This window comes from uncultured Mesonia sp., assembly GCA_947499595.1.
GTDB lineage: Bacteria > Bacteroidota > Bacteroidia > Flavobacteriales > Flavobacteriaceae > Mesonia > Mesonia sediminis.
Window position 1 is genome coordinate 173,014 of record CANMOY010000005.1, and the last position, 57,671, is coordinate 230,684.

A 57,671-nucleotide genomic window follows, 5' to 3' on the forward strand; every position below is an offset into this window, starting at 1 on the left:
TTACAACCGAGCAACGCGAAAGGGCAAGCCTTATTTTTCAAAGTTTACAAGGAGTAAAGCAAAAGTTTGGCACAAAATCTGTTATAGAACTAAGTGCCGATATTGAAAAAAAGTTTAAGAACTCACCTATTTTGAAATTAGAGTATTTTATTATTGCAAATGCAGAAACACTCGAGCCTGCAAAAAAAATAGAAACCGGCACCAAATACCGAGCATTTATTGCCGCTTATGCTGGAGAGGTACGTTTAATCGATAATATGGCATTAAATTAAATCAACATAAAGATGCAAATTCACGTTGTAAAATCAAAAATTCACCGCGTAAAAGTTACGGGGGCCGATTTAAATTATATAGGTAGTATTACTATAGATGAAGACCTAATGGACGCTGCAAATATTGTAGAGGGTGAGAAGGTGCAAATAGTCAATAATAACAATGGCGAACGCCTTGAGACCTATGCAATTCCTGGACCAAGAAATTCTGGTGAAATATGCCTAAATGGCGCGGCCGCAAGAAAAGTAGCTAAAGGAGATGTACTTATCTTAATCACCTATGCCATAATGGATATCGAGGAAGCTAAAAACTTTAAACCCGCTATATTATTTCCTAATGAGGAAAATAATTTATTAGAATAAAGCAAATGCCTCGCAAGCAATCTATAAAATACCTTAAGACGATACTCCCATTATTTTTGGGAGTATTTTTTGTTTATTTGTCTTATTTACACTCCACCCCTCAAGAACGCCAAGCTTTGTATGAGAATATTCTTGAAGCGAAAATAGGGTATGTTTTATTATCGGTAAGTTTTGGTGTGCTTTCCCACGCTTCCCGTGCCTACCGTTGGAAATTTTTAATAGAACCTTTAGGCTACAAATTGCCTTTTAAACTTAGCTTCCCGGCTGTAATGAGTGGTTACTTGGCAAATCTTGGCGTTCCTCGTTCGGGAGAAGTACTACGGGCCGCTACCGTTGCCAGCTACAAAAAAATACCTTTTGAAACCAGTCTAGGTACCATTATTTCTGAGCGAGTAGCCGATTTAATTATGCTTTTTTTAGTGGTAAGTTTTACCTTCTTTTTGCAGAGCGAGCAACTTATATTCCTTTTTAACCGATTTGAAATTAACCCTTTTATAGGTTTATTGGCTCTAGGTATTTTAATAGGTGGAGGTATCTTGTTTTTACGGATTATTAAACGAACCAAAAACAAGTGGCTAAGTAAATTACGGGATTTCGGTCAGGGTATTTTGCTAGGAATGAAAAGCATCTTAAAAATGGAAAAACGATGGTGGTTTCTTTTTCATACTGTTTTTATATGGGCTATGTATATAAGCATGTTTTTTGTAATGAAATATGCCATTTATGGTGCCGAAGATATTCCTGCCAATGTAATTATGCTAGCCTTTGTAGTGGGCAGTTTTGCCATCACGCTCTCCAACGGCGGAATAGGCATATACCCCATTGCTATAGGCAGTGCGATGTTTTTATATGGCATACCTAGAGAAACTGGCGAAGCATTCGGTTGGGTATTATGGGGCTCTCAAACGCTAGTAAATATCATTTTAGGAAGCCTTTCTTTATTTTTATTACCTATATTTCAGAATAAGGATTAAATTTTTTATCTTCCAGCAGTTAATCAACTAGAAACCGCTCATATGAAAAGGATGCATTTTATCGTTATTTTATCAATCCTTATTTCTCCATTTTTTATATCAGCGCAAGTTACCTACAAGATTATAAAATCTGAAAAATTACAGGTAGAACGCGAACTCAAAATTCAACTCCCCCGAAATTATAAAAATAATACAGACAAAAAATACCCCCTTGTGGTGGTACTTGATGGCGACTATCTTTTTGAACCAGTTGCAGGCAACATAGATTATTACAGCTATTGGGAGGATATCCCTGAGGCGATAGTGGTGGGTGTAAATCAAATAGGCAGCAGAGAAAACGATACCAAGGTAGATTTTGAAACACTCTTACCAGCCGACGAGGGCGCTCTGTTTTTTGAATTTTTAGGAATGGAATTGCTTCCGTTACTCGAAAAAAATTATAGAATTGCTCCCTTTAAAATGATTATTGGGCAAAACAGAACCGCTAATTTCATGAATTATTATCTTTTTAAAGACAAATCGATATTTGATGCCTACATTAATTTAAGTCCAGACTACCTCAAACCTGTATATAGCAATCTTGCTACCCAACTAAAAGCTATTGACCAGAAAATATGGTATTACATTGCCACGGGTAGCAATGACATTCCTGCGCTTCACGAAACAATTCTAGCCACCGACAAGCGTTTACGAACACTAGAAAACCAAAAGTTGTTTTATTATTTTGACAACATCGAGAACGCTACACATTACACCCTAGTAGGAAAAGCTATCCCCAGTGCTTTAGAACAGATATTTTCGGTATTTAGAGCTTATTCTGCAAAAGATTATGAAATACTTCTTGAAACGAATGCACTGGTTGATCATCTAATAGAGAAATATAAAACCATAGGAAATCAATATGGTTTAGCTATAAAAATCCGCGTAAGCGATTTTGTAATGATTGCCAAAGCTATTGAAGTAAATGAAAAATATGATGAATATAAAGAATTAAGCAAGTTAGCTTCAAAAGCACACGAAAAAACCATGCTGGGTGATTATTTTGAGGCTCGCTATTATGAAACAAGTGGAAAGCCAAAAAAAGCCTTACGGAAATATCAAGTCGCTTTTGGGAAAGAAGAGGTCGCTTTCATTAATAAAGACCTAATTTTAGAAAAAATAAATACCTTGAAGAAAGATTTTGGGTTGTAAACGTTACCAAAAATAATGGCTAAAATAAAAACTACCTTTTACTGCCAGAACTGCGGCACACAGCATGCAAAATGGCAAGGGCAGTGCTCATCTTGCAAACAATGGAACACCCTAGTTGAAGAGGTCATTGAAAAAAATGAGACTAAAGATTGGAAAAGTAAAGATATAACCGCCTCTCATAAACGCCTATCAAAGCCCCATTTGATTGAAGAAATTGAATACGAAAAGCAAAAAAGATTCAAAACCAACAATACTGAACTAGATCGTGTGCTTGGTGGTGGCTTGGTACCCGGCTCTTTAACCTTATTGGGCGGCGAACCAGGTATAGGGAAAAGTACTTTGTTGTTACAAGTATCGCTTCAATTACCCTATAAAACCTTATATGTTTCTGGAGAAGAAAGCTTACAACAGATAAAAATGCGCGCCCAACGAATAGGCGGTGACACCCATAATTGTTACATTCTTACAGAAACCAAAACGCAACATATTTTTAGACAAATTGAGCAATTGAGTCCCGAGATTTTAATTATTGACTCTATTCAAACATTGCAAACTGATTATATTGACAGTTCTGCTGGGAGTATTTCTCAAATTAGAGAGTGTACTGCAGAGCTTATAAAATTTGCTAAAGAAACTCATACTCCAGTGCTATTAATTGGGCACATTAACAAAGAAGGAAGTATTGCTGGCCCCAAGGTATTGGAGCACATGGTAGATACTGTTTTGCAGTTTGAAGGGGACCGAAATCACCTCTATCGCATATTGAGAGCACATAAAAATAGATTTGGCTCTACCCACGAAATAGGCATTTATGAAATGCAAGGAGAAGGCTTAAGAGAAGTTAACAACCCTTCTGAAATTCTTATTTCAAAAAAACAAGAAGATTTAAGTGGCGCCGCTATAGCGGCTACCCTTGAAGGATTACGCCCGCTTATGATCGAAATACAAGCATTGGTAAGCACTGCTGTTTATGGCACTCCTCAACGTTCAACAACAGGATATAATGCCAAACGTCTAAACATGTTACTGGCAGTTCTAGAAAAACGTGCAGGATTTAAATTAGGGGCCAAAGATGTGTTTTTAAATATCACTGGTGGCATTAATGTTGATGACACTGCAATTGACCTAGCCGTGATCGCAGCCATTTTATCTTCTAGTGAAGATATAGCTATTGCTAAAGATATTTGTTTTGCCGCCGAGGTTGGTCTTGCAGGAGAAGTTAGACCAGTTCCTAAAATCGAACAACGTATTTTAGAGGCAGAAAAACTAGGCTTTGCTAGCATAATGCTATCTGGACAGAACAAAATAAGTAAAGGAAAATACGGTATTAAAATCTTATTTGTGAATAAAGTTGAGGAAGTAATAGAGCATCTTTTTGCTTAAAAAAAAAAATGATTTAGAATTGCTTTTAAAATCCTAAATCATTTTTATTCGTTACCCCTAGCTGATTATTAATTTATAGCTAGTTTAATTTTGAACACTCAAAAGAGAATTTAATTCATCCCAGTTAGGTGCTAGTATAACCTCAATTCTTCTATTTTTAGCGCGTCCTTCTGGGGAAGTATTGCTAGCTACAGGAGCAAACTCTCCTCTTCCCGCAGCTGTTAAACGATTGGGCTTAATCTTTTTGTTGCGCTGCAATAAATGCACAATGGCGGTAGCACGTTTGGTAGATAAATCCCAATTGTCTTTTAATACACCATTTCCAGAATAAGGAACGTTGTCTGTATGGCCTTCTATAAGAACATTGATGTCGTTATTTTTAGATAATACTTCGGCCAATTGATTAACGGCTTGAATCCCTTGCTGACCCACTGTCCAACTTCCCGAAGCAAATAGCAGCTTATTCTCCATAAGCACATACACCTTACCATTCTTTTGCTCTACACTTAAACCTTTACCTTCAAAATTGGTAAGTGCTTTTGACAAACTTGTCTTTAAGGCATTAAGTTTTGCATCTTTTGCGCCAATCAATTGCTCTAGTTCATCAATACGGCCAGAGCGCTCACTTAGTTTTTGTTCTAAATCGCTTAGTCTTTGCTGCTCGGCATTTAATCGTTTTCTTTTTTCTTCTAGTTCTTGAAGTAATTCTCTGTTCCTTTTTGAATTTGCTTCTAGATTGGCTGCGCTATTTGATTCTAAAGCATCATAAGAATCCTGCAGTTCACTTAAAGCCTTGGTTCTACCCTCCAACTCATCTTTCAAATGCATTTTTTCTTGTTTCAATGCTGTTAAAGCAGATTTTTCTCCTTCAAGTGTCTCTTCTAACTTATTCTGTGCTTTATCACAATCGGCTAGTTCTGCTTCTAGCTCTTGCGCATGTAATTTAAGCTCTTTGTGTTGCTCTTCTAAATCGGCTAACTTTTTAGCCGGAACACAACTCAATAAAGCTCCAACGGCAATGGAATATGCAAATAAAAATTTCTTCATAATTATTTATCTATTTCAACCAAAACTGGACAATGATCGCTGTGTTTGGCTTCTGGTAAAATAACGGCACGCTTAATATTTTGTTGCAGTGGCTCACTCACTAGATGATAATCTAAACGCCACCCCTTATTATTAGCTCTTGCATTGGCTCTATAACTCCACCAAGAATACTCCTCTCGTTCTGGATTCAAATACCTAAACGAGTCTATCATTCCGTTATTCAAAAACTTTGATAACCACTCCCTTTCTACAGGTAAAAATCCTGATACCTTTTTTAAACGTACCGGATCGTGAATATCAATAGGCTCGTGACAAATATTGTAATCTCCAGATATTATTAAATTAGGTATCTCCTGTTTTAATTGATCCACGTAAGTGTAAAAATCATCCATGTAGCCTAATTTATGCTCTAGTCGCGCTATATTGGTACCAGAGGGAAGGTAGAGACTCATAACAGAAAAATTTTCAAAATCTACGCGTAAGTTTCTTCCTTCGGCATCCATATAATCAATACCTGTACCGTAAGCTACGTTTAAGGGCTTCTTTTTACTAATGATTCCTACCCCACTATACCCCTTTTTTTGAGCCGGGTACCAATAACAATATTCATAACCCAATTCTTTAAAAACAGTATCATCAAATTGATCTGCCGTGGCTTTTATTTCTTGAAAACAAACCACATCTGCTTGTGTGTTGGCAAGCCAATCGGTTAAATTTTTACGCAAAGCGGCGCGTATACCATTTACATTGTAAGAAAGTAGTACCATTCCTATAGTTTTTACAAAAATAGAAATACCCGCCAGCTAATCAAATTTATTAGGTTCATCTTACTAATTTTGCCGTAGTATTTTTTTTATGGCTATTGTAATAATTGAATGCTAAACTGAGTTTTATATACAGATGAAATCACGGCTTACCTTTCTCTTTCTTTTTCTTTCTTTTTTGACTAGAGGTCAGGTTGAGAATGGTATACAGTTAAAAAAACTCAAATTACAAGATAGCATACAGATAGATAGCGTAAGTATAAACCCCTATAAGTTTCAAGTGCTAGATGAGCAACAGCAAGCTATTGACACTTCACTATACCGGGTTGACTTTCGCTTGGCGCGGATTTATTTCTCGCCTATTTACCAAAGAAACAATGACAGCATTTATATCAGTTATAAAAAATACCCCGATTTTTTAACGAGAAAGTACCAGCAATTTGATCCTGCCATTATTGTCAATTCAAATCCTAAAAATGCCGTACCCTATAGTTTAGAAAGTACGTCTGATCCTAAAAATTATAATCCTTTCGAAGGCTTATCGACCACTGGAAGTATTTCTCGAGGGATTACGGTAGGCACCAATCAAAGCGCGGTACTAAATTCTGAACTTGATTTACAAATAGTTGGAGAAATTGCTCCCGGAGTGAGTCTAAGGGCTTCACTACAAGATGCTAATATTCCGCTACAGCAGCAGGGTTATGCTCAAACCTTAGGTGAATTTGACCAAATTTTTATTGAGCTAGAAAGTAAAAATTGGAAGGTAAGGGCCGGTGATGTAGATTTGGTAGAAAGCCAGAGCTTTTTTGCCGCTTATCGAAAAAAGGTACAAGGCATAAACCTTCAAGCCAATTTGAGTTCGCGTGACGATTACCAAATTAGAACGCATGCTTCGGCTGCTCTTGTGCAAGGGGTATATACCCAAAATGAATTTATTGCTCAGGAAGGTAACCAAGGACCGTACAAATTAACTGGGCCCAATAACGAAGTATTTGTTTTAATCATATCGGGAAGCGAACGCGTATTTGTAAATGGCAATCTCCTTTCACGTGGAGAAAATGAAGATTATATTATTGATTATACCGCTGCAGAAATAATTTTTAATCCCACTTTCCCTATCACTTCAGAAATGAGAATTCGTGTGGAGTTTCAATATACCGAGCAAAATTACAGCCGTATTATAGCTACTGCTGGCGGTGATTTTCAAGATGAAAAATGGCAAATAAGCGGATTTGTGTACCACGAAACCGATTTAAAAAACCAGCCCCTTCAACAGAACCTTAATCAAGAGCAGGTAGATCAATTAGCGCAAGCAGGCGATAATCAAGAAAATATGTTTATCGCTAGTGCCCAAGAAAGTAACTTTTCTGAGAACAAAGTGCTTTACACCAAAACCCAAGTAAATGGTCAAGAAGTTTTTGTGTATTCTAATGATCCAGAAGAAGAATTATTTCAAGTTAAGTTCACATCTGTAGGTCCTAACCAAGGCGATTACATTCTCGCAAGTAATTCGGCTATAAGCAAAATTTACACGTATGTGGCTCCAGTAAATGGTATAAAACAAGGTAACTACGCACCCATAATACGCCTATACGCGCCCGAAAGGCTACAGTTAGCCATGACAAAAGCACAATACAGCGATAAAAAAACAGCCATGAATGTTGAAATTGCGGCCAGTAAGAAAGACTTAAATTTATTTTCTGCACAAGACGATCAAGATAACGCCGGTCTGGCTTTAAAAGCAGAAGGCAAGCAACTGCTTAAAACATTTGCAAATAAAGCGCAGTTTTTTATACAACAAGATCTTACTTATATTGAAAACAGCTTCTCTCCTATTGAGCGTATTTATGCCATTGAATTTGATAGAGATTGGAATTTAGAAAATCAAAAAGGAAACCAAATTTTTAATCGCAGCGGATTTAAGTACATTGACTCCACTTCTCACGAAACAGAATATTGGTTTGAACATCTTAATTACAAGAATAACTACTCGGGTAACCGCCATGTTTTTTCTACGCAAAATCGATTTAATCGCTTTAAAATAACAGGAAATGCTAGCTATTTAAACAGTCAATCTCAATATGAGAAAACCAAGTTTTTAAAAGCTTATTTAGATTTAAATTTACAAATTAACAAATGGTATACTGGTACTCGAATAGCCACAGAACACTTGAAAGAGCAAAATAAAATAAGTGATGAGTTAGCCTTAAACTCTCAGGCTTTTCGAAGCAGTACGGTTTATGTTGGAGTTGGAGACAGTACAGGTGTTTTTACTGAAATTGGTTTTAAACTACGAACTAATGACAGCATTAGAAATAACCGTTTAAGCCATGTAAATACCGCTTATAATTATTACTTAAAGGGTAATGTGTTAAAACAAGAAAACAGTCAACTAAGCTTTTTTGCCAATTACAGAAAATTAAAATATACCAATAGCATTCCGGCTGAAAATTCTTTGAATGCCCAAATAAGGTACAGACAAAATTTTGCTAACCGTTTTATACAAAGCAACACGCTTTACCAAACCAACAGCGGGACCTTAGCGCAGCAGGAATTTACTTATGTAGAAGTTAATCCGGGAGAAGGGCAATTTATTTGGATTGACTACAATCAAAATGGCACCCAAGAATTAGATGAGTTTGAAATAAGCCCTTTTCCTAACGAAGGGAAGTACGTCCGGGTTTTATTACCAAACCAAATCTTTATTAAAACCAATCAAAATAAAATTAGTCAAGTATTAACTCTGGATGGCTCCCGAATAAATCAGCAGGAAAAAGTAGCCTTTTGGCATCACTTTTATAATCAAACCAGTTATTTACTAGAGCGCAAAATTCGACGAGCGTCTGGCAAGTTTAACCTAAATCCGTTTCAACAAGATCATGAAGAATTAGGAGCCAATATCAACTTTAGAAACAGTCTTTTTTATAATCGGGGTAAGCAAAAGCACTCTACCACCTACACTTATTTAGACGCCAAAAACAAAAATTTCTTAATAACGGGAGTTCAAGAAAGCAAAATTAGAAGTCACCAAATAAATTATCTGCACCGAATTGCCTCGGTTTGGTTGTTGGGCTTTGAGCAGCAGCTTTCAAAAAATGAAAATAGCTATCAAAATTTCCCTTCACGTGATTTCAACATCAATAGCCTACGTATTTTCCCCAAAGTGACCTATCTTTTAGATCAAAATAAACGATTTGAACTGTTTTACGAGCTAGACAAACAAGAAAACGTCATTAATAATCTAGAAACACTACAAAAACAGCGATTAGGCTTATCTTTGCAATGGGCAAAAGGTCAGATCTATAGTTTTTCGACAGAATTCAATTATATCTATAATGCCTTTAAAGGCGATGCTTTTAGCCCCGTTGGGTATCAAATGTTATCTGGTTTACAACCTAAAACCAATTATACTTGGAAACTACTCGCGCAAAAAAAAATCACCAATTACCTTGATTTAAATTTAAACTATCAAGGAAGAAAGAGTCCTAACAATGCAGCCATTCATACAGGAAACGTACAGCTAAGGGCTTATTTTTAAATTAACTTTACGGATTCAATCTCGTTAAAATTTATCTTTTTAAAAGAGCAAAATAAGGAAAATTAAATCCGTAAAGCATAAGCATACAATAATCAATGGGTAAAAAAATTAGTTTAGAAAAACATATTGTTCCAGCTTTGACCAATTCGTATAGAATTCAAGAATACGCGGCAGAAGCATTTGAATATCTTTATAGCCGAAGTGCCGCGAAAAAAGCAATAAAGAAAGGCCTAATTCATATCAATGGTAAGGTAGCGAGCACCGCCGATTTTATCGAAGAGGGAATGATGTTAGAGCTATATAAAGAATTTGAAGAATCAAAAAAAATATTTAAGTTAGATTTTCAAGTACCTTTTGAAGATGATTACCTTGCCGTAATTCAAAAGCCTGCGGGTTATCCTACCAATGGCAATTATTTTAAAACCATTGAGAATGCTTTGCCTCATAACTTGGTTAAATCGCAGCAAAAAGATGCACTCCCTTGGCCGCAACCCGTTCATCGTCTAGACAACCCTACAAGCGGATTGCTACTAGTAGCAAAAACCAAAAAAGCACAACAGCTGCTTTCTGTAGCATTTGAACGAAAACAAATTTCAAAAACTTATCAAGCCATTGTTACTGGCCAATATTATAAGGGCCTTTGCTCCTTTGATGCAATAGAATCTAAATCGGCTCGAACAGAAATTTTAAGAAAACAAATACTCCAAAAAAATGAACAGATCTACAGTCTTTTACAATTAAACCCTATTACAGGTAGAACTCATCAATTAAGAATACATCTTTCTAGACAAAACTTCCCTATACTTGGCGATAAAACTTATGGATGTCAACAAGATAATCATAAAAACGGATTGATGTTATGTTCATTCGGATTAAGATTTACGCACCCTATTACAGATAATAAATTAAATATTGAAGGGGTTTTGCCTAAACGATTTCGCCAATTCATAAATAGATGTAACGTGCCAAATTAATCTCAAAAGCTAAGCTTAACATAATTTTAGCGCTAGATCTGTTAAATAATTCGTTATTTTTGTATTAACCTATATTAACTTTTCTCTATGCTAAAGCAGCAATTAAATTTAAAATTATCTCAAAAGCTATCTCCACAACAGATTCAGCTTATGAAATTGATTCAACTTCCTACTCAAGCTTTTGAGCAAAGGGTAAAACAGGAATTAGAAGACAATCCTGCTTTAGATAGTGGAAAAGAGGACCAGGATAGTTTTGATGATGAATTTAAAAATGAAGAAGTAGAAAGCGATTCAGAAATTATAGAAACAGAATCGGAAATTGATGTAGATGAATATTTGAGTGATGATGAAATTCCAGATTATCGTACTCAAGCCAACAACTATAGTAAGGATGATGATGAGAAAACCATCCCTTATGCCTCTGGGGTATCTTTTTCGCAGTATCTTAAAACTCAATTGCAAAGCTTTAGATTGAGTGAAGAAGAAAAGCAAATCGCAGAATTTTTGGTAGGCAGTGTAGATGAAAGCGGCTACATTAGACGGGAGACAATCGAGATTGTAGACGATTTAGCTTTTACTCAAAATATTTATACCGATGAACAAACAGTTGAAAAAATCTTTCAGATAGTACATAAACTAGATCCTGCTGGCGTAGGAGCACGTAGCTTACAAGAAAGTTTATTAATACAATTAAAAAGAAAAACCCCAACCCAAAGTACTGCTTTATCTATAGCAATAATTGAGGAGGCTTTTGAGCAATTTAGCAAAAGACATTACCAGAAACTTCTGTCTAAGTTTTCAATTAGTGAAGATGAGTTAAGGGATGTTATTGATGAAGTTTCTCATTTGAACCCTAAACCGGGCGGCTCCTATGCTGGGAATAATCGAATTGTAGAACACGTTGTACCCGATTTTACAATCAAAATCAAAGATGGTGAGTTACAACTTAGCTTAAACGGCAGGAACGCACCCACCATGCACGTGTCTAGAGAGTATAGTAATATGCTTAAGGGCTATAAGGAAACCGACAAAAAAACAAAAAAGCAGAAAGATGCGGTCATGTTTATTAAACAAAAATTAGATGCCGCAAAATGGTTTATTGAGGCTATTAGGCAACGTCAAGAAACGCTATTTGTAACGATGAATGCTATTATGCATCACCAGTACGAATATTTTATGACTGGAGACGAGAGAGACTTAAAACCAATGATTTTAAAAGACATTGCCGATAAGATTGGCATGGATGTTTCTACTGTTAGTCGGGTGGCAAATTCAAAATATGTTGACACGCCCTACGGCACAAAATTGATTAAAGAATTCTTTTCTGAATCTATGACAAATTCAGAAGGTGAAGAAGTTTCTACGCTAGAGATAAAAAAGATTCTACAAATTACCATTGAAAAAGAAGACAAGAAAAAGCCTTTAACCGATGAGAAATTAGCCAAAATATTAAAAGATAAAGGCTATCCTATTGCTAGAAGAACCGTAGCAAAATACAGAGAACAATTAGATATTCCTGTCGCACGATTACGCAAAGAAATTTAATCTTGAAGTTCTTTTTTAAATTTATAAGTGCTCTTTTTCATCCTTTATGGTTACCCTTTTTAGGTAGTGCAATTTATTTTTTGGTGACTCCCAGGTTTTTACCTGAAGCTATTATAAAGGCTAAACTGCTAGGTATTTCGGTATTGAGTATTTTTATTCCCATTTGTATTTTTTTTCTGCTCAAAAACCTTAAAATAATCAGTAGCGTTCACTTAAAAACCTACACAGAACGAAAAATACCTTTGATGCTATACATACTTATATTTATGAGCATCAAAAATTTTGTTTTAGGAGATATTTCCCAAACCGAATTATATTTTTACTTCTCAAATTGGATATACGCTGGTTTTATAGCTCTATGCCTATGCTATCTTAAAATAAAAGCGAGCTTACACTTAATGGCAAGTAGCTTGCTGGTAGGATTCATTATAAGCATTTCTTTTTTATACCAGACATCGTTTTACTGGCTTATCGGTATTTGTATTGCTCTAACAGGGTTAGTCGCTACAGCTAGGCTTTATCTAAAAGCGCACACCGTAAACGAATTACTTTGGGGCGTTTTAGCGGGTTTAGCTCCTTATTCACTTTTATTCGTTTATACATAATTAAAGAATATAAAAAGTAAGTCCCACTTTAATCGGATTCAATCCAACGGGAGCATTCGTGTCTTGCAAAGTACCATCAAACAGACTATTCAAACTATAATAAACCGTAAAATTAAAAGTATTATATCCAAATGTAAACGTTAGGCCATATCGTAATCGTTCGAGCTCATCTAGGTTATATTGTGCCAAACGAATGTCTTCATACTCACTCTTTATTTTAGAATAATGAATATAACCGACCCGTAAACCACCATATATTCTCCAAAATTTGTAGCTCGTAGGAGTCGAAGTGCGCCATCTGAATTCTAAGGGCATTTCTATAAGGTATAAACTAAGTCTATTGCTTTTATAACGCTCTAATTTGGTATAAACAGGATTGGGTTGGGTTTCATCAATCAACAAATTAAATCCGTAAGAATTCGCCGACCAGCCCAAGCCCACACCCAAAGCGATATTTCTTCGTTTATTGATAGGCATATCGCGAATAAACCCAAAGTTTAACCCGCCAGAGAAGCCAGACTGCCTAATCCCTTTAGGTCTGTTTAATAAAAGGTTAAAACCAAGACCCGCATAAAACTGATCTTCTCGGTAAAGACTATCTATGCTAGTAGTATCGATAACGGCCTCAACTTCCTGGCCCGTTGAAGATAAAATAGAACCAAGAAAAACTAACAATAAAACAAGGTATGTCTTCATAGACCCAATTTAATTAAAAAAGACCGCTTTTTAAAATAAAGCGGTCTTTTAAAATGATTAAAATAACAACAACAATTATTGCATGTTTTTTATAGCTTCACCATTCTTGGTGGTGTAATTTACGCGATAAGCCTCTGCTTTTCTCAACTCATACTTAATATCTGATACCAGCCCCATTCCTGTTTCTGCATCTATCTTTAGAGAGGTTGTTAATAAACCTTGTAGCTCTTCACGTTTAGACTCACGCTCCTCGATAATAAATTGCTGTATATCGTTTACATCAGCAAATTTATCATTCAATTGTATACGCGCTTCTTTACCAAATTGTTTCTGGTAACGCTCACTAGGTTTACCAGCATAAATATACATTACCAAATCTTTCTTTTCTAGTTTCTCAGTTTGGTCAGCAAACGGCAGTCTATTTTCTACCATAAGTGTATTTTGACGCATAACTGTTGCCACCATAAAGAAGAAAAGCAACATAAAAACAATATCAGGCAAAGATGCTGTAGATATCGCTGGTAAATCTCCGCTCTTTTTCTTTTTAAATTTAGACATAATTTAATTTTTAGGTCTTTTATTCTCTTTCTTTAGGCTCTGCTTCAGATAAGTTTAAAGGAAACATTTCACGTATTTGCTTAATCTGTTCTTCTAACTTTTCTTTATTTCCCCTATATTGAGAATCATTGAAATCTTTTTCCATCTGGATAAAAGACTTACCAAACAAACGATTGGCTTCTCGGTTTCTCAAATAGTTAAAAGCTGCAACGAGCTCATTTTGCACGGCGATATAAGCGCCATATTCAGTCTCTCTATCGTTCTGCAAAGAGATCACCGCTTTAAGCGGATTGTCTGATGATGCTGGGTCTTTTGCTCCTTGGCAATAATTACAATCGCCTCCACCATTATCTAAAAAGTCTATTGCCGCCTGTCTTAAATCTTTAAGTTCCATACGCTCATCTTCGACAAGCAATTCCTCATTTTGATTTATTAACACGATAAAGATGTTTTTCTCTTTACGAGGTGGCGGATCTTCAGGCTGTTCTTCTATAGGTGGCAATTTACTATTGATACCAGTATCTGTTTCGATGGTTGTAGTTACCAAGAAAAAGATAAGCAGCAAGAAGGCAATATCTGCCATTGATCCTGCATTCACTTCTGGTGCACTTCTTTTTGCCATAAGGTTTAGATTACTTGATTAATTTTTTGATTCCTGAATAGATCATTGCTCCAATAGCAATGGCTGCTAAAATGTAAAAGGTTCTCAATCCTGCACCAATCCATTGCGATTGGTTGGCTGATAACATTTCACCATTTTTCATTTGGGTAGCGGTTCCTTCAGATAAAAAGTAAGCAATAAGTACCACAACGGCAAATGAGCCAATAGCAATCAACGTACTTTTAACATTTCCAGTAAATAGGTCTTTTAAAACAAAGACCAGCACCAATAACAAAATGATACCAAAAACAGCATAGGCAATGGTCATCAATGGTTGCACAAGAGACTCATCTCCTGTTGAGAACAACCATATCCCCATTACTAATGCAATAGCACCTAGTATTAGTGATACAATTTTTAATATTTTATGTATAATCATTACAATTGATTTATAAGGTTATTACTTTCTTCTCTTGTAATCTACAAGGATATCGATTAATGTGATTGACGCATCTTCCATATCATTAACAATGCTATCAATTTTTGCGATAATGTAGTTATAAAAAATCTGAAGAATAATAGCCACAATAAGTCCAAATACAGTAGTCAATAAGGCCACTTTAATACCTCCTGCTACTAAAGACGGTTGCATATCTCCAGCTGCCTCAATTTTATCAAAAGCTTGAATCATACCAATTACAGTACCCATAAATCCTAACATCGGTGCCAATGCGATAAATAAAGAAACCCAAGATACGTTTTTCTCTAATTGTCCCATTTGTACTCCTCCATAAGCTACAACGGCTTTCTCTGCTGCATCTGTACTTTCATCTGCACGATCTAAACCTTGGTAATAGATAGAAGCTACAGGACCTTTTGTGTTTCTACAAACTTCTTTAGCTGCTTCGATACCTCCACTATTTAAAGCATCTTCAACATTTTGAGCTAATTTCTTTGAGTTTGTGGTTGAAAGATTTAAGTAAATAATTCTTTCAATAGCTATGGCTAAACCTAAAATCAAACATAATAGAACGATACCCATAAACCCGGCACCACCTTCTATAAATCGTTTCTTAAGCTCTTGATGAAAACCTAAAGACTCTTTTTCTTCGGTCGCACCAGCATTTGCGCCATCATCTTCTTGAACAATCGTTACATTTGCTGTAAAAGCATTTACATTGCTTGTCGCGTTTGCAGTTAAACCTCCAAATACCATAATGGCTGCGATGACAAGGATTGAGAATAATCTTTTCATTACTTGTTGTCTTAATTAATTATTATTAAAGTTTAAAGATATAAATTATTTTTTAAAAAAAAGCAGAGAGGAAGGGATTCGAACCCTCGATACGCTTTTGACGTATACACACTTTCCAGGCGTGCGCCTTCGACCACTCGGCCACCTCTCTTCACACTCTTCATTAAAGGTCAGCAAATAACAAAAAAAAATTAAGCCAAAAAAGAAACTTAACAAATTTTACATCATTTCACCTCGAATAGCGGTTTCAAAAATAGTTTTGAATACGGTAGGAGACAGATTTTTACCCAACAAATACATGGCCTTTGCAACGGCTGCTTCTGTAGTAATATCTTTTCCTGAAATAACACCTATCTTTTCTAATCGGGTGCTTGTCGCATACAATCCCATATTTACCGAACCCCCGATACATTGAGTTACATTGATAATTTTTAACCCTCTAGCAATATGGTCGCTTAGTAACCTTATAAACCAATCTTCGCTAAAAGCATTACCTGCCCCATAGGTTTCTAAAATAACGGCTTTTATATGTGGAGCATCCAACAAATAAGCTAGCGTCTTTGGATGCAAACCTGGAAAAATTTTAATCACTAGCACATTTTCATCAAGCTCTTTATGCACTATAAGATCTTTTTTATAGTTAGCTTGTTTTAATTTAGGTTTATTAATGGTAAGATTAACGCCAGATTCAGCTAAAGCTGGATAGTTTAGAGACGCAAAAGCTTGAAAATGCTCGGCATTTATTTTAGTGGTTCTATTTGCTCTATATAGTTTGTATTCAAAATAAAGTCCAACTTCTGTAATCACACTTTTATTAGCCTTCCTTAACCCAGCTAATTGTATTGAGGTAATCAAATTTTCTTTGGCATCAGTTCGCAAATCTCCTATGGGTAATTGAGAACCTGTAAAGATTATAGGCTTATTTAGATTTTCTAACATAAAGCTAAGTGCCGATGCCGTATAAGACATTGTATCACTACCGTGCAGTACTACAAACCCATCGAACTTGGTGTAAGCTCCCTCTATGATCTCAGCTAATTTACGGTAATACCCAACATTCATATCTGACGAATCAATCGGATTTTCAAAACTATAGGTTTCTATTTGATGTTCTAAAAGTTTTAGCTCTGGAATATTGGCCAGCAGATCGTCAAAATTAAAAGCTTTAAGCGCCCCGGTTTCAAAATCTTTAATCATCCCGATGGTACCGCCCGTATAAATTAGAAGTATTTTAGCTGAATTCTGATACATTACTTATATTTTTTAAAAACAGACAAAGCGTTCTGGGTAGTTTTTTCTGCCACTTTCTCTAAGCTAATATTGTAAATATCGGCCAATTTTTGAGCAATATAAACTAAATAACTACTTTCATTTCGCTTTCCGCGGAATGGTTTTGGGCTTAGGTAGGGTGAATCGGTTTCTAAAACTATATGATCGATAGATATTTCTTTTATAAATTGATCAATTTTTCCATTTTTAAAAGTAAGTACTCCGCCTATGCCAAGCTTCATATTGTAAGAAATCGCAAGTTTCGCCTGCTCTAAAGTCCCTGTAAAGCAATGAAAAATTCCGTAAAGATCTTCAGATTTTTCTTCTTCTAACACCTCAAAAACCTCATCAAAAGCTTCTCGACAATGAATGACAATAGGTAACTTTTTTTCTTTAGCCCATTGTATTTGAGTACGAAAACATTCTTGTTGCAAACTACAAGTTGACTTATCCCAATATAAATCTACTCCTATCTCACCTATGGCACAAAAATCACGCTTTTCAAGTTGATTTTTCACATGTGCCAATTCAGCTTTATAAGATTCCGGTTTAACCGAGGTGGGGTGCAAGCCTGTCATTAAGTGCATCTCATTGGGATACCGCTTCTCAAGCTCATACATTGCTTGGGTAGTTTCAGAATCTATAGCCGGCAAATAAAAAGAATTCACTCCGGCATCTAAAGCACGACGTATCACTTGATCCTGATCTTCATTAAAGGCCTCACTGTATAAGTGCGTATGAGAATCTACAAATTGCATGAATGTTTTTTTTAGGTAATTTGATGTTGCAAAACTAATTTAAATTCTTCGGCTATCTTTGCCAAAAAACGAAAGAATGTCTACGCTACGAAAATTAATGAAGGAAAAAGGTTACACCCGCATTAAATTAAAAACCACTGTCACCAATCATTTAGAGTTAAAAGCCAAGATAAATAAAGTAGAAGGTAATTTTATTTTAGATACTGGTGCTTCTAGTTCTTGTGTTGGACTAGACACCGCCGAATATTTTAATTTGTTTGCCGAAGACAGCGATGTAAAAGCTGCTGGAGCAGGAGCTACCGATATGCTAACGCAAGTTTCCTTAAAAAATGAACTAAAGATTAAGGATTGGAAAAAGAAAAAAGTAAGCTTGGTATTGTTCGATCTAAGTCATGTAAACCAAGCTTTAGAAAATCATAATGCAGAAAAAGTACACGGCATTATTGGTGCAGATATACTAAAAAAAGGAAAAGCCGTGATCGATTATAAAAACAATTGTTTGTATTTGAAGTAAATTTTTATTTAACGGTTTAAGTAATTATTTGCATTAGGGATATTTTAATGTAGCTTTATAACATCAACTAAATTAACAAATTATGAAAAAAAATTACTTACTTATTTACTTACTTACATTAGCTAGTTCAACAATGTGGGCACAAGGAGGAATTTCACAAGCTAATTACTTATATGGCAAATGGTATTTAGAAAAAATAGATATCAACAATACGATTATTTTTACGCCTGATGATTTGCAATCGACAATATTCATCTATGAAATAGTGGCTCCTTTAGACAAACTTATAATTGACTGTTGTAGTGGTGCTTCTACAGAAATCATCCATGATGATTTATCAAATTCTTTTGTAATAGATCAAAGTTTGTTTTTTAGTGAATTCTGCTTCAATATAAATATGGGAAATTTTGAACAATTATATTTTAGTGATTTTTTTGAGATTCAGAATCATACAAGTACTTATACCTATACAGTATCGCAGCAAGGTAGTCTAGATTTTTTAGTAATTACAAACACTAGTACTGGAGATCAAGCGTTTTACCAGAGTCAACAACTAGGGGTGGTGAGCAAAGAAAAAGTAGTGATTCAACTATATCCTAATCCTGTGACAAACAGCTTTGAGTTGGAAATAGATTCAGGTAAAGAAATAAACTCAATCAGTGTTTTTTCCATTAACGGAAAAGAAGTGTTAAGCTTTAAAAAGGCTCAAGCTATTTATGATATTTCGCAACTTGCTAAAGGAGTTTATTTTGTAGAAATTGAATTTGAAGGAAGAAAGAGTATTAAGAAAATTGTAAAACAATAAATTTTAGAAAATAAAAAGCCTTTGAAATTTTCAAAGGCTATTTTATAAAATTATATATGCCATTCAATTAAAGGTCTAACGCTTTTTTAACATCATTATCCGTCAATAATTCTTCAAGACTTTCTAAGGCTTCTTTAATAGCCACTAAGAAACCAACAGATTCTTGCATAGATTTTAAATATGTAGAACATTTTAAGGTTTTAGCTCAAGAAAGCGAAGTAAAAGCTGCTGGGGCTGGAGCAACAGATATGTTAACCGAAATTTCAAAAGACAATAATTTACAGATAGGCTCCTGGAGCATGAAAGAAATAGAGTTGGTTTTATTTGATTTAAGCCATGTAAATTTAGCCTTAGAGCAATATGAATCTGAACAGATTCATGGTATAATTGGTGCAGATATTCTACTAGCTACGAATGCCGTTATAGACTATGAAACACAATCGATGTTTTTAAACTTCAGTAATTTTAAGTCTGTTATAACCAAAAACTTTTAAACACAAATTCCTAGATGTTTAAATAATTTTTATGGTTTAAACAAATAATTAGTAGTTCTAAAAATTGCTAAGATGCAAGTATATGTTTAGCTTTATGGCCATATTTTAAAATTTAAACCATGAGAAAAACTTCACTCTTTTTAATGCTTAGCTTTTTATTAATCAACTTTAGTTGCAAAGAAAATTCCAAGCAAGATGAGACCATTACCAATCAAGTTGAACAAACCAAAACACAAGAGGTAGTTTATCAATTAACTCCAGACCAAACCACCCTAACCTGGACAGCCTATAAAACTACCGATAAAATGCCGGTGAACGGTACTTTTAAAACTTTGAAATTCGACAGTCGTGAAGGAAAAGACCCTAAAGAATTATTTCAAGATCTAGCTTTTAGTATTCCGGTTTCAAGCTTGTTTACCAATGATGGAACAGGTACACGTGACCCTAAAATACTAGCTTTCTTTTTTGAAAAGATGGATAACACCGAACTAATTTCAGGAAAAATAAAGTTAGAAAATGAGGAGTTGAAGGCACATGTTAAAATGAATAATAAAACCCAAGTCTTGCCTTTAAACTTTAGCATATCTGATGAAAATGTAGTAACCTTAACTGGAACAATGCATTTAGAAGATTGGGATGCCTTAGAAGCACTAGCTTCATTAAACGAAGCTTGTTTTGATTTACACAAAGGAGGAGATGGCGTGAGTAAAACTTGGGAAGATGTTGCTCTTGAAATCAAGGCAACTTTATAAAAGCTATAAAATAAAATTTTTTGCAGGCGCCCCTTTTGGGTCGCCTTTTTTTATGAGGATGTTATTAAAACCTGAAAACGATTATCTATATACCCAAAATTGAAATTTACTTACTGTTTAAGCCCCTTGACAGCGAAAAAGACATATTCTACCCTTTATCATAATATTGCTATGTAGCATTCTAAAGAAAAAAGATGCAAGTCTTGATATACAAAGTTTTTAGATATATTATTTTTTGTGTTTTATAATAAGCGTAAAAGGCTATTCGTTTTAATTCTTTTCATAAAAAAAACCTGCAAAATTGCAGGTTTTTTTTATGTATACATTATGAGATTACAACTCTAAAGCCTTTTTTACATCTCCATTCATCAGTAGCTCTACAGGATTTTCTAAAGCCTCTTTAATAGCCACCAAGAATCCAACAGATTCTTTACCATCTATAATTCTATGGTCATAAGATAGCGCTAGGTACATCATAGGTCTTATTTCTACCTTTCCATCAATAGCTACTGGACGCTCTATTATATTGTGCATTCCTAAAATACCACTTTGAGGTGGATTGATAATCGGTGTGGATAGCATACTACCAAATACACCACCATTAGATATAGTAAAGGTACCACCTGTCATTTCATCTACGGTAATCTTCCCATCACGAGCACGTAAAGCAAGACGTTTTACTTCTGCCTCTACTCCTCTAAAGCTTAAGTTTTCTGCATTTCTAATTACCGGAACCATTAAACCTTTTGGTCCAGATACAGCAATACTAATATCTTTAAAATCATAGGTAATCATTTCTTTACCATCAATCATACTGTTCACGGCAGGATACATGTCTAAAGCACGCACTACAGCTAAAGTAAAAAAGGACATAAAACCTAAGCTCACTCCGTGTTTGTCTTTAAAAGCCTCTTTATATTGTTTACGCAAATCAAAAATGGGCGACATATCTGCTTCATTAAAGGTCGTAAGCATTGCGGTTTCATTCTTAGCACCTACTAATCTTTCTGCTACTTTACGTCTAAGCATAGACATTTTAGTACGCTTTTCACCTCTACTACCTGGTCCTGGTGTACCCATAGAAGGTTTTGCTTTAACAGCATCTTCTTTGGTTATGCGTTCGTTTTTTCCAGTACCTTTAATTTCATCAGCATCAACACCTTTCTCATCCATTATTTTTCTAGCGGCTGGCGATGGGGTGCCACTGGCATAATTGTCATCTTGCTGTTGTGCCGGCGTAGAAGGCTTTGAAGGTTCCTCTGTCTTTGCTTCTGCTTTTTCGCTATCAGTTTTACTACTAGCTGCTTCTTGTCTTTCTTTTTCCTCCTCTTCTGCGCTTTTATCATCAGCGCCTGGTTTCTTGGCATCGGTATCAATTAAGCAAACCACCTCACCTACTTGCACGGCATCTCCTTCTTCCGCTTTAAGCGTAATAATACCACTTGCTTCGGCAGGTAATTCTAGGGTTGCTTTATCACTATCTACTTCTGCAATAGCTTGATCTTTTTCTACATAATCGCCGTCTGATACAAGCCATTCTGCAATTTCAACTTCTGTGATTGACTCTCCCGGTGAAGGGACTTTCATTTCTAAAGCCATAATTTCTATTATTTCGGAATCGGTTTTATTTTTTATTTATCTTGTGTTTTGTCAAATACAATATCTATCACCTTATTGTGTCTTTTCTTAAATCTTGTCGCACTACCAGCGGCTGGCGCACCATAAAATTTACGGCTTGCTACTCTAAATGATTTAGCCTCGTCAAGGTGTAGAAGCAAATGACTCCAAGCTCCCATGTTTCTCGGTTCTTCTTGAGCCCAAACTACTTCTTCGGCGTTATTATATTTGGCAATTGTTTCTTTAATTTCATTCATCGGTAGTGGGAAAAGTTGTTCTAACCTCACCAAGGCTACGTCATCTCTACCTTCTTTTTCTTTACGCTCTAATAAATCATAATAGAATTTACCCATACAAAACACTAAAGATTTTATGTTTTTAGGGTTCTCCACTTGATCATCGATAAGCGGTTTAAAGCTTCCCTCTGCTAATTCTTGTTTAGTAGACACTACTTTAGGATGCCTCAATAAACTTTTTGGTGTAAAAACAATTAAAGGTTTTCTAAAGTTAGATTTAATTTGCCTTCTAAGTAAATGGAAAAAGTTAGCTGGTGTAGTACAGTTTGCTACGTACATATTGTCTTTTGCACAAAGTTGCAAGTAACGTTCCATACGTGCAGATGAGTGCTCGGCCCCTTGACCCTCATACCCGTGAGGCAACAGCATTACAAGACCATTTTGCAGTTTCCATTTATCTTCGGCTGATGAAATATATTGATCGATCACAATTTGAGCTCCGTTGCTAAAGTCTCCAAACTGAGCTTCCCAAATGGTCAATACATTAGGATCTGCCATGGCATAACCATAATCAAAACCTAACACGGCATATTCAGACAATAAACTATTGTAAATATATAACTCACCTTGATCTTCGGTTATTTTATTATGGAGAATAATTTCTTCTTCACTTTCCTCAACTTTTAAAACAGCGTGTCTATGTGAAAAGGTACCTCTTTCAACATCCTGCCCTGTCATACGCACGTCATGGCCCTCTTCTAATAAACTACCATAAGCTAATAGCTCTGCCAATCCCCAATCTAATTGGTTTTTCTCAAAGTACATATTTTCCCTAGCCTTAATAAGTCTAGTAATCTTCTTTAAGAATTTTTTACCTTCAGGTAATTGTGTAATCCTTTTGGCAACACGATCTAATTTCTCTTGGTCATAGTTAGTGTCTACCTTCTGCATCATTTCTGTTTCAGAACCATAGCTAAGGCCTTCCCACTCCTCTTGCATTATAGGAGTAATAATGGTAGTATCTTCTTTTTTAGAACTTTCAAAATCTTGTTCTAAGAAAGCTTTGTATTCTTTTTCAAGCTCTTCAGCGTAAGCTTGATCTATAACGCCTTGGCTGAGCAGTTGTTCTTTATAAATCTCTTTAGGATTTTTATGCTTAGCAATGGCTTTATAAAGTTTAGGTTGTGTAAAACGCGGCTCATCTCCTTCGTTATGTCCGTATTTTCTATAGCCTAATAAATCAATAAATACGTCTTTACCAAACTCCATTCGATAATCTAAAGCAAACAACATGGCGTGTACAACCGCTTCGGTATCATCTGCATTAACGTGTAAAACAGGCGAAAGGGTTACCTTTGCTACGTCTGTACAATAAGTTGAAGATCGCGCATCGAGATAGTTTGTGGTAAACCCAATTTGGTTGTTTACTACTACGTGAATGGTTCCTTGCGTTTTATAACCGTCAAGCTGAGCCATTTGAATGGTTTCATAAACCACTCCTTGTCCAGCAATTGCAGCATCACCATGAACTACTATAGGTAAGACTGCTTTTGGTGTATCTAAATAATGTCTGTCTTGCTTAGATCGGGTAATTCCCTCTACCACAGGTCCTACTGTCTCTAGGTGTGATGGATTTGGTGCAATGTTTAAAGTAATACCTTTACCGCTATCGGTTTTACGGCAGGATGTCCATCCCAAATGGTATTTTACATCGCCATCAAAAAATTCTTGTTCGTAATCTTTTCCTTCAAACTCGCTAAAAATATCTTTGGGTGCTTTACCAAATATATTGGTAAGCGTATTTAGGCGACCTCTATGAGCCATACCCATAACAAATTCTTTAACCCCTTTTTCTGCTGCTTTTTCTATTAAAGCATCTAAACCTGGAATTAAACTCTCGCCACCTTCAAGCGAAAAGCGTTTTTGACCTACAAATTTTGTATGCAAAAACGACTCAAAACCTACGGCTTGGGTAAGTTTATTTAAAATTTGTTTCTTTTGTTTTGGTGTAAATTGCGGTTTGTTTTCGTTAACGTTGAGCCAGTTTTGAATCCATTTAATTTCCTCTGGCTTGCGCATATGCATATATTCTACTCCTATTGAAGCACAATATACTTTTTGCAAATGATCTATTATATTTTTTAAAGTGGTCTTGCCCAGGTCTAAAATTTCTCCCGCAGAGAAAGTCATTTCTAGATCGGCTTGACTCAGCCCGAAATTATCGATATCTAAAGTAGGTGCGTATTTTCTGCGCTCCCTTACCGGATTTGTTTTTGTAAATAAATGCCCGCGCGTTCGGTAAGCATCAATTAATTGAACTACCTTAAACTCTTTCTTAAGCTCTTCAGGAAGCTCAACTGGTGCTACTGAGGGACTGGCATTATTGGATTGTACCACTTGTGAATTAGGAACAGGCCGAAGCTCTTGCTCTTCTTGAGACTCTTTTACTCCAAAGTCAAAACCTTGAAAAAAAGCCCGCCAACTGGGTTCTACGCTATCGGGATGTTGCAGGTATTGATCGTATAGCTCTGCAAAGTATGCGGTATGTGCCGCATTTAGAAATGAAAATTGGTCCATGTTTGGATGCTAATCTTATGTTTTTATAAACATTTCAAAAATACAACATTTCATATACATGACCAGTTTATAAACATAAATTTATGTTATAGTCCTATTTAAACTGCAAAGTAGAACTTTTGCATAATCAAACTTAAACATTACGGGTCATTAAATCTTTAGCGAAAGTTGTAAACCTTTGCTTTTTTTCTGGTTTCATTTCTAAGTCTTCCAGGTGTTTTAATGCAGTACTGGTGTATTTTTCTATTTCTTGTTTGGCTAACCCAGCTGCCCCACTTTTTACAAACAACCCTCTTACGGTTTCTATTTTCTGTGCAGGATTTAAAGGACTTATTGAATACAAATGCTTTAGTTGTTCACTTTCGTCTTGGTCGAGTAGTTCGAGAGATTTTAGATACAAGAAAGTTTTCTTATTCTCTATAATATCTCCCCCTATTTGTTTACCAAAGGTTTCTGGGTTGCCGAAGACGTCAAGATAATCATCTTGCAATTGAAAGGCTAGACCTAGATTGCAGCCGAAATCATAAATAAGTTGTTCATCTTTTTTACTTGCATTAGCAATTATAGCCCCCATTTGAAGTGCTGCCCCCACCAATACAGCGGTTTTGTATTTAATCATTTGTAGGTATTCAGGAATACTCACCGTATCACTCTCTTCGTAATCGACGTCATATTGCTGACCCTCACAAACCTCAATAGCCGTTTTTGTAAACAATTGAGCTAACTGCTTGAAGGTATCACTATTGTAATTTTCGAATAATTGATACGCATTGATTAACATGGCATCACCAGAAAGGATTCCTGTATTAATATCCCACTTTTCATGAACAGTATCCTTACCTCTGCGCAAAGGAGCATCGTCCATAATATCATCGTGCACTAACGAAAAGTTATGAAATATTTCTATAGCCAATGCGGCATCTAAGGCTTTTTCAACATCGCCTTCAAAAGCATCTGTTGCCAGAAGCGTTAAAATAGGTCGAAGTCGTTTACCACCTAAGTTTAAAATGTATAAAATTGGTTCATATAAATTCTTAGGTTCCTTTAGGTCCACCTTCTCATTCATATATTTTAAAAAGTGTTCTCTATACTTCTCAACTTCTACCATGATATAATATCTAAAATATGGGCTAAAATATTAATTTTTACAGAAACATCAGCAGTTTTATCGCTTAACTAAAGTTTAACAGAAAAAACAAAGAAACTACAATAGTATAAAAAGTTTCTTTGCTTAATTTTGCATTGTGAAAGACAAGATTCTAAAGACGGCTACCGATTTATTTTTAAGCTTTGGTTTTAAAAATGTAACCATGGATGAAATTGCCCAGAATTTAGCCATATCTAAGAAAACCATCTACACCTATTATACCAACAAAAACGAACTTGTAAATTCCTGCTCCCATTATTTATTTTGCCAAATTAGTACGGGGATAAACGCTATTCTTGATCAGAATTTAAATGCTATAGATGAAATGATTGCCATTCATCAATTTATCATCAATTCTTTACGGGAAGAAAAAACTTCGGTTCAATACCAACTCAATCGCTATTACCCCAGCGTCTATAAATCTTTAAAAGAAAAAAAGAGTAAAAAGATGTTGCTTGTAATACAAAATAATCTTGAAAAAGGAAAGGAGTCAGGTTGCTATCGTGAAGATTTAAATCCAAAAATGGTAGCAGAATTTTATCGCACCTTGATTGAAGGAATTCGTAACAACAAAAATCTTTTAACAGACAACTTAAGCATTAACACTATTATATATAATTTTCTTGATTATCACCTGAGAGCAATAGTAAGTCCGCTTGGGTTAAAACACTTAAAATCTCTTAAAACTTCAAATTCATGAAACAAATAGTCACATTTTGCCTAGTTTTTTGCACTTGCATTGCTCAAGCACAAGAGTTGGCAAAATCGTACACTTTCACCTTAGAAGAAGCTATTCAATTTGCGTTAGATAGTAGCTACACAGCAATAAATGCAAAGCGAGATATTACAAAAGCTATGAAACGAAAGTGGGAAACTACCGCCGATGGTTTACCTCAAATTAATGCAGATATTGCTTACCAAAACAATTTAAAACAACCTGTAAATTTACTTCCTGCAGAACTTGCGGGTGGGCAACCGGGTACATTTATCCCAGTAGTGTTTGGGACCAAACAGAATATGAATGCCACCGCTACCGCTTCACAAATAATTTTTGACGGTTCTTATATTGTAGCGGTACGGGCAGCAAAAACCTATCTAAAATACACCAATACCAACGCAAGAAAAACCGCTTTAGAAATTAGGCAAGACGTGATTGATTCTTACGGGAATGTACTATTGGCCAAAGAAAGCGTTGAGATTCTTAAAAGTAATTTAGCTACTCTAGAAAAGAATTATAGAGAAACAAAAGCTATATATGAAAATGGTCTACAAGAAGAAGAAGCTGTAGAGCAGTTAGAGATTACTTATTCACAAGTGAATAACCAGTTGAATAATGCAAAACGGTTGGTAGACGTCACAAAAGATGTGCTTAATCTAACTTTAGGTATTCCTTTAGAACATCAGGTAAATTTAGCTGAAGACTTAAACGATCTCACCGAAGAAAATATAAGTCTAGGCTTGATGAATGAAAATTTAAATCTAGAAAATACAATAGAATACCAATTAGCGCAAAATTTAATCGAGCAACGCACCCACGAATATAATCTAGAAAAAGCCAAAGCTTTACCACGATTAACCACTTTTTTAAACTATGGTACAGCTGCTTTTAGTCAAGAATTTAGTTTTTTAGACAGCGACCAAAATTGGTTTCAATCTTCTATGTGGGGCGTAAATCTTTCTATTCCTATATTCAGTTCATTAAAGCGTAGTGCTAAATCTGCTCAAGCCAGAATTGCATTAGAGCAAGCCGAAACGCAATTTACACAAGCTCAAGAGCAAATTCGGCTAGCGGTGGAGAAAGCTCGTAATGACTACCAATTTGCTATTGAAAATTACCAAACCGCTAAGCGTAATCTAAATTTAGCAGAACGCATTGAAAAGAAAAATCAAATAAAGTTTCAAGAAGGATTAGCTTCTAGTTTTGAATTAAGACAAGCTCAAACCCAATTATACACCACCCAACAAGAATTTTTAGAATCTATGGTGAATGTCTTGAATGCAAAGGCGGCATTAGAAACCTTATTAAATACACCCAATATAACTCTAAGTAACAACTAGTATGAAAAAATCAATTAGCTTATTAATTATATTCATTAGTCTTTGGAGCTGTTCAAATAAACAGGCCAATATTGAAGAAGTGTTAGAAAGTAATGATATGGAGCGCTTACGCGAAATGAAATCACAACTTTCACAACAACAGATGCAAATCAAAGATGATTTAACCAAAATAAATCAAAAGTTACAGAAGTTAGATACCACAGACCAAAGTAGCTTAGTCACTACACTTCAATTAAATGACACCTTATTCAAGCATTATCTAGAAATTCAAGGAGATGTTGACACCGATAAAAATATCGTAATATATCCAGAATATAGTGGAATTCTAAAAACCATATCCGTAAAGGAAGGTGATGAAGTTCGTGCAGGTCAAATTTTAGCGCGTATAGATGATGGCGGCTTGAGTAGTCAACTTGCTCAAATAGAGACCCAATTATCATTGGCAAAAACCACTTTTGAACGTCAAGAACGTCTATGGAAACAAAAGATAGGTAGCGAAATACAATTTTTAGAGGCTAAATCAAATTTTGAGTCCGTTCAAAATTCAGCCAAGCAATTACGTGCTCAATTAGCCAAAACGATTGTACGGGCACCATTTTCGGGCACCATAGACCAGGTTATTGCCGACGAAGGTCAAGTGGTGAATCCAGGCCAAAACGCTCTTTTTAGACTGGTTAATCTAGATGAAATGTATATTACCGCAGAGGTTCCCGAAAGTTATTTAGGTAAAATTAATAAAGGCACAGAGGTACAAATTCAATTTGCTGCTTTAGACAAATCTATAGCTGGCAGCATAAATCAAGTAGCCAATTATATTAATCCTAATAACCGTAGTTTTGAAGTTAAGATAAATTTACCAGCAAAAACTCAAGGCATAAAACCTAACCAGATTGCTACTTTAAAAATAAACGATTATACTGCTCAAAATGCGATTGTCATTCCGGAAAGCATTTTACAGGAAAACGCTGCTGGAGAACATATAGCCTATGTTTTCAAACCTACAGAAAAAAATAAAGGCATAGCACACAAACGCAAAGTAAAAACGGGCTTAACTTACGACAATAAAATCGAAATTAAAGCAGGATTGAAAGCCGGAGAAATAATAATTATTGAAGGGGCTCGAAGCATGCGCGATCAACAAAAAGTGAAAACCAAAGCATAATGGCAAATAAAAATACCTATAAAGATTTTTCTATATCTACTTGGGCGATAGAAAACAGCATGACTGTTTTTGTTATCATTAGTATCGTTTTGTTAGGAGGCCTTTTAAGTTACTACAGTATGCCCCGAGAGGCTTTCCCAGAGGTAGTAGAAACCAAGATTTATGTTAGTTCTATTAATCCGGGTAACGCTGCAGAGGATGTAGAAAAATTTATTACCGAACCTCTTGAGGAAGAATTTAACAATATAGCAGGGGTTAAAGAAATAAGTTCAAGCACCTTACAAGATTACTCAATGGTAATCGTAGAATTTGAAGAAGACGTGTCGGTTTCAGATGCTAAAGTAAAAGTAAAAGATAAAGTTGATCTGGTAAAAGCTGAAACTACTTGGCCAACGCTAGACAATGGCGCCAAAGTAGAGCCTAACGTTTTCGATTTAAATATCTCTGAGGAGATGCCTATCTTAAATGTAAATTTAACGGGAAACCTCACAGTACCTCAACTTAAAGATTACGCCGAGTATCTGCAAGATAAGATTGAAATTTTACCACAAATTAAAGAAGCAACCATACGAGGTGCCGAAGAAAAAGAAGTAGAAATTGCGGTAGACCTTTATAAAATGACCGCTTCTAAGGTGAGTTTTGATGATATTATAAACGCTGTAAATTTTGAAAATAAAACTATCTCGGGAGGTAATGTAACCACAAATGGAGTCGAAAAAAATATTCGGGTTGTTGGGGAGTTTGAGAACCCAAAAGAAATTGAAGATGTAATCATAAAACGTGAAGGGGGTCTTGTTTACTTACGAGACGTAGCAAAAGTTAATTTTTCTGAGAAAGATGCTAGCACCTTTGCCCGAGAATATGGGCAGCCTGTGGTAATGCTTGACATTAAAAAAAGAGCAGGTAAAAATATGATTGAAGCGGTAGAAAGCATCAAAGATATCATTAAAAATGAACAAGAAAACTACCTGCCAGAGCAACTACACATTAGCTTAACCAACGACCAATCTATAAAAACCGAAAACCAAGTTGATGACTTGGTAAACAACATTATTTTTGGAGTTATTTTAGTGGTTGGGGTTCTTATGTTTTTCTTAGGATTTAGAAATGCATTATTTGTAGGAATCGCCATACCGCTCTCTATGTTCTTGTCGTTTATCATCCTGTCTAGCATGGGATATACCTTAAACACCATGGTACTCTTTGCTTTGGTAATGGGTCTGGGGATGTTGGTAGACAATGGCATTGTAGTTGTTGAAAATGTTTATACCCTTATGAGCGAAGGCACGCCACGAATTAAAGCAGCAAAACAAGGCTTAGGAGAAATTGCTTGGCCAATCATAGCTAGTACAGCTACCACCCTAGCAGCTTTCTTCCCACTTGGGCTCTGGCCAGGAACCATTGGTAAATTTATGGTTATATTTCCCATTACCTTGTCGGTAGTGTTGGGGTCTTCGCTTTTCGTAGCCTTGATCATCAATTCTATGCTTACCTCTAAGTATATGCTGGTTCAAGAAAAACAAGTCAGTCGCAAACGAATAATCTTTATAACCGCTATTTTTGCTATATTCGGATTAATCCTTCTGATTTTAGGCTTTGTAGCCGATTCTGGATTACTGCGTGGCTTAGGAAACCTAGCTATTCTAATTTCTATTTTAATATGGGTGTACCGCCTATTCTTAGTAAAAGCAGTTGATTATTTTCAATATAAATCACTAAAAAAATTAGAGAATTTCTATGAGAATACTCTAAAGTTCGCTTTACGCGGAAAACGGGCTTATCTGTTTTTCTTTGGAACTTTAGGTCTTTTGATTTCCAGTTTTGCTTTACTTAAAGTGGTTCAACCCAAAGTTTTGTTTTTTCCTGAAAATGAACCTAACCAGATAATCACTTATATCGAATACCCCGAAGGTACGGCTATAGAAAAAACCAATGAACTCACAAAGCAAATAGAAGAGCGTATTTTTAATAGTATAAAAAAATACGAAGATGCAGACGGTTACAACTATATGGTCGAATCTGGAATTTCTCAAGTGGGTCAAGGAGCTGGAAACCCACAAACCGATGGAGGCCAACAAAATGAAATGCCTCATAAAGCAAAAATCACTCTCTCCATGCGTGAGTTTAACCTTCGTAGAGGAGTAAAAAGTAGTACGGTTTTATCTGAAGTACGTGAGGCGGTCAAAGGTTTTCCCGGTGTTTCTATCATCGTTGAAAAAGACCAAACAGGACCTCCTACGGGTTACCCCATAAATATAGAACTTACAGGGGAAGATTATAACGAACTTCTTCACGAAGCCGAACAAATGCGTGCTTATATCAATGATTTAAAGCTTGATGGTATAGAGGAGCTTAAAATTGATGTTAACAAAGCTAAACCAGAACTCAATGTAAGTGTTGATCGGAAAAAAGCGGGAAGACTTGGAGTAAGTACTGCTCAGATAGGTCAAACGCTTAGAAGAGCCATTTATGGCGAAGAGATTTCTACTTATAAAGAAGGTGACGATGATTACGAAATCAATATAAGATTTGACGAAAGTAAACGATTTGATGAAAGTGCATTGTTCAATCAGCCCATTACTTTTAAAAACCAAAATACGGGTGAAATTATGCAAATTCCTATCTCAACACTCGTAAACAAAAGAGAATCGGCTGCCTTTAGTGCAATTAAAAGAAAAGATTTAAAAAGGGTGGTTACCGTGTACTCAAACGTTCTTACGGGATATAATCCTACCGAAATCGTTAACAAATTAAAATCAGAGCTAAAAAGCTACGAGCTTCCTAAAGATGTTAATTTTAAATTTACTGGAGAGCAAGAAGAACAAGAAAAAAATATGAGCTTCTTAGTGAAAGCACTGCTAATTGCACTTGGAGGGATCCTATTGATTTTAGTGGCCCAATTTAATTCTATCTCTAAACCCATAATTATTTTAATGGCAGTAATTTTAAGCCTTGTAGGGGTTTTATATGGTTTAATAGTCTTTCAGATGGATTTTATCATAATTATGACCATGATGGGTATAATTTCTTTGGCCGGAATTGTGGTAAATAATGCTATTGTTCTTATCGATTATACCCAAATTCTAATTGATCGTAAAAAAGAACAATTGAATATAGACTCAGAACAACTACTTAGTAAAAAACAGTATTTTGAAGTTATTGTTGCAGGAGGAAAATCAAGATTGAGACCTGTTTTGTTAACTGCAATTACCACGGTATTAGGTTTAATTCCGCTCGCAGTTGGTTTAAATATAGATTTCTTTAGTTTATTTACAGACTATGACCCACGTGTGTATATTGGTGGAGACAATGTTATTTTTTGGGGACCCTTGGCCTGGACAGTGATATTCGGGCTCATATTTGCCACCTTCTTAACTTTAATTATTGTGCCTATTATGTTCTACCTTAGTAACCGTGCCAAAATAAGATTTAAGAAAAAAGCAGTGGCTTAAAATTTATCTTGAAAAATAAAAAAGGAAATCATTTTATAGATTTCCTTTTTTTGTCCTTAAAAAAAGCTTGTTTTATTCTTGAGGATTAAGTTTATAAGTAAATCCTACTCCTAACACCTCTCTAATTTGAAATCCGCTTATAGCGTTATCATCATATATTGCTTGAAAAATAAAGCTGGTAGTTAAATAATCATTGATTTTCATATTTAGCGTTGCAGTATAATCTAAATCAACGTTTTGAGGATCTTCTAAATAATTGGTATATAAGCTTAATATATTATCTAAACTTACATTTTTAACCAACTCAAAACTAGCAAATGCATTTAAAGAAGCTCCAAATTCAAATCGAGTAGACTCTCCCTGGTCTACACCAAAATAGTCACCATCTGTGTAACCTGCTACGCTGGTAAAAGCATCATCTACAAATATCAATCTTGCTGTTGCAGGAGCGATGTTCACTTTTATTTTGTCGCTTTTCTTCCATAACATACCTGGACCTGCTTGTAAATAACCTGGCGATAAAAAGTGAGTTGTTTCTGTTCGTACAGTTTCTACCCCAATTACATCATTGGTGATAGGCTCAATCACATCGGCTTCGCTATACTCATAGCCTTTTGCAAATTGGGTTCTAAAATTTAAAAAGAAGGAGTAATACCAGTTAGATTCTTGCAGTTGTTTACCCAATATCGAATTGATTTCAAGCCGATCATTTGTTTTACGCGTGAACTCTTGATCTTTGACCTTCGTTAAACCAAAATCAGCAATAAATTTATTATCCCAGGTAAGATCGCCTTTTTTATAGTTTAAATCGTAATTAAAATTAAGACTACCGGCATAGTTAGAAGTACCTCCTCCTTGCCATTCGGCATTGAAAGCAGCTTGATTAAATAGCAGTGATAATGTTCCTGTACCCAACCATCCTGATTGTTCTTGATTCTCTTCTTGGGCAAATCCCATTTGCGCAATTAGTAACAAAAGTAAAGTGATTGTAATTTTTTTCATGAATTGATTTGTTATTTTTTATCAATCACAAAAATATAACAATCTAACTCATCGCCAACAATAGTTTAGTCACTACTTTTTGCGTTTAAACATTGGCACGGCCGAACAAGCCTCACCATACATAATACTTTTAGCATAAGCTTGGAGTTTTTGAGCCAACAGCACATAAGCATTGGGTGGAATTTCACGTTTAGCGCAGCCTTTTATAATAACCGGCTTATCTTGATAAATGGAAGCATCAAAATCTCTAACTGCTTCAGTAAATAAGGTGTTTTCTAATGTAAACTCATCACCTACTACTACTTTTTTGGCGAAACCACCTAATTGAAGACTTACAAACATAAAGGCCCACCCAGGCAAAATAGCATCTGTACTACAGTATAAATAAACAAAACTCCCTTGATATTTTTGCCAATCTTGACTATTTACGGCTTTACGGAAGTCTTTCTCACGTAATACTATACCTTCTAGTAACCATTGAGCCAAATCTATACCTACTCGCGGACCAGGAAGGTAAAAATCTTCCAAATCTATGGTTACTAATGCACTATTCGCTACTCGGTTTATAATAGGCTGATCTTTCATGTCAATAATTAAAGCATACCAAGTTCAAGTTTGGCCTCTTCGCTCATCAAATCCTGGGACCACGGCGGGTCAAAAGTTATTTCTACTTCTGCATCTTTCACCAAGTCAATACTCTTAATTTTTTCTTCTACCTCTTGAGGTAAACTTTCTGCAACCGGACAATTAGGAGTGGTAAGTGTCATCAACACTTTAACTTCATAATCTTCATTCACAAAAACGTCATAAATAAGTCCTAGTTCATAAATATCAACAGGTATTTCTGGGTCATAAATGGTCTTAATTACCTTTACAACTTTCTCACCCAGTTCATTTACATCTATATCTTCTAATTTACCCATAGTTTTAATTATTTGCTTTAGCTTGATAAGCTATTGCATACATTTTTAATTGTTTTATCATGCTAACCAAACCGTTTGCTCGGGTTGGAGATAAATGCTCTTTTAAACCAATTTCATCTATAAATTGGGTGTCTGCAGCTATAATATCCTCTGGTTTTTGATGCGAAAATGAACGCACCAAAAGAGCTATAATACCTTTGGTAATTATAGCATCACTGTCGGCAGTAAATACCACTTGACCGTCTTGAAAGTCGGCATGGACCCATACTTGACTTTGACAGCCTTTAATTTTGTAATCATCGGTTTTATATTGTTCTTCGATAAGTGGCAATGATTTTCCCAGCTCAATCATATATTCATAGCGCTGCATCCAATCGTCGAACATAGAAAACTCATCTACTATTTCTTCTTGTATCTCTTTAATCGTATTCACAATCAATTCTTTTTTCCGCGCATTAATTCTTTCTTATTCTCATCTTTCAAGATCAGCTGTTCACCATCGTAGGCATAAAACCGAACTTTCGCCAGTCTTTCTAAGTACTCTCTTTCTAGATCCTGGTCTTCGCAAGCTGCTTGAGTTACTCCTGCGGGTTTTACAAATATTCCAAAATCATCTTCTAATTTAAAGCTAGTAGTATATTTATTACAAACTACATTGCCCACCAATTGCATCTCTTCAAGCATAGCAATAAGGTTTATCTTTTTTGGTGTTACATCTTTATCGTCTATGTACTCAATATCATAGGCACCACTTTCAAGCTGCTTGAGCGCATCCATCTTTTGCTTATCGGATTGCTTTTCTTGGCAGCCCACAAACAATAGCAGTACCGTCATTAAACTTAGTATTCTTTTCATGATAGCATTTCTTTAGCTTTTTTAACTGCCTGCACTAAGGCTTCTACTTCTTCAAAGGTGTTATAAAATGCGAATGAGGCTCTAACCGTACCCGGAATCTTGTAATAATCCATAATAGGTTGAGCACAATGGTGCCCTGTTCTAACGGCAATACCCAATTTATCAACGATAGTACCTATATCATACGGATGTATTCCTTCTATATTAAATGAAATTACCGAAGTTTTTTCTTTTGCCGTACCATAAATTTTAAGGCCATCAATTTCAAGTAAAGCTTGTGTTGCCTTTACTAATAAGTCATGCTCATATTGCGCTATAGCCTCAAAGCCAATTGTATTCATATAATCAATGGCGGCACCAAAGGCTATACCTCCACAAATATTTGGTGTACCGGCCTCAAATTTATGAGGTAAACCAGCGTAAGTTGTTTGCTCAAAACTCACCTGGTCTATCATTTCTCCACCGCCTTGATAAGGGTGAAGTTTTTCTAACCAAGTTTTTTTACCAAATAATACCCCAACGCCCGTAGGACCGCACATTTTATGTGCAGAAACAACATAAAAATCTACGTCTAAGTCTTGAACATCGGCTTTGATATGGGGTGCAGCTTGGGCTCCATCTATTAAGACAGCGGCTCCCACCTTTTTTGCCTTTTCAATAATTTGTTTTATTGGATTAATGGTACCCAAAGCGTTTGAAATATGATTTACAAAAACCAATTTCGTATTGGCATTGACCAAATCCGCGTAAGCGTTCATATCTAATTCGCCATTAGGCAACATAGGAAGAACCCGCAATTTAGCCCCTGTTTCTTCACACATCATTTGCCACGGCACAATATTGGAATGATGCTCTAAAGCCGAAACAATAACCTCATCTCCTTTTTTCAATCGTTTTGAAAAACCGTGCGCCACCAAATTGATTCCCTCGGTGGTTCCCGAAGTAAATATTATTTCTTCTCGATGTTTTGCATTAAAATGAACTCTAATTTTTTCCCGAGCAGCTTCATACGCATCTGTGGCTTCTTGAGATAGCGTATGCACCCCCCTGTGGATATTGGCATTGTAAAGCGAGTAGTACTCTACTATACAATCTATTACCTGTTTAGGGGTTTGCGATGTGGCTGCATTATCAAGATACACCAAAGGTTTTCCATTTACCTTTCGCTGTAGGATTGGAAAATCTAGACGAATTTTATCTATGGGGAAATTTGTCATAATTTATAAGTCAAAGCCTAAATTTACATTTAATTTATTGGCTATTAATTTATTAATCCGTTTTTTGATGGCTCCAATTTTTACACTTTCTAAGACATTGTTGGCAAATGCATAGGTTAATAAAGCACGAGCTTCTTTGGCCGGTATTCCTCTAGATTTAAGATAAAATAATGCTTCTTCATCTAATTGCCCAATGGTACAACCGTGACTACAAGCTACATCATCTGCAAAAATCTCCAATTGCGGTTTAGAGTTGATAGTGGCATCATCGTGGGCCAAAATATTGTTATTACTTTGGTAAGCGTTAATTTTCTGGGCAATCTTTTCAACCAAAACTTTACCATTAAATACGCCAACCGATTTTTCATCATATATACCTTTATAATCTTGATGACTCTCACAATTAGGTTGAGTATGGTGCACTAGGGTATTATGATCTACGTGTTGTTTACCTTCGATTAAAGTTACACCTTTAAGAATAGAGTTAGAGTGCTCTCCTTTTTGGTAAAACTCTAGGTTATTTCTAGTTAAAGCTCCTCCTAGCGAAAAGGTATGTACCGAGCAATGCGTTTCTGCCATTTGCTTGATAAAAGTGTTATCAATCAAAGAGGCATGGTGCGTATCGTTTTGAATTTTATAGAAATCAAGCATACCGCGTTTGTCCACAAAGATTTCTGTAACCGAATTGGTAAAAACAGGATTTTCGGTTAAACTCTGGTGACGCTCAATAATTTCTACCTGGGCGTTCTCCCCTACCACAATTAAATTTCGGGGTTGAATCATAAGATTGTTTTCTTTACCCGTTGAGAAGTTGATAATTTGTATGGGTTTATCTGCTACGGTATTCTTAGGAATATTAATAAAGGCTCCTTGTCTGGCGAACGCAGTATTTAGGGCGTTTAAACCGGATTTTGGTGCAATTTTATTAAAGTATTTCTCAAGCAAATCGGCATATTTATCCTTCTCCATTGCCGAAGACATCAAACAAGCATCAATCTTATCGTGTGTTGTGCTAGATAGTTGAGAAGCATACACGCCGTCAACAAACACAATGGTATACGTGTCAATCTCGTGTATAAAGTATTTTTTTACTTCTTTATAATCTAACGCATCTTCAACTTGAGCAAACAAATTATAGTCTTGCTTAAGTAATTTGTTTAAGGAGGTGTATTTCCAGGCTTCTTCTTTTTTCTTAGGAAAACCTAGTGTTTCAAAATCTTTTATTGCCTGAACCTTTACATCGTGAACCTGATCGGTAACTTGTAGATGGTCTTCATAGGCATAAAAAGAAGATATTAATTTATCTTTTAAATCCATAAATCTTAATTCATTCATTAATAATTCTTAAAAGCACTACGTTTAGGCCATTTTCATTTCTTCTTTGATCCAGTCGTAACCGTGCTCCTCTAATTTATGTGCTAACTCTTTACCTCCAGACTTTACAATTTTCCCATCCATTAAAACATGAACAAAATCAGGAACTATATAATTTAATAAGCGTTGGTAGTGGGTGATTACCATAACCGCATTATCTTTAGTTTTTAATTTATTTACACCATTTGAAACAATACGCAACGCATCGATATCTAATCCTGAGTCGGTTTCATCAAGCATAGCAAATTTGGGCTCGAGCATTGCCATTTGAAAGATTTCATTTCTTTTTTTCTCTCCTCCCGAGAAGCCTTCATTTAAAGAACGTGACAAAAATCCTCTCTTAATTTCGAGTAATTCAGATTTCTCTTTAATCTTTTTCAACATGTCTTTAGCCGGCATCTCTTCAAGACCTTGAGCTTTTCTTGTTTCGTTTATTGCCGTTTTAATAAAATTGGTCACCGAAACACCAGGGATTTCAACTGGATATTGGAAGGATAAAAACACTCCTTTTCGCGCACGCTCATCGGCCTCTAGTTCTGATATCTCTTCGTTCTCTAAAATAATCTCACCCTCTGTTTGCTCGTACTCTTCTTTACCTGCAATAACAGAAGCCAATGTACTTTTACCCGAACCGTTTGGCCCCATTATAGCATGCACTTCACCTGCTTTAATCTCTAAATTAATCCCTTTTAAAATCTCCTTGCCCTCTACGTTGGCGTGTAAATTTTTTATCTTTAACATATTAATTTGCTTTAACTTTAATTACACCTTCTTGTGTAGGCGGTGATACCTTTATTATTTCTTTTATTTCTATAATTTGTTCCCAACCTCCTTTAACAGGATTTGGTTTTACGCTTGCTTTTACCTCAACAGGAATCATGTCAAATTCGTCGCGTTTTAGCACTTTTGCTTGTTTATCTAATATATGCATCATGCTATCTTGCTCTACCGCATACAAAAAGCTTTCGCCTTTTAAAACAGCGGCCTCGTTTAAATAAATAAACTCTCCACTTAAGACAACTAATCCATCTTCTTGTTTTGTAGTTTTAGTTGGTTCAGCCTCTTTTTGGCCTTCTTTTTTATTATCGTTACAAGCAATTAACAAACTTGCCACTATAAAAATAAGCGCTATTTTTCTCATATTTATTTTTTATCCTACAGAACCTTCTAAAGATATTTCTAGTAATTTTTGTGCTTCAACAGCGAACTCCATCGGTAGTTTGTTTAATACCTCTTTACTAAAACCATTTACTATTAGCGCTATGGCTTTTTCTGTATCTATACCCCGCTGGTTGCAATAAAAAATTTGATCTTCACCAATTTTACTTGTAGTTGCCTCGTGCTCTACTTGCGCCGATTTATTTTTGGTTTCTATATAGGGGAAAGTATGCGCTCCACACTCATTACCCATCAATAAAGAATCACACTCTGAGAAGTTACGTGCATTTTCGGCTCTTTTGCTAATTTGCACCAAACCGCGGTAAGAATTTTGCGACTGACCAGCAGAAATTCCTTTTGAAATGATGGTACTCTTGGTATTTTTACCTAAATGAATCATTTTTGTACCGGTATCAGCTTGTTGGTGGTTGTTGGTTACAGCAACCGAGTAAAACTCGCCTATACTGTTATCTCCTTTTAATACACAGCTTGGGTATTTCCAAGTTACGGCACTCCCTGTCTCCACTTGAGTCCAGCTTATTTTGGCATTGGTTTCGCAAAGGCCTCGTTTGGTTACAAAATTAAACACCCCTCCTTTTCCTTCGGCATTACCAGGGTACCAATTTTGCACGGTGCTGTATTTAATTTCGGCATCGTCAAGCGCGATGAGTTCTACCACTGCGGCGTGTAACTGGTTTTCATCCCGTTGTGGCGCTGTACACCCTTCTAAGTAACTTACGTAACTTCCTTTGTCAGCAACCACCAAGGTGCGTTCAAATTGCCCTGTACCAGCCTGATTAATCCTGAAATAAGTAGAAAGTTCCATCGGACACTTTACCCCTTTAGGGATATAGCAAAAAGAACCATCACTAAACACGGCTGAATTTAAGGCCGCATAAAAATTATCTTTTTTAGGCACCACCGTCCCGATGTATTTTCTTACTAATTCTGGGTGTTCTTGAATCGCTTCAGACATAGAGCAAAATATAATACCCTTTTCGGCTAAAGTTTTCTTAAATGTAGTAGTTACCGAAACTGAATCCATTACAACGTCTACAGCTACACCAGCCAATTTCTTTTGTTCATCAAGTGAAATACCTAGTTTTTTAAATGTATCTAATAGTTCAGGATCTACCTCATCTAAACTTTCGTACTTTGGCTTTTTATTGGGAGCCGAGTAATAAGAGATATTTTGAAAGTCAGGCTTTTCATATTTTACATTTGCCCATTCTGGCTCTTCCATTTCTTGCCAAATTCTAAAGGCTTCTAATCGCCACTCGGTCATCCATTCTGGCTCCTCTTTCTTTTTTGAAATGGCGCGTACTACGTCTTCGTTTAGTCCTACTGGAAATGTATCAGACTCAATATCGGTGTAAAAACCATACTCATACTCTTTGGTTTTCAACTCTTCTCTTAAGTCGTCTTCGGTAAATTTATTCATTTAATCACGTTTAAGGTTAATTCAGCTTCTGGCATTAAGTCTCAGGCATTTATTCATTTGTAACACTAAAAACCGTTATCCCAATGCTTCATTAACTTTTATTTTCAAAATTTGAAATTTTTTATTTTTCTTCTGTGCCCTAAGGTCGTTTGGTTGACAAAAAGAAAACCATTTTGCGGCCCTTTATATTTGTCGTTTTTAAAAGCTTTTTTGCAACTAATCAAAGCGAAAAAGACTCTCCGCAACCACAGGTGCGTTGTGCATTAGGATTATTAAAAACAAATCCTCTGCCGTTAAGTCCACCACTATACTCTAAGGTGGTACCCAGCAAGTACAAAAAACTTTTTTTATCTACGATTAGCTTTACGCCATTATCTTCAAAAATCTTATCCTCGTCTTGCTTAGTTTTGTCAAATTTTAAGTCGTAAGAAAGACCAGAACACCCGCCGCTTTTTACTCCTACGCGCACAAAATCTTGTTGGGCATCAAAACCTTCTTCTGCCATTAATCCAGAAAGTTTTTGCCTAGCTTGTTCACTTACTTTTATCATCTCAATTTTATTTAAACTATATTGCCCACAAAGATACAATATAGCCTGCTTAATCCCATAGCGACTTCAGTTATTTTATTTATTTAGGCATAGGTTTAAATTATAAGGCATAATCCCTTTCTATTTTATATTATATCTACCATAAACACCTAAAAATAAATAGTTTACAAATAGCAAGAAGCAGCATAGGATTGAACAGCAAGTGCCAGGCATCCTTTTTAAATTTTAAATCTAGAATCGCTTCCGCGGAAGCGATAAATTTTTACTAACATGCCTCCTGTTAGTCATTATTCTACTAATTTTGCATTTTATAAATATTGGAAAATTCACTTATGTTTGAAGACAATTTACCCAAAACCAGCTTATCTGAATTAGGCGAATTTGGACTTATAGATCACCTTACTCGCTTTGTAAAAACCCACCAGCCAACCACCCATAAAGGCATTGGCGATGATGCAGCAGTGATTAATCACGAAAAAGAGCAAAGTGTGATCACCACCGATATGCTGATTGAAGGGGTTCATTTTGATTTGGCCTACACCCCATTGAAACACTTAGGCTACAAAGCCGTGATGGTAAATTTATCTGATGTGTATGCCATGAACGCTCAAGCCTCACAAATTACCGTTTCTATAGCGGTATCCAACCGTTTTCCTGTAGAGGCGCTTGAAGAATTATATGCCGGGATTATTTTAGCTTGCGACACTTATAAAGTTGATTTGATAGGCGGCGACACTACCTCATCACGAAGTGGTCTTGTAATTAGCATTACCGCGATTGGACAAGTGCAAACCGATAAAGTTACCTATAGAAGTGGAGCAAAACCGAATGACCTATTGGTAGTAACGGGTGATCTTGGCGCTGCATTTATGGGACTTAAAGTCTTAGAACGAGAAAATGAGGTGTTTAAAGTAAACCCTAACGCGCAACCCGATTTAGAACCTTATGCCTATCTTGTTGAACGCCAATTAAAGCCTGAAGCTAGAAAAGACATTCCTCAACTTCTAGAGGCGCTCAAAGTAAAACCTACCAGTATGATAGATATTAGCGATGGTCTTTCTTCTGAAATAATACATTTATGCAGAAATGCTAAGGTTGGAGCAAATTTGTTTGAAGAAAAAATTCCGTTAGACCCAGCTGTTATCTCGGTATGCGAAGAATTCAATATAGACAGTACAACCATTGCTTTGAGCGGCGGAGAAGATTATGAATTATTGTTTACCATAGATCAAAACGATTACGATAAGATTAAGGGCAACCCAAATTTAACCGTCATTGGCCATATGACCGAAGAAAAAGAAGGTATGCACTTAATAACTCGTGCGAACCAAAAAATACCTATTAAAGCAAGAGGATGGAATTCTTTTGAAGATGCAAATGATAAGGAATAAAAATTAAGCTTATATTATTTAAAAATCCCGCCAATGAGCGGGATTTTTATATAACTTATTTTGATTTCATTAGCTTTAGTATAATCCACATGGAGAACGGAGTTATTAACAAAAAACCTCCTAAAAGTGCTAATAACTGCCAAAGCTGATCTTCATATTTTATTATTTGATTCAATAATTGCCATACAACAATTGTATTTAAAAGCACAACAGGAACTAGAATAGCGAATAATCTTTTCTTCATTTAATATAAATTATTTAATAGTTTGATTTTAAACGTTTTATAACAGTAAAAGCTTTTTCAACCAGTGCATCGTCTACCAAAGCTATAAATTCATTAGTGGTAGATACCACATCATAAACCGCGATGCCGTTCCAGGCCAAATCCTTGAAAATTTGATAGTACAATCCGGTAATTTTATAATTATCTTGTGGTAGTTTTACACTTATAGCGGATAAATTTGCCCGAAAATGCATTTGCCTTTCTCGCTTAAAATAACTACTCACTAAATCTTTCTGTGCACCAGAAATCATTAAATTACTCTCGGTTATACCTCGGGTAAACGCATAAAAAAGTTGCTCTCGATGGTTTATTTTATCGAGTAACTTTACTTGAGATGGAATTAAAGTGGCAGAATTCTCAAATGTATAAGCCACAATATCTGATTTTAGGGTTATATCTCCCAAAAGCCGTAGGCTTTTTTTTATTTGCCCAGATTGATGAATATGCGGCGGGATAGGATATCTACGCAACGCCATCATAATAGCTCCTGTCTTTACAGGTTTTCTAAGCAAATCGCTAATTTTAGGCTGTAAATCACTTGCCAAAGCACTATAATTTACAATACCTCGAGCTAAAGCTTCTTCTAAAAAGTGTTGCCCTTTCACCACTTCTCCAACAGCCTGTGCTACAGTCTTCATAATGTTATATATTTAACAGATTGTGTAAAATTAGTCAATTTTTTATAAAAAAATGGAATGATTCAAATGTACTCATACATTTGAACTTAGATTAAACCAATATGAAAGTTTTAAAATTCGGTGGAACCTCTGTAAGCTGTGCAAATAACATTGCACAAATTGCCCATATAGCTCAAAGGCCAGGATCAAAATTTATGGTCTTTTCGGCATTGAGCGGAAGCACCAATCAGTTAACTCTGTTTGCTGATTTTTTGGCGCAAGAAAATTTTAAAGCGACTAATGAGTTAATCGAACAAATTACGCATCACTTTAGAAAATTTAGTTGTGATCTATTGGAAAAGCATCCTGAGCAACTTCAGGTAGCCCTAGAATATGTTGATTTACTAGCTGCCTGGTTGGCAGGATGTTTCCAAAAGCCCTTCAGCGAAAGCTTAAAAAATGAAATTATTGCTCAAGGAGAATTATTTTCTAGTCGATTAATAAGTTTGTATTTTAAATCACAACAAATTGAACATATATATTTACCTGCTCTAGATTTTATGCGCACCGATAAAGACGGTGAACCCGATTATTTTTATATCAAGCAACAGCTTAAACAACAATGTATAGGTTACCCCAATAATCCTATATGGGTTACCCAAGGTTTTATTTGTTTAGATGCCAAGGGTGAAATTGCCAATTTAGGTCGTGGCGGAAGCGATTATACCGCCACGATTATTGGTGCTTGTTTAGAAGCAGAAGAAGTTCAAATTTGGAGTGATATTGATGGCTTTCATAATAACGACCCTAGGTATGTAACACCCACCAAACCATTAGCAGAATTATCTTTTGATGAGGCGGCTGAGTTAGCTTATTTTGGTGCAAAAATCCTGCATCCGGCAACGGTATTGCCTGTTAAAAACCTAGGCATACCTGTACGTTTAAAAAACACTATGCAACCCGAAGCAAAAGGGAGCTTAATCACACAAAAAACCTGTAAGACCGGGATCAAGGCCATTGCTGCCAAAGATGGCATTACCGTTATAAAAATAAAATCTGAACGCATGCTGCTGGCTCACGGGTTTTTAAAAAAGGTTTTTGACATTTTTGAACGTTATCAAACAGCAATAGATATGATAACTACTTCTGAAATTGCCATCTCGTTAACCATAGACAACGACACTTATTTAGAACCAATAGCCAAAGAGTTATCGGTGTTTTCTCGCGTTCAAATAGAACAAGAAATGAGTATTATTTGCTTAGTTGGTAATTCTATTGTTAATCATCCAGATACCTCAAGACTTTTTCAAATAATGCAAGATGTAAATTTACGTATGATCGCATACGGTGGCAGCAACAACAATATATCTTTATTGGTAAATACTTCAGCCAAAAAGGCAGTTTTAAATAAACTTAACCACTATGTGTTTCGCACCCCAAAAAAAGAACTGCCTGAATTGGTTGAATATTAAAATTCATATTCGGTTACCCCAAGTATTTATTTTGTTAAACCGAAAAAACCAGCTTTTAGGAGCTGGTTTTTTAATTAATTCTTATTTTAAAAAATTGGAATTATATAAATCATTAGGTTCCCTAGCCAAACCCGTCGGCAAATAAAGGAAAACGCTATTAATGACCTATATAAGGAGAGAATATTCTTGTTTTCCGAGCTTATTTGTTTTAAATAGAATTCCTAAGAAACCCCAACAATTCCTCTTTAGCTTCTAAATGTGTCATATGTCCGCCTTTAAAGGTTATAAATTGAGTATGGGTTGCTTTGGCGAGTTGCTGTAAGCTTTCTAAAGGGACAATTTCATCTTCTTCACCTGCCAAGAATATTTTCTCTCCCGTAAAATTGTTCAAAATATGAGTTCTATCCTTTCTAGATTTTAGACCTTCTATGGCCGCTACAATGTTTTCTGCTGGCATTTGTTGCGACTGTTTAACGAGCGTGTTGATGTGTTCTTGTAATTGCTCTCTACCTTCTTTTCCGAATAGATTAGTGATTGCCATCCGCACAAAAGCATTCTTGTTTTGCTTTACCAGGCGAATGGCTCGATCTCTATTGACAACACGTTTGGGGGAATCGGCTAGCGGTGTTGAATTTAAAAGCAACATTTTTTTTATCCTTAACGGATATAGTTCCGCGAAAGCCAGTGTAACATAACCTCCCATTGAATGTCCTAAAAAAGTAGCTTGTTTTATATTTAGTTGATTGAGCAAATGGTTAATTGATTGTGCCATCTCTTCCATAGTATGAATATAACCCAAGCGCTGCGAACTGCCATGCCCCAATAAATCTACACAAATAAAGCGCTTTTTTTCAGGCAATTCTGGCAGTATAGCCTCCCACATGCTGAGGTTTTCTAAAAAACCGTGTAAAAGTACAATTACCTCACCTCGCCCCGTGTCTGTATAGGCAATTTGTATATTTTTGTATTTGATGAAATTTTGCATAGCGCAAAAATACAATGTTCACCCCTTAAAAAGTCTAACTACTTATGAAAATTAGTCCGTACCTTTTATTTTTATTCATGCTTTGTACCGCCATTTCCCAGGCACAACTTAGCGAAAAACAAATTGATGATTTGGTAAAAAACACCTTAACAACTTTTGAAGTGCCTGGTATTTCTGTGGGTATTGTTAAAGACGGGAAGGTAGTCTATGCCAAAGGTCACGGTTTACGTTCATTACAATCTAAATTACCAATGAACGAGAAAACATTAGTGGGGGTTGCCTCTAACTCAAAAGGTTTTACTGCCTTTGCTCTGGCCATGCTGGTTGAAGATGGTTTGGTAAAATGGGATGACAAGGTGCGTGATCACCTGCCAGAATTCAGGTTACAAGATGCTTATGCCACCGAAAATATGCGCATTAAAGATTTACTCACCCATAATAGCGGTCTTGGTTTGGGAGCAGGTGATTTGATGTTCTTTCCCGAAGGAAATGACTTTAGCGCCCAAGAAATTGTAACCAATTTAAAACATATAACGCCAACTAGCTCTTTGAGAAGTGAGTTTGCTTATAACAATAATATGTATATTGTTGCCGGTGAAGTAATTGAACGTTTAAGCGGACTCAGTTGGGAGGAGTTTATCGAGCAGCGTATTATGCAACCGGTAGGCATGAACAACAGTAAGGCAGCCTACAATCGAGTAAGCAATAAAAGCAATATTATAGCGGCGCATACCCGCACCGAAGGTAAAGTGATTCAAATACCGCATGACTGGAGCGAAACCGCCAATCCCGCGGGAGGAATTATGAGCAATATTCCCGATATGCTCACATGGGCTCAATTTTTAATGAATAATGCTCAAACTAAAAACGGCATACAATTGTTACCTACCAAGCAATTGCACCAACTTTGGCAATTGCAAACTCCCCTACCGGTAAGCCCAAAAAACGATTATAACACGCATTTTTTTGGCTATGCTTTAGGTTGGTTTGTTAAAGATGTTGCTGGCTATAAAGAAGTAACACATACCGGAGGTTTACTAGGAACGGTAACTCAATTTACCCTAATTCCAGAATTAGACCTTGGTATTGTGGTTCTCACCAATCAAATGAATGGTAATGCTTTTAAAACCATTACTAATACGATTAAAGATAGTTACCTAGGGTATAAAAATAGAGATTGGTTATCACGTTATGATAAGCAAAACCAAGATTGGCTAGCCAAAAATGATAGTATAAAACAAGCGGTTTACCATCAAGTGGATTTAGCCAAAGAAAATCCACAAATTATTACTCCAAAACAAATAATTGGAGAATACAAAGACAATTGGATGGGAACCTTTAAAATCTATCAAGATAAAGGTAAATTACGCATAGCTTCTTTTAGATCTTCTCAACTGGTGGGCGATTTATTACCTTATAACGCTACCACTTATGTTGCCAAGTGGGATAACCGAAGCTTTGATGCCGATGTTTTTGTGATTTTTAGTCTAGATGAAAACGCTATTGCCCAACAAGCCCGTATGCAATATATTGCTCCTATTACCGATTTTAGTTTCGACTTTGGCGACTTAAAGCTAAAGCGGATTAAAGACTAGGTCTTTTATGAACAAAAAAAAGGAAGCTCGTTGAGCTTCCTTTTTTTAAAAATTATAACCTCGAAAAGGCATTGCATTTATTTATTCATTAAATCTTCAATTTCATCAGCTTCAATAGGAATATCAGCCATTAAATTAAAGGGCTCTCCTTGTTCCTGAATAACCACATCATCTTCTAATCGAATACCAAAACCTTCATCGGGAATATAAATTCCTGGTTCTACAGTAAACACCATATTCGCTTTTAAGGGCTCATACAATAAACCATAATCGTGCGTGTCTAAACCGATATTATGTGAGGTACCGTGCATAAAATATTTTTTATACGCTGGCCATTCCGGGTTTTCATTTTGCACATCAGCTTTATCTAACAATTTCAAGTCAAGTAGTTCTGATGTCATCAACTTACCTACTTCTTTATGGTACTCGGTCCAATCTGCTCCTGGCACCAATAGTTGGGTGGCTAAATCTTTCACTTTATTAACCGAATTATACACCTCTTTTTGTCTTTTTGTAAATTTCCCTGAAACGGGAATAGTTCGAGACATATCGCTAGAGTAATTAGCATACTCTGCACCAACATCCAGCAAGATAAGTTCACCCGCCTTGCATTGCGCTTTATTTTCTATATAATGCAAAACATTAGCGTTGTTACCCGAAGCCACAATAGGCGTGTAGGCAAAGCCGCGTGAACGGTTACGCAAGAATTCGTGCATAAATTCTGCTTCTATTTCATATTCCCATACACCAGGTTTTACAAAGTCTAAAATACGTTTAAATCCTTTTCCGGTAATTTTACAAGCCGCTTGCATTACTTCTAACTCCAAGCTGTGTTTCACCGCACGCAGTCGCTGTAAAATGGGGTTACTTTTAGCTCTTTGATGAGCGGGGTAGGCTTCTGTTACCCATTTATTGAAACGCGCTTCTCTTGTTTCGGTTTCTACATTGGCACGGTAATGTTCATTGGTATTGATGTAAATGGTATCGCATTGAGCCATTAATTCGTGAAAAACTTTTTTAAAATCTTTTAACCAGTAAACGGTTTTCACTCCAGAAACTTCAAGCGCTTTTTCCTTGTCTAATTTCTCCCCCTCCCAAACGGCGATATGCTCATTGGTTTCGGTAAGAAAAAGTATTTCTCTATGCTCTGGTTTTGGTGCATCGGGAAAAAGCACTAAAATACTCTGGTCTTGATCTACCCCACTTAGATAAAAAATGTTTTTATCTTGCTGAAAAGGCATGGTGCTATCTGCCCCTGTTGGATAAATATCATTGGAGTTAAAAACAGCCAAACTAGAAGGACGCATTTGCGCCATAAAGTTCTTTCTGTTCTCAATAAATAAGTCGTTGTTTATAGCTTGATATCTCATAAAACTTGAATTTTTTCAAAAATAAGCAATCTATAAAACAATATAGACCGCTTGTTCAATATTTAATAATTTAAAAAAAATTAGCATAGTGTTAACATTTTTATTACATTTAAAATCTCATCCTCAATAGTGTTATTCTGAAAAAGAAAAAAGAAAAAAGAAAAAAGAAAAAAGAAAAAAGCAAAAAGCAAAAGGCTATCCAAGTTTGCTGCACTCGTATGCAATTTTAAAGGTTTTTAATCTTTTCCACACTTAAGGTGGAAAGATAGGCACAAAACAACCACCTTAAAAAAACAAGCCTATAACAGATTATTAACGATTAAAATTAATACAAATGAGAAAACATAACTTATATATAACACTTTGTTTTTCTATCCTATTTTTACATTCTTGCGAAAAGGAGGTGGTAGAAGAAAACAAAACATCAGAAACCTTAAATTATCAACCCGAATCAACTACGAGTGTATATGCTATAAATATAGATAATGGCGTTTCAAATTCTTGTACCAATAACATCTTGGTTTTCCCTAATTGGGAAACTTTCAAACAAATTGCAAAGCAGCTTGATGACGCTTGGGAACAAGGTATAGAAAACATAAATGCACAAATGGCTCCAGAACTAACCGATGAAGAGGTAATAGATTATTTTAATCAATATGGGTTTAATGAAAATCAACCTTATGTTGATTTTGAGGCACAGTTTAATTTTTGTTCGCTTAGAGCAGATTTAGCTCAAAAAGAAGAAGAGTGGCTCTCTAGAAGAACAGATGAAGAAAATTGGAATGAAGTAATTCTTAACGATCCCGATCCTGATAATCATTTTATTTGGGATGAAGAACGTCCCCTATTAAATGCACAGAACGAGGTAATTGTCAAAAACGAAAATGGAGAAGATATTATTTATAAATTTTACGAGGCTGGTTATGTAGAAATTAAAAATAATAACTATGAAGATTTAAGAGAATTGAACAAGCAATCTGGTCCAACTTACCAACTAAATGATGCACTCTTCATCCCTTCAGAAGCTCAAGCGAATGGTGATATTAACCCTTATCCTTATGTACCTGGAGACCCTACTCAACCTTGGCCACCAGTATATCATGAACCCGATTATGGCTATTGTTTAGACCGAAACAGGCACGTAAAATATTTTGAACCTGTTCACGGTGAAAAAAGAATAAAAACCACCGTTAAATTTAGAGGTGATACTCCATTTGGAAATGCTAAAGTGAAGGCGAAAACAAAGCATTATAACGATGCATGGTTAGTAGGTTGGATTTCTGGACCTTCTCAAATTTACGCTAAAGTAGCTGCTATCGGCGGCTTAGATTGCGGACAAGGTTTTTACCCTGCTGCAATAACTACTTCTGGTTATAGAACCAAAGTAAAAGCGCAATGGCTTCCGCAAGATATAAATTTCGACAGGCAAAAAGAACCTAAAATTGTACATAATCACGTATTTGGGATACATAAACGATACGATTACATTAAAACTTTAGATTTCTATGATGGCGAAGTACAATAATAAGTTAAATATGGCAAGTTTAGTGCTTGCCATATTTTCTTTCTCTTTAAGTTTTGGGCAACAAAAAGAAAATTTTTATAAAGGGCATATCGCAGAAAAAATTTTTAAGAAATACCAAAAAATTGGTCTACAAACTGGTATTAGCAGCCTTTATGTAGACAATGAACTAAACGGAATGCTTTTTGAATTTGAAAAGCCACGCACTTTTGAAATTGGATTAACGTATAATTTTTTACAATACGAAAAATTAAACTTTTCGGTTAGCGCTATTTATCGTACTTACAACCTAAAAAATTATAGTAATTTTAAAAAAGAAGATTCCGGCTATCCAGTAGACATTGCTGGATGGCTAAAAATAGGACCGTATTTTGAATATAAATTGAATACAGAAATGCATTATTATTTTAATCTTTTCAATATCACTATCGTTAATATTAGTGTAGGACCCGAACTCACCTTAGCCCGAAAAATTTATGGAACAACAATAGCAATTACAGAAAATGAACGAGCAGTGGGATATACCTCTGTAAGCGATTATAATGCGACAACATTTTTTGGAGCCAACCTCTCTTTGGGCTTTAACATAAACACCAAACCTTTATTATTACAACCATTTATTACCTATCATTACCAACCCAAAAATTTATTCACCAAGGTTGTGACTACTCGAAATTTAAGGGTTTCTGAAAACACAGTCACAAAACACCATGTAACTGGAAATTACTTCCTAATTGGTCTTAAAATTATACCGAGTAGGGATCTTTTTTGATAAATAAGTCAAATATCATCAACTATTATCGCAATAAAATTAAAAACAAAACGAAACAGTTTGTTAATATTTATTCTAAATAAGAAGCTTGTCCTTTAGAAACTTTGCAAATGATATAGGATAGCTTATTTTTGTGCTAAATTCATAAAAAAATCATTACAACCAATGGGTGGATTACTAAAATCGTCTGTAGCAAAAAAGTTTGCTATGGCTCTGTCAGGTTTATTCCTAGTTTTATTTTTACTACAACATTTTACCATAAACTTTATATCGGTTATAAGTCCCGATGTATTCAATGAGATATCTCATTTTATGGGTACTAATTTTTTAGTGCAAGCCATCTTGCAACCCATCTTAATTTTTGGGGTGATTTTTCATTTTATTATGGGGTTTGTGCTTGAAATTCAAAACCGAAATGCTAGAAGTATAGGCTACGCCAACTATAAGGGCTCTGCTAATTCTAGCTGGATGTCTAGAAACATGATTTTTTCTGGAGCGGTTATCTTAGCCTTTTTAGGCTTGCATTTTTACGATTTTTGGTTCCCAGAAATTATGCACAAGTATATTGAAAGTCACCCAGAAGACCCGACACGCTATTATGAAGAAACCATCGCTAAATTTGAGAATCCTATACGCGTAGGTGTTTATGTGATTTCATTTGTTTTCTTAATGCTTCACTTATTGCATGGTTTTGCTTCTTCATTTCAATCGGTTGGATTTAACAACAAATATTCAAAAGGCTTGCAAGGTTTTACAAAAGCCTTCGCAATCTTAATCCCATTAGGGTTTATTTTTATAGCCGTTTATCACTATATTAATCACTTGTAATACGAAAGATTTATGTCAGTTTTAGATTCAAAAATACCATCAGGACCATTAGCCGATAAATGGACAAAACATAAAAACGAAATAAACTTAGTAAACCCAGCCAACAAAAGAAACATAGATGTGATTGTAGTTGGTACTGGTCTTGCCGGCGGTAGTGCAGCTGCTACCCTTGCCGAACTAGGATATAATGTAAAAACTTTCTGCTACCAAGATTCACCGCGAAGAGCACACTCAATTGCAGCGCAAGGGGGTATAAATGCTTCAAAAAACTACCAAGGTGATGGCGATTCTGATTATCGTTTATTTTATGACACGGTAAAAGGAGGTGACTATCGTTCACGAGAAGCCAACGTATATCGCTTAGCCGAGGTATCGGGTAATATCATCGACCAATGTGTGGCACAAGGAGTTCCTTTTGCAAGAGAATATGGCGGATTATTAGACAACCGCTCATTTGGAGGGGTACTGGTATCGCGTACTTTCTACGCCAAAGGTCAGACGGGACAGCAACTTTTATTAGGAGCTTACTCGGCGATGAACAGGCAAATCAATCGAGGGAAGATTCAATCTTTTACCCGTCATGAAATGATGGATTTAGTCTTGGTTGACGGTAAAGCGAGAGGAATTATTGCTCGAGATATGGTAACTGGAGAAATTCAAAGACATTCTGCACACGCTGTAGTTTTAGCTTCAGGGGGTTACGGTAATGTTTTCTTCTTATCGACTAATGCAATGGGAAGTAACGTGATGGCAGCCTGGAGAGCACATAAGCGCGGTGCTTATTTTGCCAACCCTTGCTATACCCAAATTCACCCTACTTGTATACCCGTATCGGGAGACCACCAGTCTAAGCTTACGCTGATGTCTGAGTCTTTACGAAACGATGGACGTATTTGGGTGCCCAAAAAGAAAGAAGATGCTATAGCGATTCGCGAAGGCCGACTAAAACCAACTGATTTAAGTGAAGAAGAACGCGATTATTATTTGGAGCGCAGATACCCTGCATTTGGTAATTTAGTACCAAGAGATGTAGCTTCAAGAGCAGCAAAAGAGCGTTGCGATGCTGGGTTTGGAGTAAATAAAACAGGTGAGGCTGTATTCTTAGATTTTGCAAGTGCTATCGAGCGTTATGGCAAGGAAAAAGCTTTCACTTCGGGTCATAAAAATGCTTCAAAGGAAGAAATTACTCGTTTAGGAAAAGAAGTTGTCGAAGCAAAATACGGTAACCTTTTCCAGATGTATCAAAAAATTGTTGACCAAAATCCGTATGAAACACCTATGATGATTTATCCTGCGGTACATTATACAATGGGTGGTTTATGGGTTGATTATAATTTACAAACCACTATTCCTGGTTGTTATGCTGCAGGAGAGGCCAATTTCTCTGATCACGGTGCAAACCGATTGGGAGCTTCGGCCCTTATGCAAGGTTTAGCCGATGGATATTTTGTTCTGCCTTACACCATTGGAGATTATTTATCTAATGACATTAGAACAGGAGCTATCTCAACAGATTTACCAGAGTTTGCCGAAGCCGAAAAAAATGTGAAGGATAAAATTGATCGTTTGATGAAAGCCAGTGGCAAACACTCAGTAGATCATTACCACAAGAAATTAGGTAAAATTATGTGGAACAAATGTGGTATGGCTAGAAACGCTCAAGGCTTACAAGAGGCTTTAGAAGAAATTAAAGCTTTACGTGAAGATTTTTGGAAGAATGTAAAGGTGACCGGAAAGGCTGAAACCAAAAATGCAGAACTTGAAAAAGCTGGTAGGGTGGCAGATTTTCTTGAGTTAGGTGAACTGTTTGCTAAAGATGCTCTACACAGAAATGAGTCTTGTGGAGGCCACTTTAGAGAAGAGTATCAAACCGAAGAAGGGGAAGCATTACGAGATGATGAAAACTTTAAATATGTTGCCGCTTGGGAATATACCGGTGATCCGCGCGAAGCCAAATTACACAAAGAAGATTTAGTATTTGATAATATCGAATTAAAAACAAGGAGTTATAAATAATTTGAGAAATTGAAAAGCAGCTTGCCTTACTAGCGAAACTTTTAAATTTTTCAATCTTCAAATTAGGATTATGAAACTTACACTTAAAATATGGCGCCAAGACGGTGCTAACACCAAAGGAAAAATGGTCGACTATCCCATTGATGGTATAGAAGGAGATATGTCTTTTCTAGAAATGCTAGATGTATTGAATGAAGAGTTAGTGGCCAAAGGAGAAGAACCAGTAGAATTTGATCACGATTGCCGAGAAGGTATTTGCGGATCTTGTTCGCTACAAATTAACGGAGAGCCTCACGGTCCAGACCGTTTAATTACTACTTGTCAATTACACATGCGCTCTTTTAATGATGGAGATACCATTACCATAGAGCCTTTTAGAGCCAATGCGTTTCCTGTAATTAAAGATTTAATAGTAGACAGAACAGCTTTCGACCGCATTCAGCAAGCAGGTGGTTACGTATCGGTAAACACATCGGGTAATACTATAGACGCCAATTCTATCCCGGTAAATAAGCATAACGCCGATGATTCTTTTAATGCAGCCACTTGTATAGGATGTGGGGCCTGTGTAGCGGCTTGTAAAAATGCAAGTGCAATGCTTTTCACTTCTGCAAAAGTTTCTCAATATGCCTTATTACCACAAGGTCGTGTAGAAGCAGTAGACCGTGTTCAAGCTATGGTACGCCAAATGGATGAAGAAGGTTTTGGAAATTGCTCGAATACAGGAGCCTGCGAACTTGAATGTCCCAAAGGTATTTCTCTTGAAAATATCGCACGTATGAATCGTGAATACCTTAGTGCAAATGCTAAAGGCTAGGAAATAACCTTACTTATAATACCAAAAAAAATCCTTTTCAATGAAAAGGATTTTTTTTTAAGTTCAAAATAATTTACAGATTTCGCAAACCATCGAACATCGCTTTCGTCATTTTATCTAAATCAAATTGGTGTTTCCATCCCCAGTCTTTTTGCGCCTGACTATCATCGATACTTGAAGGCCAAGAATCGGCTATAGCCTGTCTAAAATCTGGCGCGTAATCTATTCTAAAGTTAGGAATATGCCTTTTAATGCTTTCGGCAATTTCTTTAGGTGTAAAGCTAATACCACCTAAATTATAAGAAGATTTGATGCTTAAAGATTCCTTATCTGCATCCATTAAACGTATAGTTGCCTCAATTGCATCATCCATAAACATCATAGGTAAAGCAGTATCTTCACTTAAAAAACTGGTGTAAGATTGTTTGTTTAAAGCTTCGTGAAAAATCTCTACTGCATAATCAGTTGTTCCACCACCCGGAGCGGTTTTATAGCTGATTAAGCCAGGGTACCGAATACTTCGCACATCAACACCATATTTTTCGTGATAATATTCGCACCAGCGCTCTCCTGTTTGCTTGCTAATTCCGTAAACGGTAGTAGGCTCCATTACCGTTGTTTGTGGCGTATTTAGCTTTGGTGTAGTAGGTCCAAACACAGCAATACTTGAGGGCCAAAATAATTTGCTAATCTTTTTGTCTTTCGCTAGGTTTAAAACATTAAAAAGAGAATTCATATTCAACTCCCAACCGCGCATGGGGAATTTTTCGGCGGTAGCACTTAGCATTGCCGCCATCAAATAAACCTCATCAATTTCATAATGCATGACAATATCTTCAATTGCCTTATAATTGGTCGCATCTAAAGTTTCAAAAGGGCCAGTTTGCATCAATTGTTGGTTGCCTTCTCTAATATCACTGGCAACTACATTTTCATTCCCAAATTTCTCTCTCAAAGTAAGGGTTAACTCTGTTCCTATCTGCCCGCAGGCTCCTATAATTAATATTTTATTTCCCATTCAGTCATTTATTTATAAGGCTTTAATAGCACCTCAAAAAAACGATTTTTTAAGCGTATTACAAAACTTTCCCACACGTAAATTGACTCCCAAAAAAGATTATTCTTTTAAAAAATTGTATCTTTCGCACCTAAAAGCTCTTATATGAAAAGGATTTTTTCCCTGCCTTTCTTGATCATCTTTTCAGTTTTAATAGGTTTGATTTCCTGCGAAAATAAATCTGGTAATTCCAATAAGAATTCTTTCCTAGAAAACCAAACTAGCATTTTACAAAAAGATATTGTTTTACCCACTTCAGTCCAAGTACAACTGAGCCAAAAAACACAAGATACTGCCAATACATGGGCCGATTATAAGACCTTTGAAAATGAGCTTGAAAATTTAAAATCATCGCATTACCAAGATTTAGTAGAAAACGCCTCCAATCTAGCCAATATAACCAAACAATTAAACGACAGTATACCTCCTGTTTTTGACGAAAATGCAATAGCCGCAAGGTTAAATGTTCTTTATACCCATACCAAAATGTTAGAGCAAGTGAGTCAGCGCCAAGTGAAAGACACCACTTTATTGAAAAACAATTTAGAAAAGGTCATCATCGCTTTCAACAATTTAAAGGCACAACTCAATGAAGTTTTTTTACCGAGCATAGAAGAATTTGAAGCAGAACTTCTAGAATCTATAAAATCTGAGGATTCTTTAAGCACAAATGAATAATATCCTAAAAATGACAAACAAATGAATAGGCTTGGCCTTTATTTCCTTATCGGATTTTTTTCAGTAGCTGGAAGAGCACAACTAAATGATTCTACCAAAGCAGATCTTAATAATTTTATAGATGCTTGGCACCTAGCTGCAGCAAACGCTCAATTTGCCAGTTATTTTAATAAAATGCATAAAGAGGCCATTTTTATTGGTACTCAAGCCGATGAGATTTGGAATAAGGAAGCTTTTATGCGCTATGCAGCGCCGCATTTTCGGGCAGGAAAAGCTTGGCACTTTAAAGCCTTTAAAAGAGAGATAACTGCCAACGAAAATACATATTGGTTTCACGAATTATTAAAAACACCCATGGGAGTTTGCCGTGGCTCTGGGGTAATCATTAATTCTGATGATGGTTTTTTAATAAAGCAGTATGTTCTTTCGTACACTATACCCAACGCTTTGGGCAAACAAGTTGTTTTATTTAAAAAAGAAAAAGACAGCATTTTTTTAAAAGAAAACTTCAAAAAGCCTGTAACAAATCTAGAAACCAATAACTAATAAATAAAGATCAATAACAACAATACAGATGAAAACAAAATTAAAACCCCATTTGTTGGTTTTAGCTGGTGGTTTAGCATTATTTTCTTGCAAAGAAAATACTCAACAACTAGCACAATCGACAGAAAATGCCACACCCGGTATCGAATTGCAATATATGGATACCTTGGTAAGCCCAAAAGATAACTTTTATCAATATGTAAACGGAACTTGGCTACGAGAAACTAAAATCCCGGAGGACAGAACTTCTTGGGGAGGTTTCCAAGTATTAAGGCAAAGTACAGACAACGATGTATTGGCAATAATCGACAAAGCGATTGAAAACGAAACCTATACTCCAGACACCGATCAAGCTAAGGCTCTATTTTTGTTTAAATCTAAACTAGACACCCTTGCACGAAATGAGGCTGGTATTACTCCTATTGAGCCAGTACTTGAGCAAATAGAGAAGATACAAAGCATTGCAGAATTACAAGAAGTATTAGCAAAGAATCCTACAGCAGTTTCGGCTCCATTTTTTAGTTTAGGAGCTTATGCCAACCCTTCAAATTCAAATATTAATGCTGCCTATCTCGCCCCTGATGGTCTTGGTTTA

The 57,671-nt window shown here is 35.9% G+C and carries 55 protein-coding genes and 1 tRNA gene (2 of these 56 only partly in view); 27 read left to right on the forward strand and 29 right to left on the reverse strand.

Translation table 11 applies throughout. From position 1 onward, the window contains the following. The 5 genes in view from panC to radA are tightly spaced (at most 42 nt apart) and all read left to right on the forward strand, a layout consistent with a single transcriptional unit that may run on beyond the window. Positions 1-272: the final stretch of a pantoate--beta-alanine ligase gene (gene panC / locus ACH2AZ_RS07925; RefSeq protein WP_394907400.1), read on the forward strand. The gene continues 577 nt to the left of window position 1, outside the view; the window shows 272 of its 849 coding nt (coding positions 578-849); its start codon lies off the left edge, out of view; it ends in the stop codon at positions 270-272. Between the two features lie 12 nt (positions 273-284). Continuing rightward, positions 285-635, forward strand: coding sequence for an aspartate 1-decarboxylase (panD, locus tag ACH2AZ_RS07930; protein WP_147862216.1), 351 nt, complete (start codon positions 285-287; stop codon positions 633-635). Between the two features lie 5 nt (positions 636-640). Beyond that, positions 641-1,609, forward strand: coding sequence for a YbhN family protein (locus tag ACH2AZ_RS07935; RefSeq protein WP_394907401.1), 969 nt, complete (start codon positions 641-643; stop codon positions 1,607-1,609). Between the two features lie 42 nt (positions 1,610-1,651). Beyond that, positions 1,652-2,800, forward strand: coding sequence for an alpha/beta hydrolase (locus ACH2AZ_RS07940; RefSeq protein WP_394907402.1), 1,149 nt, complete (start codon positions 1,652-1,654; stop codon positions 2,798-2,800). Positions 2,801-2,815: 15 nt separating this feature from the next. Further along, positions 2,816-4,183: a DNA repair protein RadA gene (radA, locus tag ACH2AZ_RS07945; RefSeq protein WP_394907403.1), complete on the forward strand. Its 1,368-nt coding sequence runs from the start codon at positions 2,816-2,818 to the stop codon at positions 4,181-4,183. An 84-nt stretch (positions 4,184-4,267) separates the two neighbouring features. On the opposite strand, the gene ACH2AZ_RS07950 is transcribed toward radA, so the two are convergent. Together ACH2AZ_RS07950 and ACH2AZ_RS07955 are read right to left on the reverse strand one after the other, a co-directional pair. Continuing rightward, positions 4,268-5,230, reverse strand: a complete 963-nt coding sequence (locus tag ACH2AZ_RS07950; RefSeq protein WP_394907404.1) for an OmpA family protein — start codon at positions 5,228-5,230, stop codon at positions 4,268-4,270. 2 nt (positions 5,231-5,232) lie between these two features. Continuing rightward, on the reverse strand, positions 5,233-5,997 hold the full coding sequence (locus ACH2AZ_RS07955; protein WP_394907405.1) for an exodeoxyribonuclease III: 765 nt from the start codon (positions 5,995-5,997) through the stop codon (positions 5,233-5,235). Between the two features lie 133 nt (positions 5,998-6,130). Here ACH2AZ_RS07955 and ACH2AZ_RS07960 point away from each other — a divergent pair, with 133 nt between their 5' ends. From ACH2AZ_RS07960 to rpoN, 3 genes are all read left to right on the forward strand, one after another. After that, the gene (locus ACH2AZ_RS07960) at positions 6,131-9,532 is read left to right on the forward strand and encodes a hypothetical protein (protein WP_394907406.1); all 3,402 of its coding nucleotides are present in this window, start codon (positions 6,131-6,133) and stop codon (positions 9,530-9,532) included. A 95-nt stretch (positions 9,533-9,627) separates the two neighbouring features. Beyond that, complete coding sequence (locus tag ACH2AZ_RS07965) at positions 9,628-10,506, forward strand: pseudouridine synthase (protein ID WP_394907407.1); 879 nt, start codon at positions 9,628-9,630, stop codon at positions 10,504-10,506. Between the two features lie 87 nt (positions 10,507-10,593). Continuing rightward, the gene (gene rpoN, locus ACH2AZ_RS07970) at positions 10,594-12,051 is read left to right on the forward strand and encodes an RNA polymerase factor sigma-54 (RefSeq protein WP_379047744.1); all 1,458 of its coding nucleotides are present in this window, start codon (positions 10,594-10,596) and stop codon (positions 12,049-12,051) included. A 605-nt stretch (positions 12,052-12,656) separates the two neighbouring features. Here the strand turns inward: rpoN and ACH2AZ_RS07975 are convergent. The 8 genes from ACH2AZ_RS07975 to ACH2AZ_RS08010 all read right to left on the reverse strand — a co-directional run bounded on the left by ACH2AZ_RS07975 (position 12,657) and on the right by ACH2AZ_RS08010 (position 17,793). After that, positions 12,657-13,352: a porin family protein gene (locus ACH2AZ_RS07975; RefSeq protein ID WP_394907408.1), complete on the reverse strand. Its 696-nt coding sequence runs from the start codon at positions 13,350-13,352 to the stop codon at positions 12,657-12,659. 75 nt (positions 13,353-13,427) lie between these two features. Then, positions 13,428-13,910 carry an ExbD/TolR family protein gene (locus ACH2AZ_RS07980; protein WP_379047738.1) on the reverse strand — a complete coding sequence of 161 codons (483 nt, stop codon included), beginning with the start codon at positions 13,908-13,910 and terminating at the stop codon, positions 13,428-13,430. A gap of 19 nt (positions 13,911-13,929) precedes the next feature. Then, positions 13,930-14,532: an ExbD/TolR family protein gene (locus ACH2AZ_RS07985; RefSeq protein WP_379047735.1), complete on the reverse strand. Its 603-nt coding sequence runs from the start codon at positions 14,530-14,532 to the stop codon at positions 13,930-13,932. A 10-nt stretch (positions 14,533-14,542) separates the two neighbouring features. After that, positions 14,543-14,950, reverse strand: coding sequence for a hypothetical protein (locus ACH2AZ_RS07990; protein ID WP_394907409.1), 408 nt, complete (start codon positions 14,948-14,950; stop codon positions 14,543-14,545). A gap of 21 nt (positions 14,951-14,971) precedes the next feature. Continuing rightward, a complete protein-coding gene (locus tag ACH2AZ_RS07995; protein ID WP_147862205.1) occupies positions 14,972-15,766 on the reverse strand; it encodes a MotA/TolQ/ExbB proton channel family protein in 795 nt (264 codons plus the stop codon). Positions 15,767-15,829: 63 nt separating this feature from the next. After that, a tRNA-Ser gene (locus ACH2AZ_RS08000) sits at positions 15,830-15,917 on the reverse strand. 68 nt (positions 15,918-15,985) lie between these two features. Beyond that, complete coding sequence (locus ACH2AZ_RS08005) at positions 15,986-17,017, reverse strand: asparaginase (protein ID WP_147862204.1); 1,032 nt, start codon at positions 17,015-17,017, stop codon at positions 15,986-15,988. Further along, complete coding sequence (locus tag ACH2AZ_RS08010; protein ID WP_394907410.1) at positions 17,017-17,793, reverse strand: TatD family hydrolase; 777 nt, start codon at positions 17,791-17,793, stop codon at positions 17,017-17,019. The genes ACH2AZ_RS08005 and ACH2AZ_RS08010 overlap by 1 nt, the downstream gene beginning before the upstream one ends. A gap of 76 nt (positions 17,794-17,869) precedes the next feature. Here ACH2AZ_RS08010 and ACH2AZ_RS08015 point away from each other — a divergent pair, with 76 nt between their 5' ends. The 4 genes from ACH2AZ_RS08015 (at position 17,870) to ACH2AZ_RS08030 (ending at position 20,358) form a co-directional block, all read left to right on the forward strand. Continuing rightward, positions 17,870-18,307 (forward strand): retropepsin-like aspartic protease, encoded by a 438-nt coding sequence (locus ACH2AZ_RS08015; RefSeq protein ID WP_394907411.1) that lies wholly within the window; start codon positions 17,870-17,872, stop codon positions 18,305-18,307. 82 nt (positions 18,308-18,389) lie between these two features. Further along, positions 18,390-19,112 (forward strand): T9SS type A sorting domain-containing protein, encoded by a 723-nt coding sequence (locus tag ACH2AZ_RS08020; protein ID WP_394907412.1) that lies wholly within the window; start codon positions 18,390-18,392, stop codon positions 19,110-19,112. A gap of 248 nt (positions 19,113-19,360) precedes the next feature. Beyond that, a complete protein-coding gene (locus tag ACH2AZ_RS08025; RefSeq protein ID WP_394907413.1) occupies positions 19,361-19,606 on the forward strand; it encodes a hypothetical protein in 246 nt (81 codons plus the stop codon). A gap of 119 nt (positions 19,607-19,725) precedes the next feature. Next, the gene (locus ACH2AZ_RS08030) at positions 19,726-20,358 is read left to right on the forward strand and encodes a hypothetical protein (RefSeq protein ID WP_394907414.1); all 633 of its coding nucleotides are present in this window, start codon (positions 19,726-19,728) and stop codon (positions 20,356-20,358) included. A 333-nt stretch (positions 20,359-20,691) separates the two neighbouring features. Here the strand turns inward: ACH2AZ_RS08030 and odhB are convergent, their stop codons facing one another. The 3 genes from odhB to ACH2AZ_RS08045 all read right to left on the reverse strand — a co-directional run bounded on the left by odhB (position 20,692) and on the right by ACH2AZ_RS08045 (position 25,896). Then, positions 20,692-21,957 (reverse strand): 2-oxoglutarate dehydrogenase complex dihydrolipoyllysine-residue succinyltransferase, encoded by a 1,266-nt coding sequence (gene odhB, locus ACH2AZ_RS08035; RefSeq protein WP_394907415.1) that lies wholly within the window; start codon positions 21,955-21,957, stop codon positions 20,692-20,694. A 32-nt stretch (positions 21,958-21,989) separates the two neighbouring features. Next, positions 21,990-24,788, reverse strand: a complete 2,799-nt coding sequence (locus ACH2AZ_RS08040) for a 2-oxoglutarate dehydrogenase E1 component (protein WP_394907416.1) — start codon at positions 24,786-24,788, stop codon at positions 21,990-21,992. 133 nt (positions 24,789-24,921) lie between these two features. Further along, positions 24,922-25,896 (reverse strand): polyprenyl synthetase family protein, encoded by a 975-nt coding sequence (locus tag ACH2AZ_RS08045; protein WP_394907417.1) that lies wholly within the window; start codon positions 25,894-25,896, stop codon positions 24,922-24,924. Positions 25,897-26,032: 136 nt separating this feature from the next. Between ACH2AZ_RS08045 and ACH2AZ_RS08050 the strand changes: the two genes are divergently transcribed. From ACH2AZ_RS08050 to ACH2AZ_RS08065, 4 genes are read left to right on the forward strand one after another with little or no spacing between them, the layout of a single operon-like run. After that, positions 26,033-26,635 carry a TetR/AcrR family transcriptional regulator gene (locus ACH2AZ_RS08050; RefSeq protein WP_394907418.1) on the forward strand — a complete coding sequence of 201 codons (603 nt, stop codon included), beginning with the start codon at positions 26,033-26,035 and terminating at the stop codon, positions 26,633-26,635. Then, a complete protein-coding gene (locus ACH2AZ_RS08055) occupies positions 26,632-27,993 on the forward strand; it encodes a TolC family protein (RefSeq protein ID WP_394907419.1) in 1,362 nt (453 codons plus the stop codon). Before ACH2AZ_RS08050 ends, ACH2AZ_RS08055 begins: the two co-directional genes overlap by 4 nt. Position 27,994: 1 nt before the next feature. Further along, a complete protein-coding gene (locus tag ACH2AZ_RS08060; RefSeq protein ID WP_394907420.1) occupies positions 27,995-29,155 on the forward strand; it encodes an efflux RND transporter periplasmic adaptor subunit in 1,161 nt (386 codons plus the stop codon). Continuing rightward, positions 29,155-32,607: an efflux RND transporter permease subunit gene (locus tag ACH2AZ_RS08065; protein WP_394907421.1), complete on the forward strand. Its 3,453-nt coding sequence runs from the start codon at positions 29,155-29,157 to the stop codon at positions 32,605-32,607. Before ACH2AZ_RS08060 ends, ACH2AZ_RS08065 begins: the two co-directional genes overlap by 1 nt. A 72-nt stretch (positions 32,608-32,679) precedes the next feature. On the opposite strand, the gene ACH2AZ_RS08070 is transcribed toward ACH2AZ_RS08065, so the two are convergent. From ACH2AZ_RS08070 to ACH2AZ_RS08120, 11 genes are all read right to left on the reverse strand, one after another. After that, a complete protein-coding gene (locus ACH2AZ_RS08070; protein ID WP_394907422.1) occupies positions 32,680-33,609 on the reverse strand; it encodes a DUF3078 domain-containing protein in 930 nt (309 codons plus the stop codon). Between the two features lie 72 nt (positions 33,610-33,681). Continuing rightward, positions 33,682-34,194, reverse strand: coding sequence for a DUF2480 family protein (locus ACH2AZ_RS08075; RefSeq protein ID WP_394907423.1), 513 nt, complete (start codon positions 34,192-34,194; stop codon positions 33,682-33,684). An 8-nt stretch (positions 34,195-34,202) separates the two neighbouring features. Then, positions 34,203-34,532, reverse strand: a complete 330-nt coding sequence (locus tag ACH2AZ_RS08080; RefSeq protein ID WP_379047681.1) for an SUF system Fe-S cluster assembly protein — start codon at positions 34,530-34,532, stop codon at positions 34,203-34,205. 4 nt (positions 34,533-34,536) lie between these two features. After that, positions 34,537-34,917, reverse strand: coding sequence for a SufE family protein (locus ACH2AZ_RS08085; RefSeq protein ID WP_379048821.1), 381 nt, complete (start codon positions 34,915-34,917; stop codon positions 34,537-34,539). A gap of 50 nt (positions 34,918-34,967) precedes the next feature. Next, positions 34,968-35,387: an META domain-containing protein gene (locus ACH2AZ_RS08090; RefSeq protein ID WP_379047678.1), complete on the reverse strand. Its 420-nt coding sequence runs from the start codon at positions 35,385-35,387 to the stop codon at positions 34,968-34,970. After that, entirely contained in the window at positions 35,384-36,604 is a 1,221-nt protein-coding gene (locus ACH2AZ_RS08095; protein ID WP_394907424.1) for an aminotransferase class V-fold PLP-dependent enzyme, read from the reverse strand. Before ACH2AZ_RS08095 ends, ACH2AZ_RS08090 begins: the two co-directional genes overlap by 4 nt. Before the next feature lie 3 nt (positions 36,605-36,607). After that, positions 36,608-37,921: a Fe-S cluster assembly protein SufD gene (gene sufD, locus ACH2AZ_RS08100; RefSeq protein ID WP_394907446.1), complete on the reverse strand. Its 1,314-nt coding sequence runs from the start codon at positions 37,919-37,921 to the stop codon at positions 36,608-36,610. Between the two features lie 42 nt (positions 37,922-37,963). Continuing rightward, complete coding sequence (sufC, locus tag ACH2AZ_RS08105; protein WP_147862186.1) at positions 37,964-38,719, reverse strand: Fe-S cluster assembly ATPase SufC; 756 nt, start codon at positions 38,717-38,719, stop codon at positions 37,964-37,966. A gap of 1 nt (position 38,720) precedes the next feature. Next, positions 38,721-39,119 (reverse strand): hypothetical protein, encoded by a 399-nt coding sequence (locus ACH2AZ_RS08110; RefSeq protein ID WP_394907425.1) that lies wholly within the window; start codon positions 39,117-39,119, stop codon positions 38,721-38,723. A gap of 9 nt (positions 39,120-39,128) precedes the next feature. Continuing rightward, positions 39,129-40,577 carry a Fe-S cluster assembly protein SufB gene (gene sufB, locus ACH2AZ_RS08115; protein WP_394907426.1) on the reverse strand — a complete coding sequence of 483 codons (1,449 nt, stop codon included), beginning with the start codon at positions 40,575-40,577 and terminating at the stop codon, positions 39,129-39,131. Between the two features lie 220 nt (positions 40,578-40,797). Further along, positions 40,798-41,127, reverse strand: a complete 330-nt coding sequence (locus tag ACH2AZ_RS08120; protein WP_379047663.1) for a HesB/IscA family protein — start codon at positions 41,125-41,127, stop codon at positions 40,798-40,800. Positions 41,128-41,459: 332 nt separating this feature from the next. Between ACH2AZ_RS08120 and thiL the strand changes: the two genes are divergently transcribed. Next, positions 41,460-42,518, forward strand: a complete 1,059-nt coding sequence (gene thiL, locus ACH2AZ_RS08125; protein ID WP_394907447.1) for a thiamine-phosphate kinase — start codon at positions 41,460-41,462, stop codon at positions 42,516-42,518. Between the two features lie 55 nt (positions 42,519-42,573). Here the strand turns inward: thiL and ACH2AZ_RS08130 are convergent, their stop codons facing one another. After that, positions 42,574-42,762 (reverse strand): hypothetical protein, encoded by a 189-nt coding sequence (locus ACH2AZ_RS08130; RefSeq protein WP_394907427.1) that lies wholly within the window; start codon positions 42,760-42,762, stop codon positions 42,574-42,576. A 14-nt stretch (positions 42,763-42,776) separates the two neighbouring features. Then, a complete protein-coding gene (locus ACH2AZ_RS08135; protein WP_394907428.1) occupies positions 42,777-43,439 on the reverse strand; it encodes a hypothetical protein in 663 nt (220 codons plus the stop codon). Between the two features lie 101 nt (positions 43,440-43,540). On the opposite strand from ACH2AZ_RS08135, the gene ACH2AZ_RS08140 reads away from it, so the two are divergent. Continuing rightward, complete coding sequence (locus ACH2AZ_RS08140) at positions 43,541-44,890, forward strand: aspartate kinase (protein WP_394907429.1); 1,350 nt, start codon at positions 43,541-43,543, stop codon at positions 44,888-44,890. 208 nt (positions 44,891-45,098) lie between these two features. Here ACH2AZ_RS08140 and ACH2AZ_RS08145 read toward each other — a convergent pair whose 3' ends face one another. After that, positions 45,099-45,875: an alpha/beta fold hydrolase gene (locus ACH2AZ_RS08145; RefSeq protein ID WP_394907430.1), complete on the reverse strand. Its 777-nt coding sequence runs from the start codon at positions 45,873-45,875 to the stop codon at positions 45,099-45,101. Positions 45,876-45,919: 44 nt separating this feature from the next. Between ACH2AZ_RS08145 and ACH2AZ_RS08150 the strand changes: the two genes are divergently transcribed. Then, positions 45,920-47,470, forward strand: coding sequence for a serine hydrolase (locus ACH2AZ_RS08150; RefSeq protein ID WP_394907431.1), 1,551 nt, complete (start codon positions 45,920-45,922; stop codon positions 47,468-47,470). A gap of 77 nt (positions 47,471-47,547) precedes the next feature. Here ACH2AZ_RS08150 and ACH2AZ_RS08155 read toward each other — a convergent pair whose 3' ends face one another. Next, positions 47,548-48,840: an aminopeptidase P N-terminal domain-containing protein gene (locus ACH2AZ_RS08155; protein ID WP_394907432.1), complete on the reverse strand. Its 1,293-nt coding sequence runs from the start codon at positions 48,838-48,840 to the stop codon at positions 47,548-47,550. 334 nt (positions 48,841-49,174) lie between these two features. Between ACH2AZ_RS08155 and ACH2AZ_RS08160 the strand changes: the two genes are divergently transcribed. The 5 genes from ACH2AZ_RS08160 (at position 49,175) to ACH2AZ_RS08180 (ending at position 54,795) form a co-directional block, all read left to right on the forward strand. Then, positions 49,175-50,365 carry a hypothetical protein gene (locus ACH2AZ_RS08160; protein WP_394907433.1) on the forward strand — a complete coding sequence of 397 codons (1,191 nt, stop codon included), beginning with the start codon at positions 49,175-49,177 and terminating at the stop codon, positions 50,363-50,365. Beyond that, positions 50,346-51,134 (forward strand): hypothetical protein, encoded by a 789-nt coding sequence (locus ACH2AZ_RS08165; protein WP_394907434.1) that lies wholly within the window; start codon positions 50,346-50,348, stop codon positions 51,132-51,134. Before ACH2AZ_RS08160 ends, ACH2AZ_RS08165 begins: the two co-directional genes overlap by 20 nt. A 165-nt stretch (positions 51,135-51,299) precedes the next feature. Continuing rightward, positions 51,300-51,962, forward strand: coding sequence for a succinate dehydrogenase cytochrome b subunit (locus tag ACH2AZ_RS08170; protein ID WP_147862175.1), 663 nt, complete (start codon positions 51,300-51,302; stop codon positions 51,960-51,962). Positions 51,963-51,974: 12 nt separating this feature from the next. Then, positions 51,975-53,978, forward strand: coding sequence for a fumarate reductase/succinate dehydrogenase flavoprotein subunit (locus ACH2AZ_RS08175; protein WP_147862174.1), 2,004 nt, complete (start codon positions 51,975-51,977; stop codon positions 53,976-53,978). A gap of 70 nt (positions 53,979-54,048) precedes the next feature. After that, complete coding sequence (locus ACH2AZ_RS08180; RefSeq protein ID WP_147862173.1) at positions 54,049-54,795, forward strand: succinate dehydrogenase/fumarate reductase iron-sulfur subunit; 747 nt, start codon at positions 54,049-54,051, stop codon at positions 54,793-54,795. Positions 54,796-54,868: 73 nt separating this feature from the next. Here the strand turns inward: ACH2AZ_RS08180 and ACH2AZ_RS08185 are convergent, their stop codons facing one another. After that, positions 54,869-55,813, reverse strand: a complete 945-nt coding sequence (locus tag ACH2AZ_RS08185; protein ID WP_394907435.1) for an NAD-dependent epimerase/dehydratase family protein — start codon at positions 55,811-55,813, stop codon at positions 54,869-54,871. Positions 55,814-55,957: 144 nt separating this feature from the next. Between ACH2AZ_RS08185 and ACH2AZ_RS08190 the strand changes: the two genes are divergently transcribed. The 3 genes in view from ACH2AZ_RS08190 to ACH2AZ_RS08200 are tightly spaced (at most 28 nt apart) and all read left to right on the forward strand, a layout consistent with a single transcriptional unit that may run on beyond the window. Beyond that, entirely contained in the window at positions 55,958-56,530 is a 573-nt protein-coding gene (locus ACH2AZ_RS08190) for a hypothetical protein (RefSeq protein ID WP_394907436.1), read from the forward strand. 21 nt (positions 56,531-56,551) lie between these two features. Continuing rightward, entirely contained in the window at positions 56,552-57,076 is a 525-nt protein-coding gene (locus tag ACH2AZ_RS08195) for a nuclear transport factor 2 family protein (RefSeq protein ID WP_394907437.1), read from the forward strand. A 28-nt stretch (positions 57,077-57,104) separates the two neighbouring features. Continuing rightward, positions 57,105-57,671: the beginning of a M13 family metallopeptidase gene (locus tag ACH2AZ_RS08200; protein WP_394907438.1), read on the forward strand. The gene runs 1,503 nt beyond the window's last position; 567 of the gene's 2,070 nt are visible here — the first part of the coding sequence; the start codon lies at positions 57,105-57,107; its stop codon lies beyond the right edge, outside the window.

Excerpts from the sequence above, each read along its gene's own strand:
- ACH2AZ_RS08185 (WP_394907435.1), bottom strand. The coding sequence starts at position 55,813 with ATGGGAAATAAAATATTAATTATAGGAGCCTGCGGGCAGATAGGAACA.
- ACH2AZ_RS08155 (WP_394907432.1), bottom strand. The coding sequence starts at position 48,840 with ATGAGATATCAAGCTATAAACAACGACTTATTTATTGAGAACAGAAAG.
- ACH2AZ_RS07990 (WP_394907409.1), bottom strand. The coding sequence starts at position 14,950 with ATGATTATACATAAAATATTAAAAATTGTATCACTAATACTAGGTGCT.
- radA (WP_394907403.1), top strand. The coding sequence starts at position 2,816 with ATGGCTAAAATAAAAACTACCTTTTACTGCCAGAACTGCGGCACACAG.
- ACH2AZ_RS07955 (WP_394907405.1), bottom strand. The coding sequence starts at position 5,997 with ATGGTACTACTTTCTTACAATGTAAATGGTATACGCGCCGCTTTGCGT.
- ACH2AZ_RS08055 (WP_394907419.1), top strand. The coding sequence starts at position 26,632 with ATGAAACAAATAGTCACATTTTGCCTAGTTTTTTGCACTTGCATTGCT.
- sufC (WP_147862186.1), bottom strand. The coding sequence starts at position 38,719 with ATGTTAAAGATAAAAAATTTACACGCCAACGTAGAGGGCAAGGAGATT.
- ACH2AZ_RS07965 (WP_394907407.1), top strand. The coding sequence starts at position 9,628 with ATGGGTAAAAAAATTAGTTTAGAAAAACATATTGTTCCAGCTTTGACC.
- ACH2AZ_RS07960 (WP_394907406.1), top strand. The coding sequence starts at position 6,131 with ATGAAATCACGGCTTACCTTTCTCTTTCTTTTTCTTTCTTTTTTGACT.
- ACH2AZ_RS08010 (WP_394907410.1), bottom strand. The coding sequence starts at position 17,793 with ATGCAATTTGTAGATTCTCATACGCACTTATACAGTGAGGCCTTTAAT.
- ACH2AZ_RS08190 (WP_394907436.1), top strand. The coding sequence starts at position 55,958 with ATGAAAAGGATTTTTTCCCTGCCTTTCTTGATCATCTTTTCAGTTTTA.
- ACH2AZ_RS08015 (WP_394907411.1), top strand. The coding sequence starts at position 17,870 with ATGTCTACGCTACGAAAATTAATGAAGGAAAAAGGTTACACCCGCATT.
- ACH2AZ_RS08090 (WP_379047678.1), bottom strand. The coding sequence starts at position 35,387 with ATGAAAAGAATACTAAGTTTAATGACGGTACTGCTATTGTTTGTGGGC.
- ACH2AZ_RS08075 (WP_394907423.1), bottom strand. The coding sequence starts at position 34,194 with ATGAAAGATCAGCCTATTATAAACCGAGTAGCGAATAGTGCATTAGTA.
- rpoN (WP_379047744.1), top strand. The coding sequence starts at position 10,594 with ATGCTAAAGCAGCAATTAAATTTAAAATTATCTCAAAAGCTATCTCCA.
- ACH2AZ_RS08140 (WP_394907429.1), top strand. The coding sequence starts at position 43,541 with ATGAAAGTTTTAAAATTCGGTGGAACCTCTGTAAGCTGTGCAAATAAC.
- ACH2AZ_RS07980 (WP_379047738.1), bottom strand. The coding sequence starts at position 13,910 with ATGTCTAAATTTAAAAAGAAAAAGAGCGGAGATTTACCAGCGATATCT.
- ACH2AZ_RS08025 (WP_394907413.1), top strand. The coding sequence starts at position 19,361 with ATGTTAACCGAAATTTCAAAAGACAATAATTTACAGATAGGCTCCTGG.
- sufD (WP_394907446.1), bottom strand. The coding sequence starts at position 37,921 with ATGGATTTAAAAGATAAATTAATATCTTCTTTTTATGCCTATGAAGAC.
- ACH2AZ_RS07975 (WP_394907408.1), bottom strand. The coding sequence starts at position 13,352 with ATGAAGACATACCTTGTTTTATTGTTAGTTTTTCTTGGTTCTATTTTA.
- ACH2AZ_RS07985 (WP_379047735.1), bottom strand. The coding sequence starts at position 14,532 with ATGGCAAAAAGAAGTGCACCAGAAGTGAATGCAGGATCAATGGCAGAT.
- ACH2AZ_RS07940 (WP_394907402.1), top strand. The coding sequence starts at position 1,652 with ATGAAAAGGATGCATTTTATCGTTATTTTATCAATCCTTATTTCTCCA.
- thiL (WP_394907447.1), top strand. The coding sequence starts at position 41,460 with ATGTTTGAAGACAATTTACCCAAAACCAGCTTATCTGAATTAGGCGAA.
- ACH2AZ_RS08040 (WP_394907416.1), bottom strand. The coding sequence starts at position 24,788 with ATGGACCAATTTTCATTTCTAAATGCGGCACATACCGCATACTTTGCA.
- ACH2AZ_RS08195 (WP_394907437.1), top strand. The coding sequence starts at position 56,552 with ATGAATAGGCTTGGCCTTTATTTCCTTATCGGATTTTTTTCAGTAGCT.
- ACH2AZ_RS08135 (WP_394907428.1), bottom strand. The coding sequence starts at position 43,439 with ATGAAGACTGTAGCACAGGCTGTTGGAGAAGTGGTGAAAGGGCAACAC.
- sufB (WP_394907426.1), bottom strand. The coding sequence starts at position 40,577 with ATGAATAAATTTACCGAAGACGACTTAAGAGAAGAGTTGAAAACCAAA.
- ACH2AZ_RS07995 (WP_147862205.1), bottom strand. The coding sequence starts at position 15,766 with ATGAAAAGATTATTCTCAATCCTTGTCATCGCAGCCATTATGGTATTT.
- ACH2AZ_RS08060 (WP_394907420.1), top strand. The coding sequence starts at position 27,995 with ATGAAAAAATCAATTAGCTTATTAATTATATTCATTAGTCTTTGGAGC.
- ACH2AZ_RS08110 (WP_394907425.1), bottom strand. The coding sequence starts at position 39,119 with ATGAGAAAAATAGCGCTTATTTTTATAGTGGCAAGTTTGTTAATTGCT.
- ACH2AZ_RS08030 (WP_394907414.1), top strand. The coding sequence starts at position 19,726 with ATGAGAAAAACTTCACTCTTTTTAATGCTTAGCTTTTTATTAATCAAC.
- ACH2AZ_RS08070 (WP_394907422.1), bottom strand. The coding sequence starts at position 33,609 with ATGAAAAAAATTACAATCACTTTACTTTTGTTACTAATTGCGCAAATG.
- ACH2AZ_RS08085 (WP_379048821.1), bottom strand. The coding sequence starts at position 34,917 with ATGTTCGACGATTGGATGCAGCGCTATGAATATATGATTGAGCTGGGA.
- ACH2AZ_RS07935 (WP_394907401.1), top strand. The coding sequence starts at position 641 with ATGCCTCGCAAGCAATCTATAAAATACCTTAAGACGATACTCCCATTA.
- ACH2AZ_RS08045 (WP_394907417.1), bottom strand. The coding sequence starts at position 25,896 with ATGGTAGAAGTTGAGAAGTATAGAGAACACTTTTTAAAATATATGAAT.
- ACH2AZ_RS08130 (WP_394907427.1), bottom strand. The coding sequence starts at position 42,762 with ATGAAGAAAAGATTATTCGCTATTCTAGTTCCTGTTGTGCTTTTAAAT.
- ACH2AZ_RS08180 (WP_147862173.1), top strand. The coding sequence starts at position 54,049 with ATGAAACTTACACTTAAAATATGGCGCCAAGACGGTGCTAACACCAAA.
- ACH2AZ_RS08020 (WP_394907412.1), top strand. The coding sequence starts at position 18,390 with ATGAAAAAAAATTACTTACTTATTTACTTACTTACATTAGCTAGTTCA.
- ACH2AZ_RS08175 (WP_147862174.1), top strand. The coding sequence starts at position 51,975 with ATGTCAGTTTTAGATTCAAAAATACCATCAGGACCATTAGCCGATAAA.
- ACH2AZ_RS08095 (WP_394907424.1), bottom strand. The coding sequence starts at position 36,604 with ATGACAAATTTCCCCATAGATAAAATTCGTCTAGATTTTCCAATCCTA.
- ACH2AZ_RS08150 (WP_394907431.1), top strand. The coding sequence starts at position 45,920 with ATGAAAATTAGTCCGTACCTTTTATTTTTATTCATGCTTTGTACCGCC.
- ACH2AZ_RS08170 (WP_147862175.1), top strand. The coding sequence starts at position 51,300 with ATGGGTGGATTACTAAAATCGTCTGTAGCAAAAAAGTTTGCTATGGCT.
- ACH2AZ_RS08080 (WP_379047681.1), bottom strand. The coding sequence starts at position 34,532 with ATGGGTAAATTAGAAGATATAGATGTAAATGAACTGGGTGAGAAAGTT.
- ACH2AZ_RS08005 (WP_147862204.1), bottom strand. The coding sequence starts at position 17,017 with ATGTATCAGAATTCAGCTAAAATACTTCTAATTTATACGGGCGGTACC.
- ACH2AZ_RS08120 (WP_379047663.1), bottom strand. The coding sequence starts at position 41,127 with ATGATAAAAGTAAGTGAACAAGCTAGGCAAAAACTTTCTGGATTAATG.
- ACH2AZ_RS08065 (WP_394907421.1), top strand. The coding sequence starts at position 29,155 with ATGGCAAATAAAAATACCTATAAAGATTTTTCTATATCTACTTGGGCG.
- ACH2AZ_RS08145 (WP_394907430.1), bottom strand. The coding sequence starts at position 45,875 with ATGCAAAATTTCATCAAATACAAAAATATACAAATTGCCTATACAGAC.
- ACH2AZ_RS08160 (WP_394907433.1), top strand. The coding sequence starts at position 49,175 with ATGAGAAAACATAACTTATATATAACACTTTGTTTTTCTATCCTATTT.
- odhB (WP_394907415.1), bottom strand. The coding sequence starts at position 21,957 with ATGGCTTTAGAAATGAAAGTCCCTTCACCGGGAGAGTCAATCACAGAA.
- ACH2AZ_RS08165 (WP_394907434.1), top strand. The coding sequence starts at position 50,346 with ATGATGGCGAAGTACAATAATAAGTTAAATATGGCAAGTTTAGTGCTT.
- ACH2AZ_RS07950 (WP_394907404.1), bottom strand. The coding sequence starts at position 5,230 with ATGAAGAAATTTTTATTTGCATATTCCATTGCCGTTGGAGCTTTATTG.
- panD (WP_147862216.1), top strand. The coding sequence starts at position 285 with ATGCAAATTCACGTTGTAAAATCAAAAATTCACCGCGTAAAAGTTACG.